Annotated in this window: 53 protein-coding genes, 1 rRNA gene and 1 pseudogene (1 of these 55 cut by a window edge); 21 read left to right on the forward strand and 34 right to left on the reverse strand. The window is 71.7% G+C overall.

All coding sequences use genetic code 11. The annotated features are described in order from the left end of the window. Positions 1-92: ribosomal RNA gene (gene rrf, locus AB0A63_RS29975) — 5S ribosomal RNA — on the forward strand; the annotation flags it as partial. A 77-nt stretch (positions 93-169) separates the two neighbouring features. Here the strand turns inward: rrf and AB0A63_RS29980 are convergent. Both AB0A63_RS29980 and AB0A63_RS29985 read right to left on the reverse strand, forming a co-directional pair. Then, entirely contained in the window at positions 170-343 is a 174-nt protein-coding gene (locus AB0A63_RS29980) for an ADP-ribosylglycohydrolase family protein (protein ID WP_360397114.1), read from the reverse strand. A 194-nt stretch (positions 344-537) separates the two neighbouring features. Beyond that, positions 538-1,164, reverse strand: a pseudogene (locus AB0A63_RS29985) (ADP-ribosylglycohydrolase family protein); the annotation flags it as partial. Positions 1,165-1,337: 173 nt separating this feature from the next. Between AB0A63_RS29985 and AB0A63_RS29990 the strand changes: the two are divergent. Next, positions 1,338-2,183: a helix-turn-helix transcriptional regulator gene (locus tag AB0A63_RS29990; RefSeq protein WP_360397115.1), complete on the forward strand. Its 846-nt coding sequence runs from the start codon at positions 1,338-1,340 to the stop codon at positions 2,181-2,183. A 48-nt stretch (positions 2,184-2,231) separates the two neighbouring features. Here AB0A63_RS29990 and AB0A63_RS29995 read toward each other — a convergent pair whose 3' ends face one another. Further along, complete coding sequence (locus AB0A63_RS29995; protein WP_360397116.1) at positions 2,232-2,654, reverse strand: type II toxin-antitoxin system PemK/MazF family toxin; 423 nt, start codon at positions 2,652-2,654, stop codon at positions 2,232-2,234. An 89-nt stretch (positions 2,655-2,743) separates the two neighbouring features. On the opposite strand from AB0A63_RS29995, the gene lepA reads away from it, so the two are divergent. The 3 genes from lepA (at position 2,744) to AB0A63_RS30010 (ending at position 6,115) form a co-directional block, all read left to right on the forward strand. Further along, entirely contained in the window at positions 2,744-4,579 is a 1,836-nt protein-coding gene (lepA, locus tag AB0A63_RS30000) for a translation elongation factor 4 (protein ID WP_360397117.1), read from the forward strand. Between the two features lie 32 nt (positions 4,580-4,611). Next, positions 4,612-5,436, forward strand: coding sequence for a DUF72 domain-containing protein (locus AB0A63_RS30005; RefSeq protein WP_360397444.1), 825 nt, complete (start codon positions 4,612-4,614; stop codon positions 5,434-5,436). 67 nt (positions 5,437-5,503) lie between these two features. Next, a complete protein-coding gene (locus tag AB0A63_RS30010; RefSeq protein ID WP_360397118.1) occupies positions 5,504-6,115 on the forward strand; it encodes a class I SAM-dependent methyltransferase in 612 nt (203 codons plus the stop codon). Between the two features lie 55 nt (positions 6,116-6,170). Here AB0A63_RS30010 and AB0A63_RS30015 read toward each other — a convergent pair whose 3' ends face one another. Next, the gene (locus AB0A63_RS30015) at positions 6,171-6,395 is read right to left on the reverse strand and encodes a hypothetical protein (RefSeq protein ID WP_360397119.1); all 225 of its coding nucleotides are present in this window, start codon (positions 6,393-6,395) and stop codon (positions 6,171-6,173) included. 74 nt (positions 6,396-6,469) lie between these two features. Continuing rightward, a complete protein-coding gene (locus tag AB0A63_RS30020; RefSeq protein ID WP_360397120.1) occupies positions 6,470-6,901 on the reverse strand; it encodes an HD domain-containing protein in 432 nt (143 codons plus the stop codon). 98 nt (positions 6,902-6,999) lie between these two features. Here AB0A63_RS30020 and AB0A63_RS30025 point away from each other — a divergent pair, with 98 nt between their 5' ends. Next, positions 7,000-8,475 carry a glycosyl hydrolase family 18 protein gene (locus AB0A63_RS30025; protein ID WP_360397121.1) on the forward strand — a complete coding sequence of 492 codons (1,476 nt, stop codon included), beginning with the start codon at positions 7,000-7,002 and terminating at the stop codon, positions 8,473-8,475. A 30-nt stretch (positions 8,476-8,505) separates the two neighbouring features. On the opposite strand, the gene AB0A63_RS30030 is transcribed toward AB0A63_RS30025, so the two are convergent. Further along, positions 8,506-9,609, reverse strand: coding sequence for an alkaline phosphatase family protein (locus AB0A63_RS30030; protein WP_360397122.1), 1,104 nt, complete (start codon positions 9,607-9,609; stop codon positions 8,506-8,508). Positions 9,610-9,722: 113 nt separating this feature from the next. On the opposite strand from AB0A63_RS30030, the gene AB0A63_RS30035 reads away from it, so the two are divergent. Continuing rightward, positions 9,723-10,769, forward strand: coding sequence for a nitronate monooxygenase (locus tag AB0A63_RS30035; RefSeq protein WP_360397123.1), 1,047 nt, complete (start codon positions 9,723-9,725; stop codon positions 10,767-10,769). Positions 10,770-10,878: 109 nt separating this feature from the next. Continuing rightward, entirely contained in the window at positions 10,879-12,414 is a 1,536-nt protein-coding gene (locus AB0A63_RS30040; protein WP_360397124.1) for a DUF885 domain-containing protein, read from the forward strand. On the opposite strand, the gene AB0A63_RS30045 is transcribed toward AB0A63_RS30040, so the two are convergent. Both AB0A63_RS30045 and AB0A63_RS30050 read right to left on the reverse strand, forming a co-directional pair. Continuing rightward, complete coding sequence (locus AB0A63_RS30045) at positions 12,389-13,807, reverse strand: amino acid permease (RefSeq protein ID WP_360397125.1); 1,419 nt, start codon at positions 13,805-13,807, stop codon at positions 12,389-12,391. The genes AB0A63_RS30040 and AB0A63_RS30045 overlap by 26 nt on opposite strands. Before the next feature lie 109 nt (positions 13,808-13,916). After that, entirely contained in the window at positions 13,917-14,885 is a 969-nt protein-coding gene (locus AB0A63_RS30050) for a zinc-binding dehydrogenase (protein ID WP_360397126.1), read from the reverse strand. Between the two features lie 70 nt (positions 14,886-14,955). Here AB0A63_RS30050 and AB0A63_RS30055 point away from each other — a divergent pair, with 70 nt between their 5' ends. From AB0A63_RS30055 to AB0A63_RS30065, 3 genes are read left to right on the forward strand one after another with little or no spacing between them, the layout of a single operon-like run. Then, positions 14,956-15,180: a hypothetical protein gene (locus AB0A63_RS30055; protein WP_360397127.1), complete on the forward strand. Its 225-nt coding sequence runs from the start codon at positions 14,956-14,958 to the stop codon at positions 15,178-15,180. Beyond that, entirely contained in the window at positions 15,177-15,638 is a 462-nt protein-coding gene (locus tag AB0A63_RS30060) for a ribonuclease domain-containing protein (protein WP_360397128.1), read from the forward strand. Before AB0A63_RS30055 ends, AB0A63_RS30060 begins: the two co-directional genes overlap by 4 nt. Next, a complete protein-coding gene (locus AB0A63_RS30065) occupies positions 15,635-15,898 on the forward strand; it encodes a barstar family protein (RefSeq protein WP_360397129.1) in 264 nt (87 codons plus the stop codon). The genes AB0A63_RS30060 and AB0A63_RS30065 overlap by 4 nt, the downstream gene beginning before the upstream one ends. An 80-nt stretch (positions 15,899-15,978) precedes the next feature. On the opposite strand, the gene AB0A63_RS30070 is transcribed toward AB0A63_RS30065, so the two are convergent. The 11 genes from AB0A63_RS30070 to AB0A63_RS30120 form a co-directional block, all read right to left on the reverse strand. Beyond that, positions 15,979-16,755, reverse strand: coding sequence for an enoyl-CoA hydratase-related protein (locus tag AB0A63_RS30070; protein ID WP_360397130.1), 777 nt, complete (start codon positions 16,753-16,755; stop codon positions 15,979-15,981). Positions 16,756-16,937: 182 nt separating this feature from the next. Continuing rightward, on the reverse strand, positions 16,938-17,549 hold the full coding sequence (locus AB0A63_RS30075) for a cyclase (protein WP_360397131.1): 612 nt from the start codon (positions 17,547-17,549) through the stop codon (positions 16,938-16,940). 208 nt (positions 17,550-17,757) lie between these two features. Then, positions 17,758-18,462 carry a sirohydrochlorin chelatase gene (locus AB0A63_RS30080; protein WP_360397132.1) on the reverse strand — a complete coding sequence of 235 codons (705 nt, stop codon included), beginning with the start codon at positions 18,460-18,462 and terminating at the stop codon, positions 17,758-17,760. Beyond that, on the reverse strand, positions 18,459-19,331 hold the full coding sequence (locus AB0A63_RS30085; protein WP_360397133.1) for an ABC transporter permease: 873 nt from the start codon (positions 19,329-19,331) through the stop codon (positions 18,459-18,461). Before AB0A63_RS30085 ends, AB0A63_RS30080 begins: the two co-directional genes overlap by 4 nt. Next, positions 19,315-20,091 (reverse strand): ABC transporter ATP-binding protein, encoded by a 777-nt coding sequence (locus AB0A63_RS30090; RefSeq protein ID WP_360397134.1) that lies wholly within the window; start codon positions 20,089-20,091, stop codon positions 19,315-19,317. The genes AB0A63_RS30085 and AB0A63_RS30090 overlap by 17 nt, the downstream gene beginning before the upstream one ends. 30 nt (positions 20,092-20,121) lie before the next feature. After that, positions 20,122-21,132, reverse strand: a complete 1,011-nt coding sequence (locus AB0A63_RS30095) for an ABC transporter substrate-binding protein (protein ID WP_360397135.1) — start codon at positions 21,130-21,132, stop codon at positions 20,122-20,124. Between the two features lie 53 nt (positions 21,133-21,185). After that, positions 21,186-22,529, reverse strand: a complete 1,344-nt coding sequence (locus tag AB0A63_RS30100; protein ID WP_360397136.1) for a GTP-binding protein — start codon at positions 22,527-22,529, stop codon at positions 21,186-21,188. Then, complete coding sequence (gene cysD, locus AB0A63_RS30105) at positions 22,530-23,429, reverse strand: sulfate adenylyltransferase subunit CysD (protein ID WP_360397137.1); 900 nt, start codon at positions 23,427-23,429, stop codon at positions 22,530-22,532. Next, positions 23,426-24,121, reverse strand: a complete 696-nt coding sequence (locus AB0A63_RS30110; protein WP_360397138.1) for a phosphoadenylyl-sulfate reductase — start codon at positions 24,119-24,121, stop codon at positions 23,426-23,428. Before AB0A63_RS30110 ends, cysD (AB0A63_RS30105) begins: the two co-directional genes overlap by 4 nt. Then, positions 24,118-24,276, reverse strand: coding sequence for an Insertion element protein (locus AB0A63_RS30115; protein ID WP_360397139.1), 159 nt, complete (start codon positions 24,274-24,276; stop codon positions 24,118-24,120). Before AB0A63_RS30115 ends, AB0A63_RS30110 begins: the two co-directional genes overlap by 4 nt. Further along, positions 24,273-25,952, reverse strand: coding sequence for a nitrite/sulfite reductase (locus AB0A63_RS30120; protein WP_360397140.1), 1,680 nt, complete (start codon positions 25,950-25,952; stop codon positions 24,273-24,275). The genes AB0A63_RS30115 and AB0A63_RS30120 overlap by 4 nt, the downstream gene beginning before the upstream one ends. Positions 25,953-26,321: 369 nt before the next feature. Between AB0A63_RS30120 and hemW the strand changes: the two genes are divergently transcribed. Next, the gene (gene hemW / locus AB0A63_RS30125; protein ID WP_360397141.1) at positions 26,322-27,530 is read left to right on the forward strand and encodes a radical SAM family heme chaperone HemW; all 1,209 of its coding nucleotides are present in this window, start codon (positions 26,322-26,324) and stop codon (positions 27,528-27,530) included. A 22-nt stretch (positions 27,531-27,552) separates the two neighbouring features. On the opposite strand, the gene AB0A63_RS30130 is transcribed toward hemW, so the two are convergent. Both AB0A63_RS30130 and AB0A63_RS30135 read right to left on the reverse strand, forming a co-directional pair. Continuing rightward, positions 27,553-28,293, reverse strand: a complete 741-nt coding sequence (locus AB0A63_RS30130; protein ID WP_360397142.1) for a 3'(2'),5'-bisphosphate nucleotidase CysQ — start codon at positions 28,291-28,293, stop codon at positions 27,553-27,555. A gap of 16 nt (positions 28,294-28,309) precedes the next feature. Further along, positions 28,310-29,479: an MFS transporter gene (locus tag AB0A63_RS30135; protein WP_360397143.1), complete on the reverse strand. Its 1,170-nt coding sequence runs from the start codon at positions 29,477-29,479 to the stop codon at positions 28,310-28,312. Positions 29,480-29,505: 26 nt separating this feature from the next. On the opposite strand from AB0A63_RS30135, the gene AB0A63_RS30140 reads away from it, so the two are divergent. Beyond that, a complete protein-coding gene (locus AB0A63_RS30140; protein ID WP_360397144.1) occupies positions 29,506-30,684 on the forward strand; it encodes an ROK family protein in 1,179 nt (392 codons plus the stop codon). Here the strand turns inward: AB0A63_RS30140 and AB0A63_RS30145 are convergent. Together AB0A63_RS30145 and AB0A63_RS30150 are read right to left on the reverse strand one after the other, a co-directional pair. Beyond that, a complete protein-coding gene (locus AB0A63_RS30145) occupies positions 30,681-31,973 on the reverse strand; it encodes an FAD/NAD(P)-binding protein (protein ID WP_360397145.1) in 1,293 nt (430 codons plus the stop codon). The two genes, AB0A63_RS30140 and AB0A63_RS30145, sit on opposite strands and share 4 nt — an antisense overlap. After that, positions 31,970-33,241: a helix-turn-helix domain-containing protein gene (locus tag AB0A63_RS30150; protein WP_360397146.1), complete on the reverse strand. Its 1,272-nt coding sequence runs from the start codon at positions 33,239-33,241 to the stop codon at positions 31,970-31,972. The genes AB0A63_RS30145 and AB0A63_RS30150 overlap by 4 nt, the downstream gene beginning before the upstream one ends. Positions 33,242-33,560: 319 nt before the next feature. Between AB0A63_RS30150 and AB0A63_RS30155 the strand changes: the two genes are divergently transcribed. Then, positions 33,561-36,338 carry a BTAD domain-containing putative transcriptional regulator gene (locus AB0A63_RS30155; RefSeq protein ID WP_360397147.1) on the forward strand — a complete coding sequence of 926 codons (2,778 nt, stop codon included), beginning with the start codon at positions 33,561-33,563 and terminating at the stop codon, positions 36,336-36,338. A gap of 16 nt (positions 36,339-36,354) precedes the next feature. On the opposite strand, the gene AB0A63_RS30160 is transcribed toward AB0A63_RS30155, so the two are convergent. Genes AB0A63_RS30160 through AB0A63_RS30205 form a run of 10 tightly spaced genes read right to left on the reverse strand, consistent with a single transcriptional unit; the run spans position 36,355 to position 50,532 of the window. Beyond that, a complete protein-coding gene (locus AB0A63_RS30160; RefSeq protein ID WP_360397148.1) occupies positions 36,355-37,584 on the reverse strand; it encodes a GTP-binding protein in 1,230 nt (409 codons plus the stop codon). Next, a complete protein-coding gene (gene cysD, locus AB0A63_RS30165; protein WP_360397149.1) occupies positions 37,584-38,510 on the reverse strand; it encodes a sulfate adenylyltransferase subunit CysD in 927 nt (308 codons plus the stop codon). The genes AB0A63_RS30160 and cysD (AB0A63_RS30165) overlap by 1 nt, the downstream gene beginning before the upstream one ends. Continuing rightward, positions 38,507-39,076 (reverse strand): adenylyl-sulfate kinase, encoded by a 570-nt coding sequence (cysC, locus tag AB0A63_RS30170; RefSeq protein WP_360397150.1) that lies wholly within the window; start codon positions 39,074-39,076, stop codon positions 38,507-38,509. Before cysC ends, cysD (AB0A63_RS30165) begins: the two co-directional genes overlap by 4 nt. After that, a complete protein-coding gene (locus AB0A63_RS30175; RefSeq protein ID WP_360397151.1) occupies positions 39,073-40,326 on the reverse strand; it encodes an FAD-binding protein in 1,254 nt (417 codons plus the stop codon). Before AB0A63_RS30175 ends, cysC begins: the two co-directional genes overlap by 4 nt. Continuing rightward, positions 40,323-41,891 carry an alpha-amylase family glycosyl hydrolase gene (locus AB0A63_RS30180; RefSeq protein WP_360397152.1) on the reverse strand — a complete coding sequence of 523 codons (1,569 nt, stop codon included), beginning with the start codon at positions 41,889-41,891 and terminating at the stop codon, positions 40,323-40,325. Before AB0A63_RS30180 ends, AB0A63_RS30175 begins: the two co-directional genes overlap by 4 nt. Beyond that, a complete protein-coding gene (locus tag AB0A63_RS30185) occupies positions 41,888-42,862 on the reverse strand; it encodes an aldo/keto reductase (RefSeq protein WP_360397153.1) in 975 nt (324 codons plus the stop codon). Before AB0A63_RS30185 ends, AB0A63_RS30180 begins: the two co-directional genes overlap by 4 nt. Next, the gene (locus tag AB0A63_RS30190) at positions 42,862-44,271 is read right to left on the reverse strand and encodes a glycosyltransferase (RefSeq protein ID WP_360397154.1); all 1,410 of its coding nucleotides are present in this window, start codon (positions 44,269-44,271) and stop codon (positions 42,862-42,864) included. Before AB0A63_RS30190 ends, AB0A63_RS30185 begins: the two co-directional genes overlap by 1 nt. Next, on the reverse strand, positions 44,264-47,689 hold the full coding sequence (locus tag AB0A63_RS30195) for a DUF4915 domain-containing protein (protein ID WP_360397155.1): 3,426 nt from the start codon (positions 47,687-47,689) through the stop codon (positions 44,264-44,266). The genes AB0A63_RS30190 and AB0A63_RS30195 overlap by 8 nt, the downstream gene beginning before the upstream one ends. Beyond that, positions 47,689-49,899 (reverse strand): HAD-IA family hydrolase, encoded by a 2,211-nt coding sequence (locus tag AB0A63_RS30200; RefSeq protein ID WP_360397156.1) that lies wholly within the window; start codon positions 49,897-49,899, stop codon positions 47,689-47,691. The genes AB0A63_RS30195 and AB0A63_RS30200 overlap by 1 nt, the downstream gene beginning before the upstream one ends. A gap of 3 nt (positions 49,900-49,902) precedes the next feature. After that, positions 49,903-50,532, reverse strand: a complete 630-nt coding sequence (locus AB0A63_RS30205; RefSeq protein WP_360397157.1) for a transaldolase family protein — start codon at positions 50,530-50,532, stop codon at positions 49,903-49,905. Positions 50,533-50,799: 267 nt separating this feature from the next. Here AB0A63_RS30205 and hrcA point away from each other — a divergent pair, with 267 nt between their 5' ends. The 6 genes from hrcA (at position 50,800) to AB0A63_RS30235 (ending at position 55,851) form a co-directional block, all read left to right on the forward strand. Further along, the gene (gene hrcA / locus AB0A63_RS30210) at positions 50,800-51,822 is read left to right on the forward strand and encodes a heat-inducible transcriptional repressor HrcA (RefSeq protein ID WP_360397158.1); all 1,023 of its coding nucleotides are present in this window, start codon (positions 50,800-50,802) and stop codon (positions 51,820-51,822) included. Positions 51,823-51,863: 41 nt separating this feature from the next. Continuing rightward, on the forward strand, positions 51,864-53,015 hold the full coding sequence (dnaJ, locus tag AB0A63_RS30215; protein WP_360397446.1) for a molecular chaperone DnaJ: 1,152 nt from the start codon (positions 51,864-51,866) through the stop codon (positions 53,013-53,015). Next, on the forward strand, positions 53,012-53,746 hold the full coding sequence (locus AB0A63_RS30220; protein WP_360397159.1) for a 16S rRNA (uracil(1498)-N(3))-methyltransferase: 735 nt from the start codon (positions 53,012-53,014) through the stop codon (positions 53,744-53,746). The genes dnaJ and AB0A63_RS30220 overlap by 4 nt, the downstream gene beginning before the upstream one ends. Before the next feature lie 509 nt (positions 53,747-54,255). Next, positions 54,256-54,912 (forward strand): alpha/beta hydrolase, encoded by a 657-nt coding sequence (locus tag AB0A63_RS30225; RefSeq protein WP_360397160.1) that lies wholly within the window; start codon positions 54,256-54,258, stop codon positions 54,910-54,912. Positions 54,913-54,921: 9 nt separating this feature from the next. Continuing rightward, complete coding sequence (locus AB0A63_RS30230; RefSeq protein ID WP_360397161.1) at positions 54,922-55,512, forward strand: TetR family transcriptional regulator C-terminal domain-containing protein; 591 nt, start codon at positions 54,922-54,924, stop codon at positions 55,510-55,512. 21 nt (positions 55,513-55,533) lie between these two features. After that, complete coding sequence (locus tag AB0A63_RS30235) at positions 55,534-55,851, forward strand: HIT domain-containing protein (RefSeq protein WP_360397162.1); 318 nt, start codon at positions 55,534-55,536, stop codon at positions 55,849-55,851. Between the two features lie 158 nt (positions 55,852-56,009). Here AB0A63_RS30235 and AB0A63_RS30240 read toward each other — a convergent pair whose 3' ends face one another. Continuing rightward, positions 56,010-56,801: a GNAT family N-acetyltransferase gene (locus tag AB0A63_RS30240; protein ID WP_360397163.1), complete on the reverse strand. Its 792-nt coding sequence runs from the start codon at positions 56,799-56,801 to the stop codon at positions 56,010-56,012. A 103-nt stretch (positions 56,802-56,904) separates the two neighbouring features. Between AB0A63_RS30240 and AB0A63_RS30245 the strand changes: the two genes are divergently transcribed. Further along, positions 56,905-57,010: the 5' end (the start) of a PhoH family protein gene (locus AB0A63_RS30245; RefSeq protein WP_360397164.1), read on the forward strand. 944 nt of this gene lie beyond the right edge of the window; 106 of the gene's 1,050 nt are visible here — the first part of the coding sequence; it begins with the start codon at positions 56,905-56,907; the stop codon falls past the right edge of the window.

The following is a 57,010-nucleotide window of genomic DNA, read 5'->3' on the forward strand; positions in this document are numbered from 1 at the left end:
CACCCGGTCCCATTCCGAACCCGGTAGTTAAGCCCTTCTGCGCCGATGGTACTGCACTGGTTACGGTGTGGGAGAGTAGGTCGCCGCCGAACTTAATTTGCCCTGCGGGTTGAGCGCCACAAGCGCTCCCCGCAGGGCTTTTTTTCGTGTTCCACGACCATCGAGCGAGTCATCCGGCAGTGCCGGAGCTGAGCGCTGCCAACTGATCCGCATACTCGATGCGCTCGACCCACTCCTGCGGCCACGCGGCGAGTCCGTGCGCGGCGCCGGCGAACGCCCCGGCCAACGCCGCGATCGAGTCCGAGTCGCCACTGGTCCTCGCGCCCCGCACCAGGCACCGCACCGGGTCGTCGGCGTGCCGGATCGCGCAGTACAGCCCGGTCGCCAGCGCCTCCTCCGCGCGATCCAGCCCTCGCCGGTGGCCAGGCTCGCGTCCTGCCCGTCATCGGGTTCGGCGAGGGCGGCCACCAGCCGTTCGAGCACCTCGGCGCACTCGTCCCAGCCGCGCGCGATGAAGTCGGCCGGCGTCGTCGCACCCGGCGTCCGCCACAGGGGACCCAGCCACTGCTCCAGGTAGACCGAGCGCTGTTCGCGGCAGCGGTCCAGCAACGCGGCGGGCACCTCGGCCAGGTCGCGTCCGTCGACCAGCAGCCGGGTCGCGTACGCGGTGAGCTCGGACGCGGTGAGCGCCGTGGGATGACCGTGCGTCATGGCGGCCTGCAGCTGCGACACCCCGGCGAGGACGTCGAGGTCGAGGTCGGGCACCAGTCCCACCGGCGTGACCCGCATGTTCGCACCGCAGCCCTTGGACCCCGCGATGGTCGCCTCCACCCACGGCAGGCCCTCCGCCAGGCCGCCGCACGCACGCAGACACGTCATCCCGGGTGCGCGGTTGTTCTCCGGGCTGTGCGCCCAGGACACGAACCGCTCGCGCAGCCGCGGTTCGAGCACGTCGGCGGTGTACCGGTCGACGCCGTGCAGCGCCCACGCGACGGCGAGTGCCATCTGCGTGTCGTCGGTGACCAGGGCGGGGTCGCCAACCAGGTCGTCCGGTCCGTGAGGACCGAACCGCCGGTCGATCTCCGCAACGGACAGGAACTCCGTCGGCTTGCCGAGCGCGTCCCCGAAAGCCAACCCGTACAACGATCCCGCGACTCGGTCCACGGTCCGACCCTACTTGCGCGAGCGGTTCAACGGTGTGGAACCCTTGAAGTGCATTTGTTCCGGTAGCGCGGCAACGGCAATGGACTCCGGCGGCATCATCGGAGTCGCCCAGGCGCTCTTTTCACCCGAAAGGGCCCGTACCATGGAATAAATACAAGCCATAGCGTTTTGGCGTGACTGTATTCACATCTACCGCGTACAGCAGGGACCTGGGCGACGAGCTGCGCCGCGTCCGGGAGGCCGGCACCGGCATGAGCGGGGCGGCGCTGGCCGTGCGACTGGGGTGGGACCCGAGCAAGGTGTCCAACCTGGAGCACGGCAAGGTGCGGGCCACCGACATCGACCTCGTGCAGCTGTTCACCATGTGCGGCAAGGACATCCAGTACATCGACGACTTCCGGCGCCGGTACCGGTACGCCTTCGACGAGTATGTCGTGCACGCGCCGGAGGACGTGCGCACGGCGAGGATCGGGGAGTCCGCGGCGACGTCGATCACGAGCTATTCGGTGACCAAGCTGCCCAGTCTGGTGCAGACCCACGAATACGCCGACGCGCTGCACCGGCTCGGTGGTTTCACGACCGGCGACCGAATTGCGGCGGCCGTGCAGCACCGCATGGACCGGCAAGTAGTCCTGCGCCGGAACAACCCGCCGAAATGCTTGTTCTACATCCACGAGTTCGCGTTGCAGCAACGGGTCGGCGGCCGGCGGGTGATGGAGGACCAGTGCGCGCGGCTGCTGTCCGAGGAGCACAGCGTCCGGGTCGTGCCGATGCGGGCCGTGGTGCCGTCCAGCGGCTGCGTGCTCTGGGAGTACGAGAAGGCGATGCCGGTCGTGTTCAGCGAGACCGAGCTCGCGCAGGTGTTCGTGCAGGACCCCGGTGCGATCGCGCGGATCAGGCTGGTGTTCGACCGGCTGGCCGAGGTCGCGCTGGACGAGGAGCAGTCGCTGGGCAAGCTCGGGGAGTACGCGGGGCGCCGGCGGGCCGCGCGCGACGACCAGGGGCCGCACGCGGCGTGACGGGCGGGTGCGGGGGCGCGTGGTCAGGCGCCCCCGCACCCGCAGGGGTCAGCGCCAGCCGTGGCGTGCGCGCAGGGTGTCCACGACCTGGCCGAAGGCGACCGGGCCGAGCACGGCGCCCTCGCGGCGGATGTCGTCGTCGGAGTCGAGGGCGAACACCCGGTCCAGCCGCAGGTAGGACGGGCGGCCGTCGCGGTCCCAGGCGCCGGAGCCCAGCTCCAGGTAGTCGTCGCGCGGCTCCTTCGAGGAGAGCATCAACGCGATCAGCTCGCCCTTGGCGCGGCCCACGACCAGCAGCGGGCGGTCCTTGCCGCGGTTCGCGTCCTCCTCGTAGGGCACCCACGCCCAGACGACCTCGCCGGGGTCCGCGTCACCGTCCACCGAGGGCTCGTACTCGAGCTTGGTGGCCTCCGCCGCGTCGAAGATCTCGCGGACCGCGCCCTTGGCCGGGCGGGGGTCTTCACCGTTCATCAGCACGAACGCACCCTAGTGGTGCAGAGCACGTGGGCCTCTATGGGACCATAAGGGGACACCCGTCCGATTTCCTGCTGAGGACCGCCTTGACCACGTTCGCCGACACGACGTTCACGCCGCCGGAACTCATCCGGAACTTCTGCATCATCGCGCACATCGACCACGGCAAGTCCACGCTGGCCGACCGCATGCTGCAGCTCACCGGCGTGGTCGAAGCGCGGGCGATGCGCGCTCAGTACCTCGACCGCATGGACATCGAGCGGGAGCGCGGCATCACCATCAAGGCGCAGAACGTGCGCCTGCCCTGGCAGGTCAACGGGCAGGACCACGTCCTGCACATGATCGACACGCCGGGCCACGTCGACTTCACCTACGAGGTCTCCCGTGCGCTGGAGGCCTGCGAGGGCGCGATCCTGCTGGTCGACGCCGCGCAGGGCATCGAGGCGCAGACGCTCGCGAACCTGTACCTGGCGATGGAGAAGGACCTCACCATCATCCCGGTGCTCAACAAGATCGACCTGCCCGCCGCGGACCCGGACAAGTACGCGAAGGAGATCGCGCACATCGTCGGCTGCGAGCCCGACGAGGTGCTGCGGGTCTCCGCGAAGACCGGTCTCGGCGTCGAGGCGCTGCTCGACGAGGTCGTGAAGCTGGTCCCGCCGCCCGTGGGCGAGGCGGACGCACCGGCCCGCGCGATGATCTTCGACTCGGTCTACGACACCTACCGCGGCGTCGTCACCTACATCCGCGTCGTCGACGGCAAGATCACGCCGCGCGAGCGCATCAAGATGATGTCGACCGGTGCCACCCACGAGATCCTCGAGGTCGGCATCGTCTCGCCGGAGCCGAAGCCGTCCCGCGGCCTGGGCGTCGGCGAGGTCGGCTACCTGATCACCGGCGTGAAGGACGTGCGCCAGTCGAAGGTCGGCGACACCGTCACCTCCGAGCGCAAGGGCGCCACCGAGCCGCTGGCCGGCTACCGCGAGCCTCGCCCGATGGTCTACTCGGGCCTGTACCCGGTCGACGGTTCCGACTACCCGGAGCTGCGCGAGGCGCTGGAGAAGCTCCAGCTCAACGACGCCGCGCTGACGTTCGAACCGGAGACCTCCGCGGCACTGGGCTTCGGCTTCCGCTGCGGCTTCCTCGGCCTGCTGCACCTGGAGATCACCCGCGACCGCCTCGAACGCGAGTACGGCCTCGACCTGATCTCCACGGCACCGAACGTCGTCTACCGCGTGATCATGGAAGACGGCGCCGAGCACGTCGTGACGAACCCGTCCGACTGGCCGGAGGGCAAGCGCGCCGAGGTGTACGAGCCCGTCACCAAGTGCACGATCATCGCCCCGTCGGACTACATCGGCGCGATCATGGAGCTGTGCCAGGCCAAGCGCGGCCAGCTCGGCGGCATGGACTACCTGTCGGAGGACCGCGTCGAGCTGCGCTACACCATGCCGCTCGGCGAGATCATCTTCGACTTCTTCGACTCGCTGAAGTCCCGCACCCGCGGCTACGCCTCGCTGGACTACGAGGAGTCGGGCGAGGCCGAGTCGGAGCTGGTCAAGGTCGACATCCTGCTGCAGGGCGAGGCCGTCGACGCGTTCTCCGCGATCGTGCACAAGGACCACGCCTACGGCTACGGCACGCGCATGGCCACGAAGCTGCGCGAGCTCATCCCGCGGCAGCAGTTCGAGGTGCCGATCCAGGCGGCCATCGGGTCCCGTGTGATCGCCCGCGAGACGATCCGCGCGATCCGCAAGGACGTCCTGGCCAAGTGCTACGGCGGTGACATCACCCGCAAGCGCAAGCTGCTGGAGAAGCAGAAGGAAGGCAAGAAGCGCATGAAGATGGTGGGGCGCGTGGAGGTGCCGCAGGAGGCCTTCGTCGCCGCGCTGTCGACCGAGGAGCCGAAGGGCAAGAAGTAGGAGCCGTGGCACGCCTTCACGTCGGCTGCGCCATGTGGAACCACAAGGCGTGGCCAGGGCGGTTCCTGCCGCAGTCGCTTCCCGCGGGGGAGCGGCTGCGGGCCTACGCCGGCTGGTGCAACGCCGTTGAGGGCAACACCACGTTCTACGCGACGCCCGCCCGCAAGACCGTCGAGACCTGGGCGCGGCAGACGGACCCGGACTTCCGGTTCGTGGTCAAGCTGCCCAAGGTCGTCACGCACGAGCGCCGGCTCGCCGGTGTCGAGGTGCCGATGCGGGCGTTCCTCGACGCCATCGAGCCCCTGGGCGAGCGCGCGGTCCTGTGGACCCAGCTGCCCGGCTCGTTCGGCCCGGCGGACGTCGAGGCACTGAGCCGCTTCCTGCGCAGGCTGCCCGTCGGCCTGCGGCGTGCCGTGGAGGTGCGCCACCCCGTGTTCTTCACCGACGCCGGTGCGACGTCGCTGCTGGAGGGGGCCCTCGACGACGTGGACGCCGAGTGGGTGCCGTTCGACACCGAGGTCTTCTTCCAGAGCCCGCCGACCAGCGACGCCGAGCGCGAGGCCTGGGACCGCAAACCGCGGTTGCCCCGGCGGACGCGGGCGCTGACCGACCAACCGATCGTCCGCTACCTGGGCCGCGACTCGGTCGAGGAGACGGTCGAGGGGTGGCGGCCGTGGGCCGAGGTGGTCGCCGGCTGGCTGCGGGAGGGCCGGTCGCCGACGGTGTTCCTGCACACCCCCGACAACGACGACGCGCCCGCGCTCGCCCGCCGGTTCCACGACGACGTCCGCACGCTCGTGCCCGAGCTCGACGCGCTGCCCGAACCCGAACCGGTCGAACCCGCCACGCTGTTCTGACCGCGTTTGTTGCCGGATCGGCAACGGAGTTTGCCGCTCCGGCACAACGGTGGGCATCGTGGACGGCATGACGACTGCGCAGGAGTTCTGGGAAGCCTTCTACTCGGAGCGGGACCAGGTGTGGTCCGGCAACCCGAACCCGTTGCTGGTGCGCGAGACCGCGGACCTCACGCCGGGCAGTGCGCTGGATCTCGGGTGCGCTGAGGGCGGTGACGCCGTCTGGCTCGCGCAGCGGGGGTGGCGGGTGCTCGGGGTCGACGTGTCGCAGGTGGCGCTGGACCGGGCGCTCCGGCACGCGCAGGACGCCGGCGTCGAGATCTCCGTGGAGCGGCACGACCTGAAGGAGACGTTCCCCGAGGGCCGGTACGACCTGGTCAGCGCCCAGTTCCTGCACTCGCCGGTCGAGGAGGACGGGGAGCGCAACAGCATCCTCAAGCGGGCCGCGGAGGCGGTCGCGCCCGGTGGGCGGCTGGTCGTCGGCGGGCACGCCGGGGCGCCGTCGTGGTCCGAGCACCGCGACTACTACTTCCCGACGACCAAGGACGTGCTCGACCACCTCCGGCTCGGCGACAACTGGATCATCATCACCGACGACGTGGTCGAACGGCCGCTCGTCGGGCCGGACGGTCAGCAGGAGTCGCGCAAGGACAACGTGCTGACGGTGAAGCGCCTGTACTGAAAACGCAAAGGCCACCCGCGGCGGCGTTGCCGGGGGTGGCCCACACAGGTACCGGTCAGGCGCGGATCAAGCGGTCCATCGCCTGGCGGTTGATGATCGAACGGAGCTCGCCCGTCTCCTCGGCGCTGTGGCGGGAGAGGATGGCGTCCAGTTCGAGGCGGTCGCTCTCGGTGGTGTAGCTGGCCAACTGCCGCTCCAGGCTCCGGCGCTTCAGCCGGGCGTCACGGCGGACGGCCAGGTTCGAGCGCAGGGACTTCACGGACAGGTCGTGGCGGGTCATCGTGTCCTTCCAATCTTGGTTACGATTCGATAATACACCCAGTTCACGACACCTGTACCGATGAAGAAGGTCAGCTAGCTCACGTACTCGTCGAGCAACCTCAGGGCGCGCGCGTACTTGGCCTTCAACCGCTCCTGCATGGCCGCGTCGAGGCGGGCGACGCGGGCCGGCGAGAGGTTGTCGCCGATGTCCGCGCGCTTCACCGTGACGGCCAGCGGGTTGGCGGCGACGCGGCGCAGGTAGTCCTCCTGCGGCTCGTCCGGCAGGTGCGACAGCGCCACGACCGCGTCGACCACCTCGGGCGGGCAGCCGCGGGCGAGCAGGTCGGCCGCGGTCACGGGGGTGTCCTCGACGACGTCGTGCAGCACGGCGGCCATCTGCTCGTGCTCGCCGCTCACGGCGGCCATGACCCGCAACGGGTGCCCGATGTAGGGCAGGCCCGACTTGTCGACCTGGCCCTCGTGGGCCTCGGTGGCGATCGCGATCGCGTTTTCGAGGGTGAACACGCCCTCAAGCTAAACCAGGGCTTGACCAACCGCAGTGGTCTAGTCCATTTTTAGTCCACTCACAACATGGTCGCCGCATGAGTGTGTGGAGGTGGACCATGTCCAAAACCAGACGAGCGGCGATCGCGCTGCTGTCGGCGTTCATCGCATGTGCCGGTCTGGTGTTGGTGATCAACGGCAACGCCGCCGCCGCCAACCTCGCGGCCAACAACGGGTTCGAGGCGGGCAACCTGAGCGGCTGGACCTGCACCGAGGGCACCAGCGCCACGTCCGGCACCAAGCGCACCGGCCAGTACGCGTTGCAGGGCACACCCGTCGGCCAGAGCACCGCGCGGTGCCAGCAGACCGTTTCGGTGCAACCGAACACGGCCTACAAGCTGTCGGCCTGGGTGCAGGGCAGCTACGTCTACCTCGGCGTCACCGGCGGCGTGGAGAAGAGCACCTGGACGCCCGGTTCCAGCGGCTTCTCCCAGCTGACCCTCGACTTCACGTCCGGCAGCGCCACCAGCGTGACGATCTACCTGCACGGCTGGTACGGCCAGCCCGCCTACTACGCCGACGACGTCAACCTCGACGGCCCCGGCACTCCGCCGACGTCCACGAGCACGACGACGTCGACCACCACCACTACTACGACGACCACGACGACCACCACGACGACGACGAGCAACCCGCCGATCACCGGTCTGCCCAAGCACGTGCTGACGGGCTACTGGCAGAACTTCTACAACGGTGCGCGCGCTCTGCGGCTGTCCGACGTCCCCACCACCTACGACATCATCGCGGTCTCGTTCGCCGATGCCACGGCGGTGCAGGGGCAGGTCGCGTTCAACCTCGACCCCGGTCTGAGCAGCCAGCTCGGCGGCTACACCGACGCGCAGTTCCGCGCCGACGTGAAGACCGTGCAGGCCCGCGGCCAGAAGGTGATCATCTCCGTCGGTGGTGAGAAGGGCACGATCAGCGTCGCCAACTCCACCGCCGCGACCAACTTCGCCAACAGCGTCAAGGGCCTGATCTCCACCTACGGCTTCGACGGCGTCGACATCGACCTGGAGAACGGCGTCAACGCCCAGTACATGGGCCAGGCGCTGCGCAGCATCTATGCAGGTGGCGGCAAGGTCATCACCATGGCGCCGCAGACGATCGACATGCAGAACGTCAACGCCGAGTACTTCAAGCTGGCGCTGGCCACGAAGGACATCCTGACCATCGTCAACATGCAGTACTACAACTCCGGTTCGATGCTCGGCTGCGACCAGCAGGTCCACAGCCAGGGCACGGTCAACTTCCTGACCGCGCTCGCGTGCATCCAGCTGCAGAGCGGCCTGCGCGCCGACCAGGTGGGCCTCGGCCTGCCCGCGTCGCCGTCGGGTGCCGGTGGCGGGTACCAGTCGCCCGCCAACGTCAACAACGCCCTCAGCTGCCTCGCGCGTGGCACGAACTGCGGGACGTTCAAGCCGAGCACGACCTGGCCGTCGATCCGCGGCGCCATGACGTGGTCGATCAACTGGGACGCCTCGAACAACTGGCAGTTCGCCAACACGGTCGCCCCTCATCTGGACTCCCTGCCCTAGATGATGGCGCGGTCCGGCTGACGGACTGCCTCAGATGACGGACTGACCGTCACCCCCGCCCGACGGTTCGGGGAGGCCGAACAGCCTCCCCACCGTCGGTGCGACATCCACAGTGGACGCGGCTGTCATCGAGACCCCGCGCCCCACCACGGGATCGCCACCGGCGACGAGCAGCGGCACCGGCTCGGCCGCGGCACGTCCCCGGTGCACCACCAGGTCGCCGGCCTCCGGTCCGAGGCGCAGCTCGGCCGGCCGGTGCGCCGACCGCACACCGGGCACTCGCGAGACCACCGACTCCAGGTGCCGCACGGCCAGGGCGCGGTCCGAGGCGGGGCCGGTCCAGTACAGCAGGTCGGCGCCGTCGTTCTGCACGACCACAACCCTGTTGCGCAGCAACGGATCTGTCTGGATGTGCTCCTCCGGCGACACCGGGGACCGGTCCGCTGCGGGAGTCGCGGTGACGAGGAGGACGGACCGCTCCCACCGCCCGGTCGCCCTGAGGTGCCGCACCAGCTTGCCGAGCTGCTCGTCCGCCGTGCGCGCGGTCAGCGACCGCCCCGCGGCAGCGGCCGGGGCTCCGGTGCCGAACTGCACGACCACCAGGTCCGGGTCTGCCTCGTCGACCACGGCGTGCAGGGCGTGCGAGGTGAACGCGTCCGGCGCGGTCCCCGTGACCGGCGGCCGGGGTTCCCACCCGTACGTCGCTCGCGTGCCGACCACCCGGCGCAGGTCCTCCTCCGGCAGCACCGCGCCCGTGCGGAAACCCAGCTCCGGCAAGCGTTCCAGCACCGTCGGGAACCTCGGCTCGCTCAGCCGCCGCACACCGCGCGCCCGGTCGAACACGACGTCGGCGGGCACACCGCTGCGGTCGGGCCGCACCCCGGTCAGCATCATGACGAGGTGCGCGGTGCTCCCGGCGGCCGGCAGCGAACGAGCCCGCGGGAAGTACGTGCCGTCCGCCCGCAGCGCGACGAGGTTCGGCGTCAGCGCGGTCCCCACCTCGTCCGCCCGCAGACCGGCGAGCACGACCACGTACACCCGCCTGCCCCGGCCGGTCGCGCCGAACGCGGCACCGGGCGCGGCGGAGAGGACGACCGAGCCTGCGGCGGCCCTGAGCAGGGTGCGGCGTTTCACGGACCGAGTCTCACCCACCGGCATGACCGGGAGGTGAACGGCGTTTCCTTGCGCCACCGTGAACACAGCCACTTCGCCGGGCGTTCACGGGCGCGCCCAACTAGGTTGGGCTCATGTTCCAGACGCTGGCCGTGCCCGTGATCGCCGCACCCATGGCGGGCGGCGCCTCCACACCCGAGCTGGTCGCCGCGGTGAACGACGCGGGCGGGCTCGGGTTCCTGGCGGCCGGGTACGTCTCCGTCGAGCAGCTCGCCGAGAAGGTCACGCGCACCCGGGAGCTGACCGGGGCGCCGTTCGGGGTCAACCTGTTCGTGCCGGGCACCCGGCCGACCGCCGACATCTCGTCCTACGTGGACCGGGTGACCGCGTTCGCGGGGAAGCTCGGCGCGGTGCCGGGCGAGCCGCGCTGGGACGACGACAACTACGCGGCGAAGCTCGAACTGGTGCTGGCGCTGCGGGTGCCGGTGGTGTCGTTCACGTTCGGGCTGCCCGACGTCGACGACGTGCAGCGGCTGAAGGCGGCAGGGGCGACCGTCGTCGTCACGGTCACCACCCCTGCCGAGGCGCGGCAGGCCCGGCAGATCGGCGCGGACGTGCTGTGCGTGCAGGGATCGGACGCGGGCGGGCACCGCGGCACGTTCACCGACGACGGCGTCTCGCCCGGAGGTGGCGAGCTGTACGGGACGCTCGCCGCGCTCCGGCTGGTCAGGGGCACCGTCGACCTGCCGGTGATCGCGACCGGCGGGCTGGTGCACGGCGCCGACGTCGCGGCGGTGCTCGCGGCCGGTGCGGTCGCGGCCCAGCTGGGCACCGCGTTCCTCGGCTGCCCGGAGGCGGGGACCGCCGCGCCGCAACGGGAGGCGTTGCGCGCGGGCGGCCGCAGGACGGCGCTGACCCGTGCGTTCAGCGGCCGGCTGGCGCGCGGGCTGGTCAACCGGTTCCTGGTCGAGAACACCCCGCACGCGCCCGCCGCGTACCCGAACGTGCACCACCTCACGAAACCGGTGCGCGCCACCGGTGAGCTGGAGGCCATGTCGCTGTGGGCGGGCACCACCTACCCGCTCGCGCCGGCCGCACCGGCCGCCGAGGTCGTGCGCAGGCTCGACGCGGAGCTGCGGGAAGCGGTCGACGCGCTGGCGCAGAGGTTCGCGCGCGGCTAGGAACGGTCCGGTGACCTCACTCGCGGACGGCCGGCACTGGACCGGTTCCGCTGCCGACGCTCGGCGAGCTCGTCGGTCAATTCGTTGGCGAAGCGGGGTGAGCGCGGCTATGAAGGACGGTGTGACCTCGCTCTCCGATGAGACGTTCCAGGCGATGATGGACTGGACGCCCGCGTTCGCGACCATGGTCGGCCTGCCCGGCTGGGACGACCGGCTCGACGACCTCAGCGTCGAGGGCCACCAGGCCCTGCGCGCCCGCCTCGCGGACATCGTGAGCCGCGTCGACACCAGCGACGAGGACCCGGTCACCAGGTCCGTGATCAGGCACCAGGCCGAGTCGATCATCACGAAGATCGACGCCCGGCTGGTCGAGCACACCGTGGCCGCGGGACTGAGCGCACCGGTCGGCGGCCTGCTCGGGCTGGCCTCCCAGGTCGACTTCTCGAAGCGGCTGGACCAGATCCCGCGGTTCCTCGACCAGGCGGCCACCCGGCTGCTCGACACCGATCGCAGGCCGTTGCGGCGGCACGTCGTGAACGGCGCGGCGCACCTGGAGCGGTTCCTCGCCTCGCCGCGGCAGCCGTGGGAGGGGGACGCGGACCTGCGGCCGGCGTTCGCCCGGTTCCGCGAGGTGCTGCTGTCGCTCGACGGCCGCGAGGACGCGCAGGCCGGCCTGTGCTGGCTGCCGGAGGGCGAGCAGAACTACGCCCGGCTGGTCCGCGACTACACGACCACGGCCTACACGCCGGCCGAGCTGCACCGGCTCGGGCTCGACCTGATCGCCCGGCTGCGCGAGGAGTACGCGGAGGTCGGCGCACGGGTGTGGGGCACCTCGGACGTCACCGAGATCTTCACGCGGCTGCGCACGGAGCTGCTGTGGGACAACGAGGGCGACATGGTCACCAGCGCGGTCGAGGCCGTCGCGCGAGCCGAGGCCGTCGCGCCGCGGTGGTTCGGCCGGCTGCCCAAGGCGCCCTGCGAGGTGCGGCTCGTCCCCGAGGTGGACCGCGAGGTCGCGCCGCTCGCGTACTACATGGACGCCGCGCTGGACGGCTCCCGTCCCGGCGTCTACTTCCTGAACCCGTTGGGCGCCACCGAACGCAGCCGCACGCTCTCGGAGGTGACGGCGTTCCACGAGGCCATCCCCGGCCACCACTTCCAGATCACGATCGCCGCCGAGACCGACCTGCACAACGTGCGCAAGTTCGCGTTCATCGACGCCTACCTCGAAGGCTGGGGCCTCTACACCGAGCGCTTGGCCGAGGAGATGGGGCTGTACTCGTCCGACGAGCAGCGGCTGGGCATGCTGTCGCTCGACGCGATGCGCGCAGGGCGGCTCGTCGTCGACACCGGCCTGCACGCCCTCGGGTGGTCGCGCCGGCAGGCCGTGGACTACCTGCGCGAGAACACCGTGATGACCGCGCCGGAGATCGAGTCCGAGGTCGACCGGTACATCGAGACGCCGGGGCAGGCGCTCGCGTACATGGTGGGGCGGCTGGAGATCCTCCGGTTGCGCGAGGAAGCGGCCACCCGGCTGGGCGACCGCTTCGACGTGCGCGCGTTCCACGACCTCGTGCTGGCGAACGGCCCGGTGCCGCTCGCCACGCTCGACTCCCTGGTTACCGCTTGGACTCCTTCTCCATGACGGAGTTGCGCTTCGAGTAGGTGAAGTAGACGACCAGGCCGATCACGAACCAGACCGCGAACCGCAGCCAGGTCTCCGGCGTGAGGAACGTGATCAGCCAGATCGAGAAGACGACACCGATGATCGGCACGACCGGCATGCCCGGCGTCTTGAACGTGCGCGGCAGGTCGGGCTGCTTGTAGCGCAGCACGACCACGGCGACGCAGACGACGACGAACGCCAGCAGGATGCCGATGTTGGTGAGCTCGGCGGCCTCCGCGATCGGCAGGAAGCCCGCGATGACCGCGGAGGCGATGCCCAGCACCCAGGTGATGCGCGTCGGCACGTGCTTCACCGGGTGCGTCTTCGCGAACCACTGCGGCAGCAGGCCGTCGCGGCTCATCGAGTAGCCGACGCGGGCGGCGCCCAGCAGGAACGTGAAGAGCACCGTCGTGATGCCCAGGATCGCACCGACGGAAATGATGATGCCCAGGGCGGGCAGGCCGATGTCGGCGAAGGCCGTGGCGAACGCGGACTCCGCGTCGACGTCCTTGTAGTTGACCATGCCGGTGAGCACGAGGCAGGCCAGCACGTACAGCACCATCGACACGGCGAGCGAGTAGATGATCGCCTTCGGCATGTGCTTCTGGGAGTCCTTCGACTCCTCGGCGGCCGTGGACATCGCGTCGTAGCCGAACACCGCGAAGAACACCGTCGCCGCACCCGTGAGCGCACCCGAGATGCCGAACGGGAAGAACGGGTTGTAGTTGTCGGTGTTGATGTGGAACGCGCCGACGACGACGACCAGCGCCACCACGGCGATCTTGAGGTACACCAGCGTGGTCTCGAAGCGCGCGGCGTTCTTCATGCCCTGGTTCAGCACGAACGCGATCAGCAGGCACAGCAGCACGGCGAACAGGTTCACCTTGTACGTGCCCGCGGCGACGCCGTCGGCCTCGGTGCCCGGTGCGCCCAGCATCCACTGCGGCAGGTGGACGTTCAGCAGCGACAGCAGCTCGGTGAAGTAGCCGGAGATGCCGATCGCGACCACCGCCACGATCGCGGTGTACTCCAGCAGCAGGTCCCAGCCGATGAACCAGCCGACGATCTCGCCGAGCACCGCGTAGCCGTAGGTGTAGGCGCTGCCGGCCTTGGGGATCAGGCCCGCGAACTCCGCGTACGAGAACGCCGCCGCCGCGCTCGCGATACCGGCGATCAGGAACGACACCAGCACCGCGGGACCGGCTGTCTTGTTCGCGACGGCACCGGCGAGCGAGAAGATGCCCGCGCCGATGATGCCGCCGATGCCGATCGCGGTGAGCTGCCACAGGCCCAGCGTTCTGGTGAGCCCGTCGCCCCTGTCCTCGGCGATCCGGTCGATGGGCTTGCGCCGGAAGACGCCCTGTGTGGTCATTGCCTAGCTCCCTTGAAGAGTGGGTCCGGGCGAACCTATTCGGGACCACTGTCACGCGGTTTGTCCGAACCCACCAATCAGGGAACCGATTTTTGGCTTCCGGTGCTGTTTACGGCCTGCTGAACACGATCTTTCCGGCGGTCTCGCCGTCCAGCATCGCCCTGAGGCCCTGCTCGGCGTCCTCGAACCGCAGCTCGGCGCCGATCTGCGGCCTGAGGTCGTTGAGCGCGCAGAACCGGATCAGGTCGCCCAGCTCCTCGCGGGTGCCCATGGTCGAGCCGACCACGCGCAGCTGCAGGAAGAACAGCCGCTGCAGCTCGGCCGCCGACGCGTCACCGGACGTCGCGCCGGAGATGACGACGATGCCGCCGGGCTTGAGCGCCTTCATCGAGTGCGACCAGGTGGCCTTGCCGACGGTCTCGAACACCGCGTCGACCCGTTCCGGCAGGCGGGCACCGGACTCGAAGGTGTCATGGGCGCCGAGGGTCTGCGCCAGAGCGCGCTTCTCCTCGGTGCGGCCGGTGACCCAGACGCGGAACCCGGCCGCGCGGCCGAGCTGGATGAGCGCGGTCGAGACACCGCCGGACGCGCCCTGCACGAGCATCGTCTGACCGGGGCGCAGGCCCGACTTCACGAACAGCATCCGGTACGCGGTCAGCCACGCCGTGCCCATGCACGCGGCCTCGGCGAACGTGAGGTCCGCCGGCTTGGGCAGTGCGTTGCGGGCGGGGACCACGACGTAGTCGGCGAACGTGCCCTGGTGCTTCTCGGTGAGCAGCGTGCGCTTCGGGTCGAGGGTCTCGTCGCCGTCCCAGCCGGGGTCGCCGATGACGGAGTGCAGCACCACCTCGGTGCCGTCGTCGAGGACGCCCGCGCCGTCGCAGCCCAGGACCATCGGGAACTGCTCGGGCTTGATGCCGACCCCGCGCAGCGTCCACAGGTCGTGCATGTTGAGGCTGGCCGCCTTGACCGCGACCCGCACCCACCCGGCGGGCACCTCGGGGTCGGGGCGCTCGCCGACGCGGAGCGAGGCCAGCGGGTTCTCGGGACTGGGTTCTGCTGCGTAAACGGCGAACATGGTTCGCAACATACCCAGCGGCGTCCCCGCCGACCGCCGTGACCCGGCTCACCAGGCTAGGCTCGTGCGGGTGGACGGGCTTTGGCAGTGGTGGGACGGGGTCGAGCTGTGGCTCGTGCAACTGCCCGTCGCCGTGCAGTTCCCCCTCGTGATGGTCGTGGTGCTGCCGCTGTGCCTGGGCGTGGCGCGGCTCGTCGACCGGGTGGCCGACTGGGGTGCCAAGAACCCGGCCTCCCTCGCACCCGAGCCGGAGGACGGGGCCTCCGATCCCGAGTCCGAAAAGGTCGCCGTATGAGTCCCGGTCGTCGCCTCACCGTCGCACTCGTCGGCCTGGTCCTGCTGGTCCTGGTCGGCTGGTTCGTGCGCGACGGCGCCTCCGAGCCCGAACCCCGGTCGAGCGCGCCCACCAGCAGCGCGAGCAGTGCGCCCGGCACGGCACCCGCGGTGCCCGGCGCGCAGGAGTCCGGCCTTGAGGTGAAGCCGCTGTCGTCGCTGCCGCCCGAGGCCGCGAAGACGTACAAGCTGATCGGGGGCGAGAGCCCCATGCCGTACCCGAAGAACGACGGCGTGACGTTCGAGAACCGCGAGAAGCGGCTGCCGCAGCACAAGTCCGGGTACTACAAGGAGTACACGGTGCCGACGCCGGGCAGTCCCGACCGCGGCGCGCGCCGGCTCGTGACCGGGGACAAGCGCGAGGTCTACTACACCGGCGACCACTACGCGTCGTTCGTCGTCGTGGACGTGAAGAAGTGAAGCGGCACATCCTCGTTTCGGAGAAGAAGGCCGCCATCGGCGCCATCGCCGAGGCGTTGTCGTTCCCCTCCTGGTTCGGCCAGAACCTCGACGCGTTGTACGACAGCCTGACCGACCTGTCGTGGCTGCCCGCGGGGGAGTACGTGCTGGTCGTGCCCGCCGACCTGGACGCGTCCGTGTCCGAGGTGCTGCGCGACGCGGCGAGGCAGACCGCCGGATCAGGCGACCGGACGCTGCGGGTGGTTCGCACGGAACGGTGACCCGGCCTGCGCGAAAGCCGCCGGTACCGCTTTCGCGCAGGGCGTCATCGAGGCGCCGCCTGGTTCTGATGTCCGACGTGTCAGTCCTCGGCGGGCACCCAGGACGGCTTGCGCTTCTCGCGGAACGCCGTGATGCCCTCCTGGCCCTCGGGGCCGCCGAAGTGCTGCGCCGACAGCGCGAGCATGTCCGCGAACACCTCGCCGAGGTTCGTGGACCGTTCCTGCTGGAGCATCCGCTTGGTCGCGGCGAGCGCGTTCGGTGCGCCCAGCGCGAGCATGTCGGTGTAGCGGCGGACCTCGGCGTCGACGCCGTCGAGCGGCACCGCGGAGTTGAGCAGGCCGATCTCGACCGCGCGGGCGGCGCCGAAGGTCTCGCCGGTGAGGAACAGCTCGTGCGCGGCGCGGGGGAGCAGGCGCGGCAGCACCGTCACCGAGATGACCGCCGGCACCACGCCGATGCGGACCTCGCTGAACGCGAACGTCGCCTCGCGCGCCGCGACCGCGATGTCGCAGGCAGCGACGATGCCGACACCACCCGCGCGAGCAGGGCCGTTCAGCGCGGCGACGACCGGCTTGGGGCTGGTCCAGAGCTGGTCGAGGATCGCGGGGAACTCGTTGACGCCCTGGTCGCCGGCACTCGCACCGGCGGCCTCCTTGAGGTCCATGCCCGAGCAGAACACCGGGCCCGTGTGGGTCAGCACGACCACGCGCACCCCGTCGTCGGCGGCGGTCGCGGTCAGGTGCTCGCGGAGCTCCCGGCGCAGCTGCGCGGACAGGGCGTTGCGGTTGTGGGGGGAGTCCAGCGTGATCGTCGCGATGCCACGCCGCACCTCGTAGTGGACCAGCTCGTCTGCCATGGCGCTGACCTTAGCTGCCGAGTTTCGCCGCGGTGGAACGGCTGCGCGCGGCCCAGTACGAGTGGGCGAACCGCGTCAGTGCGCAGGTCTCCGTGGAGGACCTGCGCACTGACGCTCGACACGATGACCGAGCTGTCGCTGCTACGTCCCGATGCCCGGCAGGGGGTGGGGCACCGGGGCGGTCAGCCGATCGTCGTGGTCGTCAGGACGGGGCTGGGATCCGGGTAGCCCTTCGCGGCGGCGTTGACCGGGAACCCGAGCACCGACACGACGGCGGTGAAGGTGAGGCCGGGGGCGTCGTAGCTGCTGCCACCGAGCTTCGTGGTGATCGTGCCGGAGGCGTCGGCCTGCAGGGTGATCGTGACCACCGGCAGCTCGAACGCGGCACCGCCCTTGAGCGGACCGGGCACGGAGAGCACGACGTCGTTGCCGGACAGGGCGATCGCCGGCGTGCCGCCCAGCCCGGACCCGCCGGACAGCGACGCGGACCGGAACTTCGAGCCGGCCGGCACCGGCAGCCGCAGCGCGAGCCCCTTGATCTCCCGCACCTGCCGCCCGGCCGCCTCGGACGGCACCTGGTTGGGCGCCGGGTCGACGGTGACCTTGACGACCCCGTTCGGTGCGACAGTGGCCGGTGCGGACGCGCTCACGCCCTGGTCGAGCGTGAAGTCCGACGTCTGCCCGACGGCGGTCGCCCTGAGCTTGAAGGTGATGGTCTGCGGAGCTGCTGACGCGTTCGCGGTGAACACCAGCATCGGTACCAGTAGCAGTGAAGCGACTCCGGCCAGCCTCATGGTCTCTCCCCGTTGAGTGGACGAGGGGCACTCCCAGCACGCGACGTGGTTCTCTGCCTACTCATGAGTAAGTTTCACGTCAACACCTCGCGCCGCACATCGCCCGAACGGCGCTGCGGACCCGATCTCGCGGCGGCGTCCGGAAGTGTCACCCGGAACGGCGAAGGGCGGTCTGCCGCAGCAGACCGCCCTTCGGTTCGTCTTCGCCCTAAGCGGAGCGGGCCACCGGCTGACGGGCCAGGGCCTCGTCGTACCGGTCCAGCACCAGCTGCGCCACCTCGACGTCGTCCCCCAACGGCCGCGCCACCAGCACGTCGGGTCCGGCCAGCGCCGCCACCTTGTCCGGCAGCAGGCCCGGTGCCAGGAACCACGACGCGACGGCGATGCGGCGGGCGCCGCGGGCCTTCAGCCGTTCCACGGCCTCGGGCACGGTCGGCGTGGCGATCGACGCGAACGCCGCCTCCACGCCGGCCCAGCCCGACTCCCGCGCCCACCGCCGGGCGACCCGTGCCACGGCCTCGTTGGCCGGTGCGTGCGAGGAGCCGGCGCCGGCCACGACCACGCCCAGGGACCGGTCGCCGAACGACACGCCGGCCTCCGACAACCGCCGCAGTGCCGCCGACTCCAGCCGCGGGTCCGGTCCGAGCACGTCCGCCACCTCGGCGGGCACGCGCGACTCGGCCACCGCGGCCGGCACGTCCACCCGTGCGTGGAACGCCTTGCCCAGCAACAGGGGGACGACGACGGAGGGCTCGCGCAGCACGTCGTGCAGCCGCGGGGCGCACAGGTCCAGGAACGCCCCGCGCACGTCGAGCTCCGGGCGCAGCGAGCGCACCACGTCCAGCAGCGCGTGGATCGACGCTGCCGAACGCGGGTCGCGGCTGCCGTGCGCCACGGCGATCAGCGGGGTCACAGCGCCCCCGTCAGGCCGCGGGCGCGCAGCACCGCGCGTTCCATCGGGCGGAACAGCAGCAGCTCGATGCCGATGCCCACCAGCAGGATCAGGAAGATCGCCGCGATCACCATGTTGATGTCGTTCAGCGACGACCCGTTGTGCAGGTACTGGCCGAGGCCGGTGCCCAGCTGCGGCGAGGTGGCGATGATCTCCGCGGCCATCAGCGAGCGCCACGAGAACGCCCAGCCCTGCTTCAGACCCGCCAGGTAACCGGGCAGAGCGGCGGGCAGCAGGATGTGCCGGGCCGAGGCCAGCCTGCCCGCTCCCAGCGCGCGGCCGACCCGCGGCAGCAGCGGCGGGATCTGGTCGATGCCCGCCACCAGGCCGTTCGCGATCGACGGCACCGAACCCATCAGCACGACGAAGTAGATCGTCGACGGCGTCACGCCGAACCACAGGATCGCGGCCGGCACCCAGGCCACCGACGGCAGCGACTGCAGGCCGGTCAGCAACGACCCGATCGCCGCGCGCACCACCTTGACCTTGGCCACCAGCAGACCCAGCGGGGTCGCGATCAGCACCGCCGCGATGAACCCGAACACCGCGCGGTGCAACGAGGTCCACAGGATGCCGAAGGCCTCGCCGGAGCCGATCGAGCGCACCAGCTCGTTCCACACGTTGACCGGGGCCGGCAGCTGGAACTCCGGCAGGACCGCCGACGCCCACAGCGCCTGCCACACGCCGATGAGCAGGGCGAAGGCGATGATCGGCGGCACGCCGGTCTTCAGGAAGCGGCGCCACACCGGCGGTTTCTGCGTCTCGACGGGGACGTCGAGCGCGTCGAGGCCGGCGCCGACCTTGTCGAGCGTGTCAGGAGGCGTGGCCACTGATGACCTCTCGCAGGTGGGTGTTGATCTCGTCGAGCAGCTCGTCGCGCGAGTCCGCCACGTCCCACTCGCGCACCACGCGACCGGGGCGGGAGGACAGCAGCACGACCCGCTGGCCCAGCCGGACCGCCTCGCGCACGTCGTGCGTGACGAAGATGATCGCGGTGTTCGTGGTCTCCCACACCCGGATCAGCTCGGCCTGCAGCACGTCGCGGGTGATCGCGTCGAGCGCGGCGAACGGCTCGTCCATCAGCAGCAGGGCCGGGGAACCGTCCGCGGCCACGGTGGTGGACGCCAGCGCGCGGGCCAGCGCCACGCGCTGCCGCATGCCGCCGGACAGCTCGTGCGGGCGCTTGTCCGCGACGTCGCCCAGCCGCACCAGCTCCAGCAGCTCCAGCGCCCGCCGCTTGCGCGCCAGGCGGCCGACACCGGCGAACCGCAACGCCAGCTCGACGTTGCGGGCGGCGGTGAGCCACGGCATGAGCGCGGGCTCCTGGAACATCACGGCCGGGCGCGACGTGTTGAGCCGCAGCTCCCCCGCCGTCGCGCCGTCGAGGCCGGCCACGATGTTCAGCAGCGTGCTCTTGCCGCAGCCCGACGCGCCGAGGAGGCACACGAACTCACCGGGCTTGACCTTGAGGTCCACCCCGTCGAGCGCTACCACGGCCGAGCTGCCGTGGCCGAAAACCTTGCGGACCCCGGCCAGTTCGACGGCGGTGTCCACGGTGGACTGGAAAGTGGTCTCGAGCGTGGCGGTCATGTTCGGGTGCCTTCCCCTCGGCTTCGAAGACTACTTCTGGTCCAGTCCGGCTGCTTGCACCTGCGGCTTGCCCTGCGCCTGGAGCACCTTGTTCAGCAGCGTGAAGTCGGCGTACCCGGCGACGTTCGCGGCCTCCTTGGCCACGCCCGCGGTCACGGCGTCCTTCGCGAGCTGCGGGAAGTGCTTGGCCTGCGCGTCGGTGGTGAGCTCGATGTTGTCCCACGCGGCGTCGAGGATCTTGTCGCCGAGCTTCTTGGACGTGAGCTTCTCCAGGGCCGCGTTGGCGGTCTTCTTGGCCTCGTCCCTGTTCGCCTTCGCCCAGTCGATCGCGGCGACGTGGCCCTTCAGCACGGCCTCGACCGTCTCCGGGTGCTCCTGCAGGAACTTCGTCCGCACGATGACCACGGTGGTCGGGAACGCCCCGCCCTCCCACAGGGTCTTCTCGTCCAGCAGCACCTTGCCGCCGCCCTCGGCGACGATGCGCGCCGACCACGGCTGCGGCGCCCACGCGGCCTGGATGTCGCCCTTCTTGAACAGGTCGAGCGAGGCCGCGTTCTCCACGTTCTGCACGGTGACCTGGCCGGTGAGGTTCTTCTCCGCCAGGTACTTCTTCAGCGACACGTCCTGGGTGTTCGCGAGCTGCGGCGTGGCGACGACCTTGCCCTTGAGGTCCTCGATCGAGTTGACCTCGGGCTTCACGACGAGCTGCGCGCCACCGGACGTCGCGCCGGCGATCAGGCGAACGGCCTCGCCCTTCGACTTCGAGTAGGCGTTGATCGCCGGACCGGAGCCGATGTAGGCGATGTCGAGTGACTCGCCGAGCAGGGCGTTGACCTCGTCGGGGCCCGCGTTGAACGTCTGCGTCGTCAGCTTCGTGCCGCCCAGCTCCTTGGCGTACAGGCCCTTTTCGACGCCGATCAGCGCGGCGGCGTGGGTGATGTTCGGGAAGTACCCGAGGCGGACCTCGGCGGCGGCGCCCTTGGACTCGGCGGCGGGGGTGTCACTCGTCCCGGCGCGGCTGCACCCGGAGATGGCGGTCAAGGAGATCAGAGCGACGGCAAGGGCGGACTTGAGGTTCACGGCGGTGTGGCCTTTCAGGGACCGGGGGAGACGAGGGCGTGGTTGTCGGGGGTAGCGGTGCTACCCCCGGTACAGCTCTCCACGCCGTTCTCGAGCAGCGGCAGCGGAGCCCCGACCAGTCCGGCGGCGAGAGTGGAACCGTCACTCGCGTCGATCACCAGGAAGGACCCGGTGCGCCGGCTGAAGCTGTAGTCGTCCAGTGGAACGGGCTCTGCCAGGCGCAGAGCCACTCGGCCGATCTCGTTGAGCTCCAACGCGGCAGGGTGGTCCACACTGGACAGCGTCTGCTCGTCGAAGCGGTCGCGCAGGTCGGTGACCATCGCCTGCACGGTGCGCGTTCCGTGCTTGACGAGGACTCGGGCGCCGGGTCGCAGGGGCTTCTCCGCGAGCCAGCAGAGGGTGGCGTCCAGCTCGTCGGTGACCGTGGGCTCGTTGCCCGCCACCGAGATCAGGTCGCCGCGGGAGATGTCGATGTCGTCGGCCAGCAGCAGCGTGACGGACTGGCCGGCCGCCGCTTCGGCCAGTTCGCCATCTGCCGTGTCGATCTTCGTGACGGTCGAGCGCCTGCCGGAGGGCAGCACGACGACCTCGTCGCCCGGCGTGACCGTGCCCGCCGCGACCAGGCCCGCGTACCCGCGGTAGTCGAGGTGCTCGGCCGTGCGCGGGCGGATCACGTACTGCACCGGGAACCGGAACGGGGCGTCGTGCGGGTCGGGCTCGACCGGAACGGTCTCCAGGTGCTCCAGCAGGGTCGGGCCGGAGTACCAGGGCGTGTTCGCGGACTTCTCCACGACGTTGTCCCCGGCCAGCGCCGACACCGGGATCTCGACGACCGAGTCCTCGGTGTAACCCAGGGCCGTGGCGTGCGCGGTGAACTCCTTGGCGATGCGCGCGAACGTCACCTCGTCGTAGCCCACGAGGTCGATCTTGTTGACCGCCAGCACGAGCCGCGGCACGCCCAGCAGCGCGAGAACCGCCGCGTGGCGCCGGGTCTGCTCGATGACGCCCTTGCGCGCGTCGACCAGCAGCACCGCGAGCTGTGCGGTGGACGCGCCGGTGACGGTGTTGCGGGTGTACTGGACGTGCCCCGGTGTGTCGGCGAGGACGAACGACCGCTTCGGCGTCGCGAAGTACCGGTACGCCACGTCGATCGTGATGCCCTGCTCGCGCTCCGACCGCAGGCCGTCGACCAGCAACGACAGGTCTGGCGTCGCGAGACCGCGGTCGGCGCTCGCGCGGTGCACGGCGTCGAGCGTGTCCGCGAGCACGGACTTGGTGTCGTAGAGCAGCCTGCCCACGAGCGTGGACTTGCCGTCGTCCACGCTGCCCGCGGTGGCCAGCCTCAACAGGTCGCTCATCTAGAAGTACCCCTCCCGCTTGCGGTCTTCCATGGCGGCCTCGGACAGCCGGTCGTCGGCACGGGTCGCGCCGCGCTCGGTCAGCCGGGACGCGGCGACCTCGGCGATCACCGCGTGGATGTCGGCGGCGTCGGACTCGACGGCACCGGTGCAGGAGCCGTCGCCGACCGTGCGGTAGCGGACCACCTTGCGCTGCAACGTCTCACCCTCGCGCGCGGTGCCCCACGGGCCCTCGGCGAGCCACATGCCGTCGCGCAGGAACACCTCGCGTTCGTGCGAGTAGTAGATGTCCGGCAGCTCGATGCCCTCGCGCTCGATGTAGTTCCACACGTCGAGCTCGGTCCAGTTGGACAGCGGGAACACCCGGACGTGCTCACCGGCGCGGTGCCGGCCGTTGTAGAGGTTCCACAGCTCGGGGCGCTGGCGCTTCGGGTCCCACTGGCCGAACGCCGTGCGCAGGCTGAAGATCCGCTCCTTGGCGCGGGCGCGTTCCTCGTCCCGGCGGCCGCCGCCGAAGACCGCGTCGAACCTGTGCTGCGTGATGGAGTCCAGCAGCGGCACGGTCTGCAACGGGTTGCGCGTGCCGTCCGGGCGCTCCTCCAGGCGGCCGTCGTCGATCCAGTCCTGGACCTTCGCGATCTCCAGGCGCAGCCCGTGCCGTGCGACGACGCGGTCGCGGAACTCGATGACCTCGTCGAAGTTGTGCCCGGTGTCGACGTGCAGCAGCGGGAACGGCACCGGTGCCGGGTAGAACGCCTTGATCGCGAGGTGCAGCAGCAGTGTCGAGTCCTTGCCGCCGGAGAAGAGGATCACCGGCCGGTCGAACTCGCCTGCGACCTCGCGGAAGATGTGGACCGCCTCGGACTCGAGGCGTCCCAACGTGTCCAGAGCCAGTGTCATCCGTGCAACCCGCATTCCGTCTTCGACTGACCGGCCCACCGGCCGCTGCGGGCGTCCTGGCCCGGCAGCGGCTTCGACGTGCACGGCAGGCACCCGATGGAGGGGTACCCCTCCTGCACCAACAGGTTCTCCAGAACACCCTTCTCGTGGAGGTAGGCGTTGAACTCGTCGTCCGACCACGGCGCGATCGGGTTGACCTTGACCAGGCCGTTGCGCTCGTCCCACTGCACGATCGGCGTGCCGGCCCGCGTCGGTGCGTCCACCCGGCGCACCCCGGTCACCCAGGCGTCGTACTTCGCGAGCTCCCGCCGCAGCGGCACGACCTTGCGCAGGTGGCAGCACCGGGCCGGGTCGGTCTGGTGCAGCAGGCCGAACTCGCGTTCCTGGTCCTCCACCGACTGTTCGGCGGCGGCGTTCACGATCCGCACCTCCGGGTAGACGACACCGACGGCGTCGCGCACGCCGATCGTCTCCGGGAAGTGGTAGCCGGTCTCCAGGAACAGCACGTCGAAGTTCGGCTTCACCTGCGCGGCGAGGTCGATCAGCACGGCGTCCTGCATGTTGGAGGCGACGACGTAGCTGTCGCCGAACGTCCGCGCGGTCCACTCCAGCGCCTCGATCGCGGTGGCGTTGGCCAGCTCCTCCTGCGCGGCCTCGGCGACGATCTTGAGGTCTTCCTTCAGATCGCTCACTTCTTCACCTCCTGCGGCAGGTTGAGCCCGACGAAACTGACCTTGAAGACACGGCGGCACCCGGTGCACAGCCAGGCGTAGGCGGGTTCCTCCTGCGGGCGGAGGTCCTCATCGCCGCAGTAGGGGCAGTAGAACGGCGTCGCGCGCTCGCTCATCGCAGCGACCCCTCCTCGGCGCGGGCGACCCACTGGGCGAACCGCTCGTCGGTCTCCCGCTGCGCCACGAAGTTCCGCACCACGCGCTCGACGTACTCGGGCAGCTCGGCCGCGGTGACCTTGTGGCCGCGCAGCTTGCGGCCGAACCCTGCGTCGAGGCCGAGGCCGCCGCCCAGGTGCACCTGGAAGCCCTCGACCTGGTTGCCCTCGTCGTCGGTGACGATCTGGCCCTTGAGCCCGATGTCCGCGGTCTGGATGCGGGCGCACGAGTTGGGGCAGCCGTTGATGTGCACGGTGATCGGCGCGGTGACGCCGTCGACGATGTCCTTGAGGTTCGCTTCGAGCTGCGTGACGAGGTCGAGCGCACGGGCCTTGGTCTCGACGATCGCGAGCTTGCAGAACTCGATGCCGGTGCAGGCCATGATCCCCCGCCGCCACGGCGACGGGTCGACCTGCAGGCCGAGCTTCGCGAGGTCGCTCTTGAGCGCCGGCACCGCGGTCTCGGCGACGTCCAGCACGATGATCTTCTGCTGCGGCGTGAACCGGACGCGGCCGGAGCCCGCCCGTTCCGCGATCTTCGCGACCTCGACCAGGACCGAGCCGGAGACGCGGCCCGCGACCGGTGCGGCGCCGACGAAGAACAGGCCGTCCTTCTGCTTGTGCACGCCGATGTGGTCGAGCTGCTGGTCGAGGACCTCCGGCGCGGGGCCGTCGATCATCTTGCGCTTGAGGTACTCGTCCTCCACGACCTGGCGGAACTTCTCCGGACCCCAGTCGGCGACGAGGAACTTGATCCGTGCGCGGTGCCGCAGCCGGCGGTAGCCGTAGTCGCGGAAGACGGAGATGACCGCCTCCCAGACGTCCGGGACCTCGTCGAGCGGCACCCAGGCGCCGAGCCGCTTGCCCAGCATGGGGTTCGTGGACAGGCCGCCGCCGACCCAGAGGTCGAAGCCGGGCCCGTGCTCGGGGTGGTGCACGCCGACGAACGCGACGTCGTGGATCTCGTGCGCGACGTCCTGCAGACCGGAGATGGCGGTCTTGAACTTGCGCGGCAGGTTCGAGAAGCGCGGGTCGCCGATGTAGCGCTCGAGGATCGTGTCGATCGCCGGCTGGCCGTTGACCACCTCGTCCTGCGAGATGCCCGCGACCGGCGACCCGAGGATGACGCGCGGGCTGTCGCCGCACGCCTCCACCGTGGTGAGGCCGACGGCTTCGAGCTGCTGCCAGATCGTGGGGACGTCCTCGATCCGGATCCAGTGGTACTGGATGTTCTGCCGGTCGGTGATGTCCGCGGTGTCGCGGGCGTAGGTCTGCGAGATCTCACCGAGCACCCTGAGCTGCTGCGTGGTGAGCGCGCCACCGTCGCTGCGCACGCGCATCATGAAGAACTCGTCGTCCAGCTCCTCCGGTTCGAGGGTGGCCGTGCGGCCGCCGTCGATGCCGGGCTTGCGCTGGGTGTAGAGGCCGTACCAGCGGAACCGGCCACGCAGGTCGGCCGGGTCGATCGAGTCGAAACCGCCGTGGGCGTAGATGTTCTCGATGCGGGCGCGGACGTTGAGCGGGTTGTCGTCCTTCTTGCTCCGCTCGTTGGGGTTCAGCGGCTCTCGGTAGCCGAGTGCCCACTGCCCCTCGCCGCGACGCTGCTTGGCGCGCGGTGACGTCTGCGGCGAGACCATCGCCATCCTCCGGGGTTTCGAGGCGCTCGGTGCGCGTGCGAGCCCGGAGGTGCTTGTGGTGGGGGCGTCGTCAGCGCGCCGGGCGCCGACGGGAACAAATCAGCGCGCGGTCAGGCCGAACGACGGCACATCGCGCTGGAGACACGACGGAAGTCGACGTGGCGGCGGGCCACGAGGCGGACTCCAGTCGAATGCATGACCTCAGTGTGCATGCCGCCCAGAGCGTGGTCCACCGCCAACCGGATGCTGGGATTGACGAGCGGAGGTTGACATCCTAGGCTGGTTTCACTCCGTAATACTTCTGTCACCGACAGATACTTCCCCTGGTCGAACACCGCCATTCGGGCCGCGTAGGGGACACTGGGGGTCATGCCCTCCGCTTTGCCCGAAGGCGAGCCCGTGCCCGCCGACGGTTCGCTCCCGCCCTCCGCCCTCGCCGGTGTCGGCTCCCGCCCGTTCGGGATCTACGTGCACGTGCCGTTCTGCGCGACCCGCTGCGGCTACTGCGACTTCAACACCTACACCCCCGGCGAGCTCGGCACGTCCGCCTCGCCCCAGTCGTGGCTGGAGGGCCTGCGCCGCGAGCTCGACCTGGCGGCCTCCGTGCTGGGGACGCCAGTGCCCGCCGAGACCGTGTTCGTCGGCGGTGGCACGCCGTCGTTGCTCGGTGCCTCCGGCCTGGCCGACGTGCTGGACGCGGTGCGCCGGTCGTTCGGCCTGGCTCCCGGTGCCGAGGTCACGACCGAGTCGAACCCGGAGTCGACGTCGCCGTCGTTCTTCGAGGGCATCCGCGCCGCCGGCTACACGCGGGTGTCGCTGGGCATGCAGTCCGCCGCCCGCCACGTGCTGCGGGTGCTCGACCGCAAGCACACCCCCGGCCGTCCGGTCGACGCCGCACGGGAAGCGCGCGCCGCGGGCTTCGACCACGTCAACCTCGACCTGATCTACGGCACACCGGGTGAGCAGCCGGCGGACCTGGCGGCGTCGCTGGACGCCGTGCTCGACGCGGGCGTCGACCACGTCTCCGCCTACGCGCTGATCGTCGAGGACGGCACCGGCCTCGCGCGCCGCATCCGCCGCGGCGACCTGCCGATGCCGGACGACGACGTGCTCGCCTCGTCCTACGAGCTGGTCGACGCGAAGCTGAGCGGCGCCGGGTTCTCCTGGTACGAGGTGTCGAACTGGGCCACCTCGGTGGAGGCGCGGTGCCGGCACAACGTCCTGTACTGGAAGGGCGCCGACTGGTGGGGCTTCGGGCCCGGCGCGCACAGCCACGTCGGCGGCGTCCGCTTCTGGAACGTGAAGCACCCGGCGCGGTACTCGTCGTTGCTGGCCGAGGGGAAGTCCCCGGCGGCGGGCCGGGAGCTGCTCACCGCCGAGGACCGCCGCGTCGAACGCGTGCTGCTGGAGCTGCGGCTCGCCGAGGGCCTGCCGGTCGACGTGCTGGACGCGGCCGGTCGCGAGGAGGCGGAGCAGGCGGTCGCCGACGGCTTGCTGGAGCCGTTCGACGACCGCTGCGTGCTCACCGACCGCGGGCGGCTGCTCGCCGACGCCGTCGTCCGCAGGCTGCTCCCGTAGCTAGCGGGCCACTGGCGGGGGATCAGCCGCCGATCGCCGCCTGTACCGCTGACAGGACGGCAGAGGCGTGCCGGGGTGTGCAGATGAGCAGGTCCGGCAGGTAGGGCTTGGGCCGGTTGTACTCCAGCGGTGAGCCGTCGATGCGGGAGGCGTGCAGGCCCGCCGCGAGCGCGACGCCGACGGGTGCGGCGGAGTCCCACTCCCACTGACCACCGGCGTGCAGGTAGACGTCGGCCTCGCCGCGGACCACCGCCATCGCCTTCGCGCCCGCCGACCCCATCGGCACGAGCTCGGCGCCGAGGGTGTCGGCGACGGGGGCCGCGAACTCGGGGGGTCTGCTGGCGCTCACCACGATCCGCAGCGGGCCGCTGGTCTGGGCGGCCGTGGTGCCGCCGGTCGTGTAGACGGCGTCCAGCGCGGGTTGGGCGACGGCGGCGTCGGTGATGCCGCGGCCGCGCTGCCACAGCGCCACGTGCACGGCCCAGTCCGCGTGGTCGGCCTGCCCGTACTCGCGGGTGCCGTCGAGCGGGTCGACGATCCACACGCGGTCGGCGGACAGGCGGGCGGTGTCGTCGTCGCCCTCCTCGGAGAGCACGGCGTCGGCCGGACGGGCCTCGGCGAGGGCCTTGACGAGCAGCTCGTGCGACTGCTCGTCACCGGCCTTGCCGAGCTCCTTGCCGCGCAACGGTCCCCGGCGCAGCTCCTGCAGCAGTTGCCCGGATCTCTCGGCCAGCTCGGCGGCGAGCTCGACGTCCGAAGTCATGGCACCTCCTCCTCGGTCAGCGGTTGCGCACGACGAACCCGATCGTCGCCGCGGCCGCCACCATGAACGCGATCAGGCTCAGCGCGATCGGCAGGCCGACCTCGCCGGCCAGGAACCCGATCGTGGGCGGCGCGAGCAGGATGCCCCCGTAGCCGAGCGTCGAAGCGACAGCCACCCCGTTCGGCCCACCGAGCTGACCGGCGCGGGCCATCGCCACCGGGAAGATGTTCGCGAGACCGAGGCCGGTCGCGGCCAGGCCGGCGAACGCCAGCGGCAGGCCGGGGGACAGCGCGGCGACCAGTGTCCCGGCGCACGCGAGCGCACCGCCGATGACGACGACCCTGGTCTGCCCCAGGCGTTCCAGCAGGCGGACACCGGACAGGCGGCCGACGGTCATGGTGCCCTGGACGACGGCGTAGCCCGCGGCGGCCAGGCCCTGGCTCGCGCCGAGGTCGTCGCTCAGGTGCAGCGGGACCCAGCTGTCGAGCGCACCCTGGCTGTAGGCCGCGCACAGGCCGATGAGGCCGAACAGCAGCACACCGGAGGTGAACTTCGGCAGCCGCAGGCCGGTGGCGCCGTCGTCGGCGTGCGAGCTGGGCAGCGGGTGCGCCAGCAGGACCCGGCCGAACCACGCCGTGATCAGCAGGCCGACTGGGGCGAGGAGCAGCATGTGCGCCGTGGGTGTCAGGTGCGAGGCCAGCAGGCCGCCGAGTCCCGCGCCGGCGAGGCTGCCGAGGCTGTTCGCCGCGTGCAGGCTGGGCATGACCGGGCGCTGCACCGCCTCGACGAGGTCGATGGCGACGCTGTTGACCGCCACGTCGATGCCGCCGTACGCGACGCCGAACAGCAGCAGCGACAGGCCGAGCGTCAGCGCCGAGTGCGTGAACGTCGGCAGCACGACGCTGACCGACAGCAGCGCGGCCGTGGCGATGGTGACCTGCCTGCTGCCGAAGCGCTGGCAGAGGCTGCCCGCCACGCTCATGGTGGCGACCGCCGAGCCGGTCATCGCGAAGAGCGCGAGGCCGAGGGCACCGGGTGTGGCCGCTGTCTGGTCCTTGATCGCGGGGATGCGCACCGCCCAGCCGGCGAAGAGGAAGCCGCCGAGCGCGAAGAACATGGTCACCGCGATGCGCAGCTGCACGAGTGCAGCCGGTGCCGGGTTCGTGGTCGTGGATAATTTGTTCATCGGTGGCACAAAATGAGTGTAGGGGCATGACGGAGACGAGGCCAAGGCTGAAGCGGGGGCACGCCGTCCTGGGGCGGGTGCTCTCGCTGGTGCACCTCGGGCAGGTCGCGACACGCGCTGACCTGACCGCTGAGCTGGGCGTTTCCCGCGCGACGACGGGTGCGGTGACCGCCGAGCTGGAGGCGCTGGGACTGATCCACAACGACACCCGTCCGGGGGCACCCGCTACGTCGCGTGGCCGGCCGTCGCACCGGATCGTGCTCGACCCGGACGGCCCGGTCGTGCTGGCGGCGCAGGTGCACGTGGACGGGTTCCGGGTGGCTGTCGTGGGCCTCGGCGGGGTGGTCGTGGCGACCGCGGCCGAGCGCTCGCCGGTCGGCGCCGATCCCGCGGACGTGCTGTCCGCCGTGGTGGGCGCGGGTGCCGAGCTGGTCGGGGGGACCGGCCGGCGGTGCGTGGGCGCCGGTCTGGCCGTGCCGTCCGCGGTGAGCCGCCCCGGCGGGACGGCGTTGAACCCGCTGCACCTGGCGTGGCCGGTCGGCGCGCCGGTGCTGGCCGTCTTCACCGAGCAGGTGCACCGGGCAGGGCTCGCGGTGCCGGCGTTCGTCGCGAACGACGTCAACCTCGCCGCGCTGGCCGAGCACCGGCACGGCGCCGGCCGGGGTGCCACGCACCTGCTGATGACCGCCACCGGGCACCGCGGTGTCGGTGGCGCGTTCGTGGTCGGCGGACAGCTCTACACGGGCAGTTCCGGGCTGTCGATGGAGGTCGGTCATGTCACGGTCAACCCCTCTGGTCGGTGGTGCCACTGCGGCAACCGGGGCTGTCTCGACGTGGAGACCGACCCGATCGGGCTGCTGGAGGCGGCCGGGCGCGAGGTGCGACCGGACGTCGCGCCCCTCGTCCAGGCCGAGGAGCTGGTGCGGGACGGGCATCCCGCGGTGCGGGGCGTGGTCGAACGGCTCGCGGTCGGCCTCGCCGGGCTGGTGAACGTGCTGAACCCGGACCGGATCGTGCTCGGCGGGCTGCACGCGGCCCTGCTCGAACGCGAGCCGGAGCGGCTGGCCGCGCTGGTCGCCGGCCGTGGTCTGTGGGAGCGCAGCGTGCCGCTCGTGCCGGCGGAGCTGGCGCACAACAGCCTGGTCGGGGCCGCGGAGCTGGCGTGGCAGCCGGTGCTCGACGACCCGCTGGGGGTCCTGGGTTAGCACGGCACCCCCAGCGCGCTCGTCACGGACCGGGCCACCGCCGCGGCCTGCGCGCGGATCTCCGGGAACGCCGTCGTCTCCCAGAGGTTCCCGCGCCGCAGCGCACCGAGCGTCCACAGTGGAGCGCCACCGCGCACCCGGCCGTCCGGCAGCGTGTCGAAGCCGAGCCCGAGCGGTCCGGGGGTCGCGTGGCCGTCCGCGAGCAGGCCGGCGACGAGCGGGTCGGGGCAGCGCCGCACGTCGTGGCGCACGCCGGTGCAGTTGACGACGGTGCCCGCCGTGAGCTCGGTCCCGTCGCCCAGCCGCAGGACGACCCCGCCGGGGACCATCCGCACACCGGTGACCCCGGTGCGGTGGGTGCGCAGCTCTCCCGCGCGGCGCAGGCGGACCAGCGTCCGCGCGGTCGTGCCGGGCATGCGGTGCCGGTGGACCTCCCACGACCGCAGGTCCTCCGCGAGGAACCGGGAGCGGTCCGGCAACGGCAGCAGGTCCCACAGCCGCGCGGTGACCGGGCGGAGGCTGTCCAGCGCGGGCCGCCAGTCGCCGTGGCGCCGCAACGACTCCCGCACGTGCGCCGACACCACCCGGCGGACGTCGTCGAGACCGGTGCAGCCGGCGAGCTCCGGTGGCCGCATCGGTTGTGCCGGGCGGTGGCGGCGTGGCAGCAGGCCGGTGCGCGACACGGCGTGCACCACGCGACCGGGCCGGCCGAGCGTCATCGCGAGGTCGACGGCGGTCAGGCCGGTGCCGACCAGCACGACGTCGCGGTCGTCGCGGATGCGCTCCAGCGCGCCGGGAGCCCAGGGGTCCGGCACGAACGCGGCCGAGTCCGGGGTGTCGGTGGGCACCCAGTCGTCGCGGGTGCCGACCGCGCCCAGCGCGAGAACGGCGGCGTCGGCGAGGAGGAAGTCGCCCGCTGCCAACGAGATCCGCACGGCACCGGCGTCGTGGCCGATCCTCGTCGCGCGGTCGCGCACCACCCGCAGCCGGCCGGGGTGGCGGGCCGACACGCCGTCCAGGTGAGCGGCGAGGTAGGCACCGAACACCCGGCGCGGCACGAAGTCCGCCGCCGCCACCCCGGCCCACCGCGCGAAGTCACCGGGGTCGTCCTCCCGCGCGCTCATCTTCCCCGCGGGGACGTTGAGCAGGTGCCGGGGGTCGTCGGTGCGGTAGGCGACCCCGCGCCCGCGTTCCTCGGCCGGGTCGACCAGGCACACGGCGGCACCGCGCTCCAGCAGCCGGGCCGCTGTCGTCACCCCGGCCGCGCCCGCCCCGATCACCGCGATCACGCCGCGCCCACCCCGGCGGGCTGGGCGCACGACAGCGAGCGCACCAGGCTGAGCACCCCGAACCGGGAGCGCCCCTGCGCGGAGGCGGGCCGCACCACGCCGCTGACGAGCAGGCCGCGCACGAGCCGCGCGCAGGTGCTCGGCGGCAGGCCGGTGGCGGTCACGGCGTCGGTGACCGACCAGGCGCTGTCGAGCAGCGACAGGCGTTCGAGCAGCACGCGTTCGGCGCCGTCCAGCGCGTCCAGGCGTGCCGTGATGCGGTCGCGCAGGCCGTCGAAGAAGCCGAACGGGTCGTCGTTCACCTGGTCGCACAGGGCGTCCGGCTCGTAGACCGCGAGCCACTGCGCGACCGAGGCCAGCACCGCGGGGATGCCGTCGGTGCCGCGGGCGAGCCCGGCCACCGCGTGCAGGTTGGCGTCGGTGAGCCGGAAACCGGGACGGGACTGGCGCGCGTACCGGATGAGCAGCTCGACCGACGGCACCCGCGCGACCTCGGCCGGGCCGGTGTGGCGGTGCGGGACCGCCAGCGGACCCAGCGGGACCACGCGTTCGCCGGGCAGGCGCAGCGGGTCCGCCGCGGTGATCAGGACGCGCACCCGCGGGCAGTCCTGCAGCAGCGCCAGCGCCAGCTCCGGCCGGTGCGCGGTCCAGGAGTCCAGCACGACCAGCGCCGGTTGGTCGGCGATGATCTCGGCCAGCTCACCGGCACCGTGCCCGCGCAGGGCGTCGAGACCGGACCGCAGCACCGCGCCGAGCTGCGCGGGGGCGCGCACCGACGTCGGGTGCAGCGGGTCGGGCGAGGACCACAGCACCGCCAGTCCGTCCATGTCGTGCAGCGCCACCGCCACCTCCAGCGCGAGGCGGGTCTTGCCCACGCCGCCGAGGCCGGTGATCGTGACGAGCCGGTCGCCGCCCGAGCGCAGCGAACCGGCCAGCGCGGCCAGTTCCGCGCGCCGTCCGACGAGCGCGTCGATGGGCGAGGGAGGGGGCATCTCGCTCGTCGCGAACACGAAGCGCAGGTCCTCCGTGGTCACGCGCCGACCCGAGGCCTCCTCGATTTCCGTGTGTTCCCGACTGGTCAGTCCCAGCGCATTGGCCATGAGCCGCACGGTCTCCCTGCGGGGTTGCTGGGAGCTGCCGAGCTCGATGTCCCTAATCGTGCGCACGCTGACGCCCGACAGTTTCGCCAATTGGCGTTGCGTGAGGCGCCTATCTGTTCGGTATTTCCGGAACAGCAAGCCGAGTTGCCGTTGCGTTAAGGAATCCATGCAGACCAGACCCCCGAGTCGTCGGTTGTCGACAGAATGCCGGTCCGGTGTACCGCATCGATTCCGTTTTGGCTCCCCTCACGCTGTGCAACTCGTGGCTGGTATGTACGGGTGAATATTCCACTTCCGTGTTTAAAAGGAACTAATGAAGCTGAATCCAGCACAGGCGGTGCGCTGGGTCGGCATTCTGGGTGAAGTGGAATGATCACCGCTGACATGGGGGGCGGGTGTGGAATTTCGTGTGCTCGGCGCGTTCGAGGCGTGGTCGGGCGGGTCGAGGATCCCGTTGGGCGGTGCACGTGCCGAATGCGTTCTCGCGGTGTTGCTGCTGGAGCGCAACCGTGCGGTCATGGTCGAGCGGCTCGTCGAGGCCGCCTGGGGTGAGCAGCCGCCGATGACCGCGGCGACCCAGGTCCGCAAGATCGTCGCGGACCTGCGCAGGCGGCTGCCGGGCGGTGCGGGGCTGATCGTCACCGACGGCGCCGGCTACCGGGCGGTGGTGCAGGACACCCAGACCGATCTCGGGCTGTTCGACCTGCGGGTGCGGCAGGCCCGCGAGGCAGAGGACGCCGCCGGGGTGATCGAGCACCTGACCGCCGCGCTGTCGCTGTGGCGCGGTCCTGCGCTCGCGGGCATCGACAGCCCGGTCGTCCGCGCGGCCGTGGCGGTCCTCGACGAACGCCGGATCGCCGCCGCCGACCAGCTGATGGAGACCAGGCTGGAGCTGGGCGCGGCACGGGAGCTCGTCGCCGACCTGCGCGCGCTGCTGGACGAGCACCCGCTGCGCGAGACCACCCGCGGCCAGCTGATGCTCGCGCTGTACCGGTCGGGCCGGCAGGCGGACGCCCTGCGGGTCTACGAGGAGGGGCGCCGGCTGCTCGCGGACGAGCTGGGCATCGACCCCGGTCCGGAGCTGATGCAGCTGCACGAACGCATCCTGCGCAACGAGCCGGAGCTCGACACCGCCGTGCACGCGCCGCAGGAGACGGCGGTGCCGCAAGCGTTGCCGTACGACATGACCGACTTCGTGGGCCGGGTGGACGAACAGCGGCGGATCAGCGAGTTCGTCGGCGGCCGGGCCGGCCGGGGGCTGATGATCGTCGCGGTCGACGGGATGGCCGGTGTCGGCAAGACCTCGCTGCTCGTGCACATGGCGCACCGGCTCGCGGACGGCTTCCCGGACGGGCAGTTCTACGTCGACCTGCTCGGGTACGCCGTCGACCGCAAGCCCATGGACCCGGTCGAGGCGCTCGGGACGGTGCTGCGGCAGGCCGGTGTGCCGCGCGACCAGCTGCCCGACGACCTGTCCGCGCGAGCCGTGCTGTGGCGGATGCGCACGGCGGGCCGGCGGATCATGGTGCTGCTGGACAACGTCGTGGACAGCGCTCAGGTCAGGGCGTTGCTGCCGGGGTCGTCCGACGGTCTCGTGATGATCACCAGCCGGTCCCGGCTCACCGGTCTCGACGGCACGCTGTCGCTGTCGCTCGCACCGCCGCCCGAGGAGGAGGGGCTGGAGCTGGTCCTCGGCATCCTCGGCGACGACCGGGTCGCCCGCGAACCCGAGGCGGCCCGCGACCTCGTCACCGCCTGCGACCGGCTGCCGCTCGCGATCCGGATCGCCTGCACCCGGCTGCACAACCGGGAGCGCTGGACGATCCGCTACCTCGTCGACCGGCTGCGGGACGAGGAGCGCAAGATGAGCGAGCTCGCGGTCGGCGACCGCAGCGTCGCGGCCGCGATCGGCCTGTCCTACGACGCGCTCGAACCCGGCCACCAGCGGGTGTTCCGGCTGCTCGGCCTGGTGCCCGCGACCGAGGTCGACGTCCACGCCGTCGCGGCGCTCGCCGACATGGCGCTGGGCAGGGCCGAGAGCGTCCTGGAGGACCTGCTGGACGTGCGGCTGGTCGTGCAGCTCGCGCAGGGCCGGTACGGCCTGCACGACCTGGTGCACAGCCTGGCCCGCTCGCTGGTGGGCCGGGTGGAACCGCCGGGGCTGCGCACGATGGCGGTGCACCGGCTGCTCGACTACCAGCTCTGCGCCGCCGGCGCCGCGGCCGACCTGCTGGTGCACCGCCGGGCCCGGCCCCGGCCGCGCTACCTGTACCCGCCCGCGCAGCTGCCCCGGTTGCGCACCAGGAACGACGCGGTGACGTGGTTCGACGCCGAGTGCGGCGGGCTGCTGGCCGCCGTGCGCGGTGCCGCGGCCGACGAGCTGCACGAGCACGTGTGCCACCTTTCCGAGGCGCTGCACCCGTACCTGCGGCTGCGCGGGCGCATGACGGACATGCTGTGGGTGCACGAACAGGCGCTGGAGTCCGCCCGCGCCACCGGTGACCGGACGCTGGAGGGACGGGTCCTGCACCGGCTCGCCACCCCGCACTGGCACTTCGGCCGGCTCGGGCAGGCCCGCGAGTGCGCGGACCAGGCGCTCGCCATCGCCGTGGAGGACGGCGACGTGGTGCTGCGCCGGGCAGCAGAGGCCGCGATCGGCAAGCTGCTCAACGAGTTCGGCCGCTTCACCGAGGCGTTGCCCTACCACCGGGCCGCCGCGGAGGACGGGCACCGGCTCGACGTGTCCTGCGAGGTGGCCGTGCTGGTGGACTACGCCTCCGCGCAGGCCGCCGTGCACGACTTCACCGCCGCCCGGCTCACCCTGGACTCCGCGCTGCGCCTGGCGAAGGACAGCGCCTCGCCCGGCGACGAGGGCATCGTGCTCGCCCGCTACGCCGACGTGTGCCGGCGCGAGGGCAGCCTCGACGAGGCGGGGGAGCTCGGGTCGTACGCCTCGGCGTTGTTGCGGTACCTGGCGAACCAGGCCCAGGCGGCGTGGGCGGCGAACCTGATCGGCCGCGTGCACTACGACCGCGGCGAGCTGGACGTGGCGCTGGAACGGCACGACCGGGCCCGCAGGCTCGCCGAGGACACCGGGTTCCGGGTGGAGATCGCCCGTGCCCTCGACGGTGCCGCGCGGGTGCTGGCCGACCGGTCCGACACCGGTGGTGCGGCGGAGCGCTGGCGGATCGCGTTGCGGCACTTCGAGGAGATGGGCGTGCCGGAGGCGGCGGTGGTGCGGCAGGGGCTGGCCGCCGTCAGCTGACCGGCCCCGCCGCAGGTCACACCGCCTCGATCAACCCGACCGCCGCCGTGCCGCCGCTGCCCTCCTCGACCAGCACGAACCCGCCGGTGGCACGGCTGTCGCGGTACCGGTCCGCCACCAGCGGGTCGGCGAACCGCAGCCGGATCGTGCCGATGTCGTTGAGCGCCAGCGACTCCGCGGGCTCGGAGCCGAACGTGCTCACGTTCAGCCGGCTCTCCACCGCCTCGACGACGGCCCGCGACTCGCTGGTGGTGTGCCGCACGACGTACCGCGCGCCCGGTTCCAGCGGGGTGCCGGTCATCCAGCACACGGTCGCCGCCACCGCGGAGGTGACGGTGCCGGGCGTACCGGTGCTGATCATCGCGCCGCGGCCGGCGTCGAGGTCGTCGGCGATGCTGACCACGACGGACTGGCCGGTCGTGGCGCAGGACAGCGGCCCGTCGTAGGTGTCGATCGCGGTGATCGTGGTCTGCCAGCCGCCGGGCTGCACCACCACCGGGTCGCCGACGTGCAGCGTGCCGGAGGCGACCCGCCCGCCGTAGCCGCGGAAGTCGCGGTGCTCCGGCGTGCGCGGCCGGATCACCAGCTGCACCGCGAACCGGCCACCGGGTGAGGGTGCCGGCGGCAGCACCAGGTCCTCCAGGTGCGCGAGCAGCGGAACGCCGCCGTACCAGGGGGTCTCGTCCGACGGGGTCACCACGTTGTCGCCGCGCAGCGCCGAGATCGGGATCGCGGTCCACGAGCTGTCGCAGACCCGCGCGAACTCGGCGACCACCTCGTCGAACACGTCCTCGCGGTAGCCGGCCAGGTCCATCTTGTTCACCGCCAGCACCACGTGCCGGATGCCGAGCAGGCCCGCGATGGCGGTGTGCCGCCGGGACTGCTCGGTCAGGCCGGTCCGCGCGTCCACCAGCACGACGGCGACGTCGGCGGTCGACGCCCCGGTCACCATGTTGCGGGTGTACTGGACGTGCCCCGGTGTGTCGGCGAGGACGAACGACCGCTTCGGCGTCGCGAAGTACCGGTACGCCACGTCGATCGTGATGCCCTGTTCCCGTTCCGCGCGCAGGCCGTCCACCAGCAGCGCGAGGTCGGTCTCCGCGTACCCGCGGCGCCGGCTCGCCGACGTCACGGCCTGGAGCTGGTCGGCGAGCACGGCCTTGGAGTCGTGCAGCAGCCGGCCGATCAGCGTGCTCTTGCCGTCGTCGACGCTGCCCGCCGTCGCTACCCGCAGCAGTCCCGGCATCAGAAGTACCCCTCCCGTTTGCGGTCTTCCATGGCGGCCTCGGAGGCGCGGTCGTCCGCGCGGGTGGCGCCGCGTTCGGTCAGCGTGCTCGCCGCGACCTCGTCGACCACCTCGTCCACAGTGGACGCGTCGGAGCGCACGGCACCGGTGCACGTGGTGTCGCCGACGGTCCGGTAGCGCACGGTCTCGACGCACACCTCCTCGTTCTCGAAGGGAGGTGTGAACGGGGTGACGGCGATGAGCATGCCGTCGCGCCGCACGACCTCCCGCCGGTGCGCGTAGTAGATGGACGGCACCTCGATGCCCTCACGGCGGATGTAGCCCCACACGTCGAGCTCGGTCCAGTTCGACAGCGGGAACACCCGGACGTGCTCACCGGCGCGGTGCCGGCCGTTGTAGAGGTCCCACAGCTCGGGCCGCTGGTTGCGCGGGTCCCACCGGCCGAACTCGTCGCGCACCGAGAACACCCGTTCCTTCGCGCGGGCCTTCTCCTCGTCGCGCCGCGCCCCGCCGAGCACCGCGGTGAACCGGTGCCCGGCGATGGCGTCGAGCAGCGTGACGGTCTGCAGCGGGTTGCGCAGCTGGCCGGGCTGCTCGGTGACCCGGCCGCGGTCGATCGAGTCCTGCACGGAGGCCACGACCAGCTCGACGCCGAGCTCGGCCACCCTGCGGTCGCGGAACTCGACCACCTCGGGGAAGTTGTGGCCGGTGTCGACGTGCATGACGGGGAACGGGATCTTCCCCGGCCAGCAGGCCTTCTCGGCCAGCCGGAGCATGACGATGGAGTCCTTGCCGCCGCTGAACAGCAGCACCGGCCGGTCGAACGTCGCCACCACCTCCCGCAGGATGTGGATCGACTCGTCCTCCAGGTCGGCGAGCGCGGCCTCCCGGTCGCCCAGCCGGTGGTCCACCGCGGTCAGCGTCATCGCAGCATTCCCTTCTCGCACAGCAGGGCCACCACCGCGTCGGCGCTGTCGTCCACGGTGTTGCCGCGGGTGTCCAGCCGCAGCTCCGGTGCGGGCGGTGGCTCGTAGACGTCGTCGACCCCGGTCAGGCCGCGGATCGCGCCGGCGCGCTGCTGGGCGTACAGGCCCTTCACGTCCCGTTCGGAGCACTCCTCCACGGGCGTCGCGACGTGCACCTCGACGAACGGCGTGCCGCTCGCCTGATGGCGCCTGCGGACCTGGTCGCGGGCCGCGCGGAACGGGGAGATCACCGCGGCGAACACGAGCACGCCGTTGCGCGCCAGCAGGTCCGCGACGAACCCGATGCGGTCGATGTTGGCCTCGCGGTCGGCGCGGGAGAAGCCGAGGCCCGCGGACAGCGTCTGCCGCACCTCGTCCCCGTCGAGCAGCTCGACCCGGCCGGTCGGCAACCGGTCGGCCACCGCCCTGCTGAGCGTGCTCTTGCCCGCGCTGGGCAGGCCGGTGAACCAGACGGTGCCGCCGCCGTTGACGGCGAGCGGCGACGTGTAGCCGGCAACGTGCGTCACCTGTTCCTCCCGGAGGTGTCGGGACCGGTGAAGTGGCGGTCCGTGAAGGCGTTGGTGAACTTCCCGGCCGGGTCGTAGCGGTGCAGCAAGGCCCGGAAGTCCGGCATGCGCTCGTACTCGGCGGTCGCCACGGACGTCTTCGCCCAGTGCGGCCGTGGCGAGAACGGCGCGAGCTGCCGTTCCACGAGCTCCACGACCGGCAGCACGACCGACATGTCGGAGGTCCACGTGAAGTGGATGCTCACCGTCTCGCGGCCGTAGCAGGTGCTCAGCCAGAAGTCGTCGCGCGCCGCCGTGCGGACCTCGCAGATCTGCAGCGCCGGCCGGATCCGCTCGCGCACCTCGCCGAGCGCGCGCAGGGCGGCGACGGCGTCGGTCGCCGGGATCATGTACTCGGACTGCAGCTCGTCACCGGAGCTGCTCGGCGGCTGGTCGGAGCGGAAGTGCGGCAGCCGTTCGAACCACGGCCCCGGCACGCCGCCCTGGGTGGTGCAGCTGACCGGGTCCACGCCGTCGACCGGGTGCCGCGGCCCGTCGGCGGGCACGGCGGTGAACCACGACGGCAGCGTCGCCGGCTCGTCCACGCGTTCCTGCACCCACACCTGCGTGAGCACCGGTTCTCGCCAGTCGGTGAACAGGCACACGCTGTACGCGCACGACATGAGCTCGGCGAAGTGGTCGTCGAGCACCTCCAGCGGCAGGCCCTCGTACACGCGTTGCCGCACCTGGTAGGTCGGCACGAGGTCCAGCGTCAGGTGCGTGACCACGCCCAGCGACCCCAGCCCGACGACGACGCCGGCGAAGTCGGGGTCGTCGCGGCCGATGCCGACGACGTCGCCGTCGGCGGTCACCAGCTCGAGCTCGCGGACCGCCGCGGACAGCACCTGGTTGCGCACGCCTGAGCCGTGCGTGGCCGTCGCGACCGCCCCGCCGACGCTGATGTGCGGCAACGACGCCATCGCCGGCAACGCGAAGCCCGCCGCGTCCAGCCGGGGTGCCAGCTCGGCGTAGCTCAGCCCGGCCGCCACCCGCGCCGTGGCACGGGTGGCGTCGACGTCGACGACGGGCGGCAGGTCGGCCACCGACACCAGCACACCGGGGCAGTCGGCCAGGTCGTTGAACGAGTGGCGGGTGCCCAGCGCCCGCACGTGCCCGGCGTGCGCGACGGTCTTGCGCACCTGCTCGACGGTGGCCGGCCGCACGAACTCGGTCGCGGTGTAGTGGACATTACCGGCCCAGTTGCTGGTCACGGCCCCGCCTCCGCGTCTGCCGGGTCGCCCGCGGTGAGCTTCAGCACGACGCCCTCGTGGTCGCTCAGCTCCAGCGGTCGCAGCGTGACGACGCCCTCGCGGCCGGTCCGGGTGGACAGCTCGACCCGCCCGGCGGCGGCACCGGGCACGTCGAACGCCACCGGGTGGCCGGCGAAGTTCAACGCCACCAGCAGGTCGCCCCGCCGGTAGGCGAACACGTCCGCCGGGCTGTCCAGCGACACGTAGCCGCCGCGCAGCAGGTCCTCGCTGCCGCGCCGGTAGGCGATCAGCCGCCGGTACAGGTTGAGCAGCGACCCGGGGTCGTCCTCCTGTGCCTCGACGTTGACCATGTGCTGGTCGGCGGCCAGCGGCAGCCACGGCGTACCGGTGGTGAACCCGCCGGTGGCGTCCCACTGCATCGGCGTGCGCTGCCCGTCGCGCCCGTCCACGTCCTGCTCCAGGGCGGGCGGGGCGTCGGCCATGCCGATCTCCTCGCCGTAGTAGACGCAGGCGACACCGCGCAGGGTCAGCATCATCATCGCGGCGACCGGGGCGTGCTCGGCCCCGTACCGGCTCACGGTCCGCGAGATGTCGTGGGTGGACAACGCGTAGGTGGGCACCGCGTCGGTCCGGGTGTGGGCGATCAGCCCGTCGACGCACGCGCGGAACGCCCTGGCGTCCCACGGCTGCTCCCAGAACGCGATGTGGAACGCCGTCTGCATCCCGTCGCCGCCGAAGTAGGTGGCGAGCCGGGCGTCGTCGCTGATCGGCACCTCGCCCAGCGCGAACCGGTCGCCGTACCCGTCGAGCACGACCCGCATGTCGCGCAGCACGTCGTGCACCTCGGGCAGGTCGAGGTTGCGCTGCCGCACCGAGGGGTGCGTGAAGTGCCGGCGCGCGTGGGCGACCTCCGGCGGGTTGTCGCGCAGCTGCGGGTCCTTCATCAGCCGGTGCGCGACGTCGATGCGGAACCCGTCCACCCCGCGGTCGAGCCAGAACTGCCACACCTTGCGGATCGCCGCGTGCACGTCCGGGTTGCGCCAGTTCAGGTCGGGCTGGCCGGGCGTGAAGCTGTGCAGGTAGTACTGCCCGGTCGGCTCGTCGAGCCGCCACGCCGTGCCGCAGCGCTCGAACGCGCTGAGCCAGTTGTTCGGCGGGCCGCCGTCCGGTGCGGGATCGGCCCAGATGTACCAGTCCCGCCGGGGGTTCGTGCGGTCCGACCGCGACTCCAGGAACCACGGGTGCCGGTCGGACGTGTGGTTCATGACGATGTCGACGACGACCCGGATGCCGCGCTCGTGCGCCGCCGCGACCATCGCGTCGAAGTCGTCCAGCGTCCCGTGGACGGGGTCGACCGACTCGTAGTCGCTGATGTCGTAGCCGAAGTCGGCCTGCGGTGACGGGTAGAACGGCGAGAGCCAGATCGCGTCGGCACCGAGCCGCGCCACGTGGTCCAGCCGGGCGGTGATGCCGGGCAGGTCGCCGATGCCGTCACCGTTCGAGTCGGCGAAGCTGCGCGGGTAGATCTGGTAGAGGACGGCGTCGCGCCACCACTGGCCGCTCATAGGTCCACCTTCGTCATGCCTGCCGCGAAGTACCGGTCACCCCGCACGGCACCGGGCGGTGCGACCTCGTCGAGCAGGGCCAGCTCGTCCGCCGACAGCTCCACGTCGAGCGCGCCGGTGTTTTCCTTGAGCCGCACGGAGTTCTTCGTGCCGGGGATGGGGACGACGCCCTGGCGCAGCACCCACGCGATCGCGAGCTGCGCGACCGAGACGCCCTTGGCCCAGGCCAGCTCGGCGACCCGCGCGACGACCTCGTTGTTGTGCGCCAGGTTCTCCGGCTGGAACCGGGGGAGCTGCCGGCGGAAGTCGTCCGGCCGCAGGTCCTCGAACCGGCTGAACCGGCCGGTGAGCATGCCCCGTCCCAGCGGCGAGTAGGCGACGAACCCGATGCCCAGCTCCCGCAGCACGCCGAACAGCTCGGCCTCGGGGTCGCGGCTCACGAGCGAGTACTCGGTCTGCACCGCGGTCACCGGGTGCACGGCGTGCACCCGCCGGACCGTCGCCGGCGCGGCCTCGCAGATGCCCAGGTGCCGGACCTTGCCCTCCCGCACCAGCTCCGCCATGGCACCCCAGGTGTCCTCCAGCGGGACGCCCTTGTCGATGCGGTGCTGGTAGTAGAGGTCGATGTGGTCGACCCCGAGGCGCCGCAACGACCCCTCGCAGGAGGTGCGGACGTACTCCGGGTGGCCGTTCACGCCGACGTTGTCGCCCGCGCCGTTCTTGAGGTTGCCGAACTTGGTCGCGATGACGACGTCGTCGCGGCGGCCGCGCACCGCCCGGCCGACCAGCTCCTCGTTGGTGTACGGGCCGTACATGTCCGCGGTGTCCAGGAACGTGACGCCGAGGTCGAGCGCCTCCAGCAACGTGCGCAGCGACTCGGTGTCGTCCCAGGTGTCGTAGAACTGCGACATGCCCATGCAGCCCAGGCCGAGGTCGGACACGACCGGCCCGTTCGCTCCGAGCCCGCGCATCACACCACCTCCACGGTCACGGCGGACCTGATGAGCCCGGCCCAGTCGGTCAGGTGCCGGTCGGGCAGGTAGCACTCGCTCACCCGCCGCCGGGCGCCCTCACCGAGCCGGCGCGCCAGCACCGGGTCGGTGAGCAGCCGCCGGATCAGCGCCGCCGTTGTGGCCAGGTCGTGCGGGTCGTCGACGAGCAGGCCGGACTCGCCGTGCACGATCTGCTCGCGCAGCCCGCCGACCGCGCTCGCGACCAGCGGCTTGCCCTTCCACATCGCCTCGGTCGCGGTGAGGCCGAAGCCCTCGGCGATGCTCTTCTGCACCACCGCGGTCGCGTGCCGCTGCAACGCGTTGACCACCAGCGCGTTCTCCCGCAGGTCGGTCATCGGCAGGCAGAGCAGCTGGACGCGCCGGCGGTGCTCGACCGGCAGGGCCTTCCACTGCTCCACGCACTCGTCCCAGAACCGGTGGGCGTCCGGGTCGTCGGCGACACCGACGACGTCCGCGCCCGCCAGCGTGAGGCAGGAGTTCTCGACATCGGCGTCGAGGAACGCCCGCAGCACCCCGGCCATGTCCTTCAGCTCGTCCCACCGCGACACCTGCACCACCATCGGCACGTCGGCCGTTGGCGCGACCTCGCGGACGATGGTCGCCTTGTGCCGCACGGTGACCTGCTCGCCCACGGGCGGACGGATGGTCACCGGGTCCGCGGTGCCCGCGACGATCTCGGTGCGCCGCAGGATCGCAAGCGTTTGCTCGTCCGTGAGCTCCAGGTTCTTGGGGGCGCACGGGTCGATCGACGGCGGGATGATGTGCGGCCGCGGCGCCCAGTCCGGGCAGGCGTTCCGGGTGAGGAACACCGTGGCGTCGGCGTTCTCCACGAACCTGCGCAGGAACGCCCAGCCCTCCTCGGTGTGCTCGTTCGGCTCGTCCGTGCCGATGTGCCTGCGCCACACCGCCGTCGCACCGAGCCTGCGGGCGACGTCGACCAGACCGGCCGGCTGCGCCTCGTGCACGACCACCAGGTCGCCGGGCCGGATCCGGGCCGCGAGCGCGCCGCCTTCCCGCTCGGTCGTCGCGCGGTAGTGCTGCAGCTGCTCCGGTCCCAGCGGCTCGGAGTCGCCGGGCGCGCCGTACAGCCTGGTGCACAACCGCTTCGCGATGGCGAAGAACTCGGCGTCACCGTCGATGACCAGCCAGCGCGTGTCGATCCCGAGTGCGCGGGCCAGCGGCATCAGCGCGTGCAGCAGCTCGGCCACGCCGCCGCCCGCGGCCGTCGAGTTGACGTTCCACACGGTCCGGCCGTGCAGCGCCCTCGACGCCTCCTCCGCGGTGTCCCGCAGCGCTTCCATCCGTTCGTCGCCGAACACCTCCCGGTACGGGGTCAGCGGTGCGGCTCCTATCGCGACCTCATGCACGGGCCACCTCCTCGGGTGCGGCCTTCTTCTGCTGCTCGAAGCCCTCGGTGATCCACACGCCGGACCAGAACTCCGGGTCGGAGGGCAGGACCAGCTCGATCAGCGTCGGCCCTGTCTCCTCGGCGGCCACCTGCAACGCCTGCGCGAACGTCTCCAGCCGGGTGGCGCTGCGGTCGCGGTCGAGCCACTCGCCCAGGTCCACCCGCCAGCTGCGCACGCCCCACGCCTCGGCGATGTCGACGTACCGCATGCCCGCGGCGTTGTCGAGGTACTGGCCGTGGCCCGCGTCGAGCCAGCCCGACGGCCGCGACTGCTTGCGCAACGACACCGCGCCACCGTTGTTGCACACGATGAACGTGACCGGTGCGGACTCCTGCACGGCGGCCGCGAGGCCCTGCACCGAGTTCGTGAAGCCCTGGTCGCCCAGGGTGCAGAACACCTTCGCCGCCGGCTCGCCCAGCGCGAGGCCGGTCGCGATCGTGATGCCGCAGCCGACGAACCCGCCGTGCCCGCCGAACACCCGCAGCCCGTGCGGGAACTGGTCGTAGTCCTCGGCGAGCATGCCGCCGAACATCTGGCTGTCGTCGACCAGCACGGCCCGGCGCCGAGACCGCGCAGCGGCAGCGCCGATCGCCCGTGCCACCCCGGTGCGGATCACGGCGGCCTCCGCCGGCGGCGTCTCCCCCGCGGGAGCGGGCTCGTCGGAGAGCCCGGTGTACCAGCTGCCGTCGAGGTCGGGTGCCTCGTCGGTCAGCTCGCGCAGCGCGGCCACGACGTCACCGGCCACCAGCACGTCACCGGCTTCGAGGTAGCCGTTCTTCTCCACGGCCGCGGGCTTCGTGTTCACCGCGATCTTCGGGCAGTCCGGCAGCGGGCCGACCACCCGCGGGTACATGTTGCGGTCCTCCAGCGTGATCAGCAGGTCGGTCGTGTCGAGCACCGCGCGGTGCATCGGCGACTTCGGGTCGTACCAGCCGATGAACTCCGGCACGTCCGCGGTGTGCAGCCGTTCGAACAGCATCGGGCCGCGGCGGTACTTCACCTGCAGCACCGGTGCTCCGGTGCGGGCGCAGAACGCGGCCAGCGCGGCCTGCACGCCCCGGTGGGTCAGCGCGTAGTCGTCGATCAGCACCGCGGGCCTGCGGGCAACCGCGAGCAGCTCGGCCGCCCGGTTCAGCGCGCCCTCGTCGAACGCAGGCTGCTCGGCCACCGGGATGAGCGGCAGCGCCGTCAGCGGCAGCCACTCCGCCTCGGCCACGTCCTGCGGCAGCGCGAACAGCACCGGCCCGTGCGGGGCCTGGCGGACGTCGTCGATGGCCTGCAACAGCTTCGTGCCGAACTCCTCGACGTAGCCGCGCGGGTCGTCCTTGGGCACGGCACCGAGCTCGAACCACGACTTGGCGAAGTCGCCGGAGGCCGCGATCAGGTCCGGTTCGCCGTGCGGCGGCAGGAACGGCTGCGAACCGGTCGACGGCATGCCGACCACGGCCAGCGTGCCCATCTCGTTGCGGCGCAGGTCCGCCAGCGCACCCAGCGCGTTGGTGAGGCCACGCGCGCCGTGCAGGACCGCCGCACCGGTGCCCGCCTGCAGTCGGCTCGCGCCACCGGCCTGGAACAGCGACTCGCGGTCGCCGCGGCCGTTGACGAGCAGCCCGACCCGCGCCAGCGCGTCGCACAGCGCCAGCTCGGACGTGCCGGCGTAGGCGAACGCGACCCTGGTGCCGCAGCGGTGCAACGCGAGCGCGACGGCCTCGGCGCCGGTGAGCTTGACGTCGTCGTAGTCCGGGATCGCCGCCAGCACCATGTGCTCGATGGCGGACGCGGACCCGCGCAGCACGGCGGCGACGGCCTCGACGAACGCGTCGGTGCCGTGCTCCTGGACCAAGCCGAGGGTGAGGCCGTTGTACGTGCCGGTCGGGCGGCTCAGCAGCGTCCGCACGACGTCGGACACCGTGCCGCCGGAGTTGCAGGCGGTGCGGACCTCGTTGGGGTACAGGCCGAACCCGCTCAGCGCCTCGTAGTCGGGGTGACCGGAGACGACGCTGACGTCGAGCACCAGCGCGCTGTCCTGGTCGAGCTGGTCGAACGGGACGCCGTTGTCCTGGGCGAGCGTGACGTGCAGTTTGTAGAGCCCCGGCAGGTCCGGCACGCGGGTGCGGACGGGCACGCGGGTGACGGCCTCCGGCGGCAGCGACTGGGGGAGCGCCGACCGGATCGGCTGGGTGGGCACCTCGCTGCCGTCGGCGGCGGTCCAGCGGTGCACCACGCGCACCGGGAACGGCGGTGCCGGCGTCAGCACGCCCGCACCGGTGTTGCGCACCAGGCAGTCCAGCGTCAGCAGGCCACCCGCCTCCGCGTCGTCGACGACCGGGCCGTCCAGCGTGATCGAGGCGTGGCACTCGTCCTCGGCCAGCGGGTCGCCGACCGCCCACAGCCGCCGCGGCCGCACGCCGAGCCGGTCGAACATCTGCCACTGGCCCTGCTCGTGCACGCGGGTCTGGTTGGCGCCGAAGCCCTGCCGCGCGCCCTCGACGAGCGCGGCCGGTGCGAGCGCCAGCGCGTAGACCTCGCGGGCGGGCAGGTTCACCACGCCGAGGACCGACCAGTTCGCCCGGTCGACCACCGCGACCGCCGCCGTCTCGACCGAGGTCGCGGCGTGCCGGTGCGGGCTCAGGCCGACGAACAGGTGGTGGCCCGCGGCGACCAGGCCGCGCGGCCAGCCGGGCAGGGCGAGCCTGCGCTGCTGGGTGCGGTCGGTGTCGTCGATCTCGACCAGGTCACCGGTCGCGGAGTCGCAGACCAGCCACGTGCCGTCGGCGTAGTACGGGTTGTGCGGTGCCTTCAGCCCCTCCAGGACCGGTTCGCCGGTCTCCAGGTCGACCACGCGGCCGCTCGCGGGCTTGCCGTTCTCGTCCCAGCCGCGGCGGCGCAGGAACTCGCCGAACCCGCACACGACGGTGCGGTCGCCGTAGCGGGCGAGGCTGTTGAGGTGCCAGCTGTCCGCCTCGCCGGGGGCCTGCCAGCGCCACGCCACCTCACCGTCGGGGCCGACGCACTGCACCTCGTTCTGCATGGTCGCGGCGACCAGCACGTTGCCGTCGACGACGAGGATGTCGTGCGGCGTGGAGACGTTGTCGAGCCGGTGGTAGCGGCGCACCCCCGTCTCGTCGTAGACCACGAGCTCGGCGGGGCTCCCGTCGGCGCTCCACAGGCAGCGGTACAGCAGGCCCTCGCCGGCGCACAGGCCCGAGCTGGAGATCCGGTCGATCTCCTCCACGGCCTCGCCGATCGCGAACAGGCCACCGCCGATCGTGTGGTGCGCGTCGAAGCAGGACGCCAGCAGCCGGTGCCCGTCGGGCAACAGCCCGTCGAGCCCGATCAGCTCCGCGGTGCTCTTCCTGTCGGTCGTGAGACTCATCAGGACTCCTGCCTGTCTCGCGTGGTGGAAAGAACGGTGTCGGCGATCGCCTCCGGGTCGTCCCCGGTGTCGACGACGACGTCGAAGCCGCCGTAGGCCAGCACTGCCTCGCGCTCGGGGTCGGTGCCCGGCAGCGCGACCGCGCGGCGTTCGCCCTGGTGCTTCTGGATCTCCTCGACGGCCGCGGCGATGCGGTCGTGGTCGCGGCCCGCGACCGCCACGTGCGCGGCGGAGGCGGTGAGCCGTTCCGCGACGCCGATCGCGACGTCATCCGGCAGACCCGTGACGAGCACGACCTGACCGGCCAGCCGCCCGTCGCGGGGGACCAGCTGCGGTTTCATCCGGATCAGCGGCCAGTACTCGTCGGCGGTGCTCTGCTCCTCGGTGAGCGTGACGTAGCCACCGGCCGCGTCGGCGGCGCGGATGACGGTCATCGTCTGTCCGAAGTGGTCGGCGCACAGCCGTGCCTTCGCCGCGTCCGGGCCGGAGCAGACGACACCGATGCCGGGCAGCACGACGACGTGCGGTGCGTCGGTGCGTTTGGTGGTGGGGAAGGAGATGTACCGCTCGAAGACCGCGTTGTACCACTCCTGGTGGCGTTTGATGCCGTCCTCGATGGACTCATCGGGTGCCGGCACGAGCGGTCGGTGGCCGGCGGTGACCACGTGGTCGGGGCAGCCGGGACCCACCTGGCTCAGCTCCGGCCCGCGGGCCGACGAGGCGAACGCGACCGCCTGCTCGCTGCGGTCCACGTGCAGGATCTCGCCGCCCAACGCCTTGCGCAGCACGGGAAGCACCTCGACGAGCACGTCCTCGGGGTGCTCGTGGCGCGGCACGACCTGGCCGCCGAGGTCGGCCGGCCGGCTGATCGCGCGGCGCAGCGCGGCGGTGGACCGGGCGACGGCCTCCAGCGAGTTGCGGTAGCACTGCTCGCTCGTGCCGGCCCAGGTGAAGATGCCGTGGTTGGCGAGCAGGACGAACCGTGCCCGCGGGCTCGACCGGATCTTGCGGCCCAGCTCGCGGGCCACGTCCACGTCGAACTGCCGGTAGTCGAACCAGATGGCCTCCTCGCCGAACTCCTCCTCGGCGTACTTGCGGCCGTCCGGGAACGACGTGAGCGCGATGACCGCGTCCGGGTGGCAGTGGTCGACGTGCTCGGCCGGGATGAACGCGTGCGTGAGCGTCTCGATGCCGGGCCGCTTCTGGCCGGGCCGCAGCCCGCTCGCGACCAGGTGGTCGACCATCTCGCGCTCGTCCATCGGGCCGCCGTCGAGCACCGGCAGCAGGTCGTCCAGCCGCAGCACCGGGAAGTCCTCGTGCGTGGTCACCGCGCCGTCGCAGCCCCACGAGCTCATCCACAGCACCGCGGTGGGCTCGCCGAACTGGTCGGGCGTGACGCCCTTGACCGAGAAGTTGCCGCCGCCCTCCCTGGTGAGCGCCGGGTCGGCGCCGACCAGGTGCGAGCGGTAGACCACCTCGTCCGGCCCGACGAGCGCGTCCGCGACGGCGGCGTCCCAGCGGTCCCGCGGCTCCGTGAACAGGTCGGCCGGCACGAACGGCAGCTCGCGCTCCGGCGTGCGCAGGGCGCCACCGCCGAACGAGACCTCACGGAAGTCGCGCACCACCGCGGCGGCACCGGCCGCGCGTACGGCGGCCTCGCGGTGCGGCGGTGCCAGCGCGACGCACGTGGCGCCCGCGGCGACCGCCGAGGTGATGCCGCTGTCGGCGTCCTCGAACACGACGCACCGCTCGACCGGCACGCCGAGCCGGTGCGCGGCGAGCGCGTAGCAGGCCGGGTCCGGCTTGCCGTGCTCCACGTCGGCGGAGGTGACCGTGACGTCGAACTCCAGCCCGAGCTGCCTCAGCACCGCCGCTGCCTTGTACGGCTCGGCACCGGTGACCAGCGCGACCGGCGTCCTGGTCGCGCGCAGCGACCCGAGCAGCGGCAGGACACCGGGGATCGTGGAGTAGTGCAGGGTCTCGTTGTTGACCCGCATCAGCTCGTAGACCTCGGGGTGGCGCTCCGCCGGGATCATCGGGAAGAGCTCGCGCAACGTGTGCAGCGCGCTGCGCCCGTACACGTGCCGGTCCAGGTCCGCCGCGCTGATCGAGAACCCGTGCGAGCGCGCCAGGTCCTGCCAGAAGTCGGCGACCGACGCCTCGGTGTCGACCAGCACCCCGTCCATGTCGAAGAGCACCGCCTCGAACACGGCTCAGCCCCCGTACTCGCCGGCGAAGGCCTGCTCGGCCTCCAGCGCGGCGGGGTGGGCGAGGACCTGGGTGAGCACGCCCAGCGGCGCGGTGACCGCGTCCGCGCCGTCGGCGAACGCCTGGGTGAACTGCCCGGCGTTCTTCACCGATGCCGCGACGATGCGGGTGCTCCCGCGCCGCAGGGCGGCGAGCCGGTGGACGAGGTCGTTGCCGATGCGCGGGTCGCGCCACGCGCGGTCAACGTAGGGGATCACGCTCGCCGCGCCGATCGCCTCGGCGATGATCATGGCGTTGGGCGACTGGGCCGCGGTCAGCGAGACCGGCACGCCCTCGCGCACGAGCCGCTGGGCGAGGACGGCACCGCCGGGGGTCGCCGGCACCTTGAGCACGATGCGCTCCGGTGCGAGCTTCCACGCCTGCAGCGCCTCGTCGAGCAGGTCGCCGTGCGCGCCCGTCGGCTGGTAGTACACCTCGGGGAAGTCGGTCGCGGCCAGCAGTTCGGCCGCGTGCGTGAGCGGGTCGGAGGTGACCTGGCGCAGCAGCGTCGGGTTCGTCGTGACGCCGGTGACGAAGCCGAGCGCTGCCGCGGCGGACACGTCGTTCAGATCAGCGGAGTCCAGCAGGACAGTCATGTGGATCGAAGCCCCCGTGTCGTCGGCAGGTGACTTCGAAGCTACGAACGGGCAGGCCCCTCTCCGGCGGTTCACGGCGGACCTGCCGCCCAACTGCCGCTCCCGCTGCCGTCCTACTTCGACCCGATGTCCAATACATTGGATATCGGCGCCCGAGCCGGCCTGAGGCCTGGTTGAGCCCGGTCACAGCAGCTTCACGGACGTGGCACCCCGCAGGAAACCGGCTGGGTAAACTCGGGAGCAGTGGGACACGGGAGGTGAACAGCGGTGAACTCCGATGAGCGTCGGTTCGAGGTGCTGCGCGCCATCGTCGCCGACTACGTGTCCAACCAGGAGCCCGTCGGGTCGAAGGCCCTGGTCGAGCGGCACAACCTGGGTGTGTCGAGCGCGACCGTGCGCAACGACATGGCCGCGCTGGAGGACGAGGGCCTGATCGCCCAGCCGCACACCAGCGCGGGCCGCGTGCCGACGGACAAGGGCTACCGCCTCTTCGTCGACCGGCTGAGCGAGATCAAGCCGCTCTCGCAGGCCGAGCGGCGGGCCATCCGCAGCTTCCTCGACGGGGCGCTCGACCTCGACGACGTGATGCGCCGCAGCGTGCGGTTGCTCGCCCAGCTGACCAGGCAGGTCGCGGTGATCCAGGTGCCGACCCTGTCGCGTGCGGCCGTGCGGCACCTGGAGGTGCTGCCCATCACACCGGCGCGGCTCATGCTGGTGCTGATCACCGACACCGGCCGCGTCGACCAGCGGATCGTCGAGCTGGGCGACGTCGTCTCCGAACAGGACGTGGCCGACCTGCGCGCGTCGCTGAACCAGGCGATGGCGGGCAAGAAGCTGTCCGACGCGAGCGCCAAGGTCGCCGAGCTGCCCGACGAGATCCGCCAGGACCTGCGCGACCCGATGCTGCGCCTCGCGACGGTGCTGATCGAGACGCTCGTCGAGCACCCGGAGGAACGGCTCGTGCTCGGCGGCACCGCGAACCTCACCCGCAACGTCGCGGACTTCCCCGGCTCGTTGCGCCAGGTGCTGGAGGCGCTGGAGGAGCAGGTCGTGGTGCTGAAGCTCCTGGCCGCCTCGCGCGACCCCGGCCGTGTCATGGTGTACATCGGGGAGGAGAACGAGGCCGCCGAGATGCGCAGCACCTCAGTGGTGTCCATCGGGTACGGCAGCCGCGACAACCCGCTGGGCGGCTTGGGCGTCGTGGGACCGACGCGCATGGACTACCCGGGAACCATGGCGGCCGTCCGCGCGGTCGCCAACTACGTCGGTGAGATCCTGACCGGTCGTTGAACCAGGACTTGTGCTGAAAGATGAACACGAAAGCGAACAAGGTGGCCAGGGATTACTACGGCATCCTCGGTGTGGCGCAGAACGCGACACAGGATGAGATCAAGCGCGCCTACCGCAAGCTCGCAAGGCAGCTGCACCCGGACGTCAATCCCAACGAGGAGGCCCGCTTCAAGGAGGTGACGGCCGCCTACGAGGTGTTGTCGAACCCCGAGAAGCGCCGCGTCGTCGACCTCGGCGGCGACCCGCTCGACTCCGGTGGCGGACGCGGCGGCGGTGACCCGTTCGCGGGCTTCGGCCTCGGCGACATCATGGACGCGTTCTTCGGCGCCTCGGGCGGCGGTGGTGGTGGCCGCGGTCCGCGCAGCCGCGTGCAGCCGGGCTCGGACGCGCTGATCCGCCTCGACATGACGCTGGAGGAGTGCGCCTCCGGCGCCAGCCGCGAGCTGACCGTCGACACCGCGATCCTCTGCGACCGCTGCCACGGCGCCGGCACCGCTGGCGACTCCAAGCCGATCCGCTGCGACACCTGCAACGGCCGCGGCGAGGTCCAGTCCGTGCAGCGCTCGTTCCTCGGCCAGGTCGTCACGTCCCGCCCGTGCCCGGTCTGCCGCGGCTACGGCGAGGTCATCCCCGACCCGTGCCAGCAGTGCGCCGGCGACGGCCGCACCCGCTCGCGCCGCACCATCTCGGTCAACATCCCCGCGGGTGTCGCCGAGGGCATGCGCGTGCGCCTCGCGGGCCAGGGCGAGGTCGGCCCCGGCGGTGGCCCCGCGGGCGACCTGTACGTCGAGGTCGAGGAGCACCCGCACGAGATCTTCGAACGCGACGGCGCCGACCTGCACTGCGTCGTGCAGATCCCGATGACGACCGCCGCGCTCGGCGCCACGCTGCCGCTGAAGACGCTCGACGGCGAGGAGGAGCTGCAGATCGACCCCGGCACGCAGCCCAACACGCAGCTGGTGCTCACCGGCCGCGGCATGCCGAAGCTGCGCTCCACCGGCCGCGTCGACGGCCGCGGCGACCTGCACGTGCACCTCGACGTCGTCGTGCCGACCAAGCTCGACGCGGCCCAGTCCACGCTGCTGCGCGAGCTGGCCGAGCTGCGCGGCGAGAGCGAACCGTCCCTGTCGCACAACGGCAAGGGCGGCGGCGGTCTGTTCTCCCGCCTGCGCTCCTCCCGCGGCAACCGGTGACCCTGCCGGTCTTCCTCGTCCCCGCGCTGCCCTCGGGTGAGTCGTTCGTGCTGGACGGCCCCGAGGGCCGGCACGCGGCGACGGTCAAACGGCTGCGCGCCGACGAGGAGCTCGTGCTGTCCGACGGCTCCGGCACCCAGGTCCGCTGCGTCGTCGTGGCGGTCCTGGACAAGGACGCCCTGTCGCTGCGCGTCGTCGAACGCTGGACCGAACCCGAACCGGCCCCCCGCGTCGTCCTCGCCCAGGCGCTCGTGAAGGGCGACCGCGGCGAGCTCGCCGTCGAACTGGCCACCGAGGCCGGCGTCGACGGCGTGCTGCCCTGGCGCGCCGCCCGGTGCGTCGCCAAGTGGGAGGACGGCCCGCGCGGCGCCAAAGCCCTGGGCCGCTGGCGGTCCACGGTCCGCGAAGCGGCCAAGCAGGCCCGCCGCGCCCGCGTGCCGTTCGTCGACGAACCGGTCAGCACCGCGCAGCTGGCACAGCGCGTGTCGTCCTCGGCGCTGACGCTCGTGTTGCACGAGAGCGCCACCGACCGGCTCGCCGACGTCGCACTACCCACCGCAGGGGACGTCCTGCTCGTCGTGGGTCCCGAAGGCGGGATCACCCTCGACGAACTCGACGCGTTGCGATCTTCGGGTGCACGAGTGGTCCGATTGGGCCCAACCGTTCTGCGTGCATCTACCGCCGCAGCCGTTGCTCTTGGTGCCATCGGGGTGCTCACCCCCCGCTGGTGACCCCGATCACTCCCGAGATGAACACCCGATGGATTGGCTTGACGAGAGTTGTAGCGAATCCCAGGCCCTCGGGGTTACCCTTGTCCACAGAGGGGATGATTGGTCTATCCGGAAACGGAGTAGACGATTAGGCCCTTCTGCCCAAAAGACTCGCCGGACACCTCCCCCCTCGGTCCGGCGTCGGCGCCTCGCGGCGAAGCGACCCCCAGGCTTCGGACCGCGGGGCGCCTCCTTATTTCTCCCGCCTCGCGCGCTCGGCGCTGCGCGCCTTCGCCGCTCGGCGAAAGAAGGTTGTTTTTTGGGGGCCGAGCCCCCAAACCCCAGCCGGGCGGCTTCGCCCCCGGACCCCCGGACCAGGTGCCTGCTGCCCTCATCTGCTGCCCCTCCTCTGCCGTCCCTCCTCACCCTCACCTGCTCTTTTTGGGCCTTCCCACCTGCCCTTTCCGGCTCGTTTCCCTCTTCGCTGGCGGCGGCCTTACCGTCCTGGCGATTGGCGTAAGTTCGGGTGTGTGCAGCGGATTGCTTACGGTGACCATCCCAGTCAGTTCGGTGAGCTTTGTGTTCCCGAAGGGACTGCGGAGGGTGCTGTTGTCGTCATCCACGGTGGTTTTTGGCATCAGCGGTACGGGCTCGAGTTGGGGCGGCCACTTGCCGATGTGCTCGTGCGGCGCGGATTCACCGTGTGGAACGTCGAATATCGGCGTGTCGGCGGTGGCGGTGGGTGGCCGGTAACCGGACAGGACGTGCTGGCCGCCATTGATGCCGTCGACATCGGGCCCGTCGTGACATTGGGGCACAGCGCCGGGGGACACCTCGCCGTGTGGGCCGCCAAGCACAGCGACCGGGTCGTCGGCGCGGTCGCGCAGGCCGCGGTCCTCGACTTCACCCGGCACATCACCGCACGGGCGCTGGAGCTGTGCACCGAGGAGCAGTTCGCCGAGGCGTCACCGGCCGCGCTGGTGCCGATCGGCAAACCGGTGGTGTGCGTGCACGGCGACCGCGACGAGGACGTGCCCGTGGAGCAGAGCACCGGGTTCTGCGCCGTGGAGCCGCAGGCGGAGCTCGTCGTCGTCGAGGGCGCCGGGCACATGGACGTGATCACCCCCGGCACGGCGTCCTGGCAGCGGTGCGAGGAGGCGGTCGTCCGGCTGGCGCGCGGCTGCTAGAAAGGGCCGGTGCCGAAGGTTGTCGACCACGAGGAACGCCGCCGCGAGCTGGCCGAGGCCGTCTGGCGCATCGTGCGGCGCGACGGGATCGACCACGCCTCCGTGCGGGCCGTAGCGGCCGAGTCCGGGTGGTCCAGCGGGTCGCTGCGCCACTACTTCCCGACGCAGGACTCGCTGCTGGGCTTCGCGATGGAGCTCGCCTACCGGCGGTTCCTCGCCCGGTTCGAGCAGATCGACCCCGCGCTCGGCAACCGCGAGCGCGTGGCGGCGATCGCCCACGAGATGCTCGCGCTGGACGAGGACCGGCGGGTCGAGGCGGCGGTGCTGCTGTCGTTCCTGCCGCGGGCACTGGTGGAACCGTCGCTGCGCGAGCTGGAGCGCTACGGCACGCGCGAGCTGTACAACGAGGTCGCGCGCGTGTTCGCCGCCGCGGCGGAAGCAGGCGAGCTGCGCGCCGGCGTGGTGCCGTTGAAGGCGGCCCGGAGGTTCATCGCGCTGGTCGACGGGCTCAACGTCCACCACCAGCTCGGGCCCGACGAGCTCACCGCCGAGGAGATGACCGAGGCGGTCGACGACCAGCTGGCCGCCCTGTTCCGCTGAACCCCGCTAGCGTGTGAGCGCATGGCCTGTTTGTTCTGCAGCATCGTCCAAGGCGAGATCCCGGCGACCGTCGTGCACGAGACCGCGACGACGCTGGCGTTCCGCGACATCCACCCCAAGGCACCCGTGCACGTGCTGCTGATCCCGCGCGCGCACGTCCCGCACGCCGTGGCACTCGACCGCGACCAGCTCGGCGACCTCTTCGCCGCCGCGAAGGAGGTCGCCGAGGCCGAGGGCGTCGCGGAGAGCGGCTACCGGCTGCAGTTCAACACCGGGACCGACGGCGGGCAGGAGGTCTTCCACGCCCACCTGCACCTGCTCGGCGGCAAACGCCTCTGACGAGGGCCCTTCCACCCGGGTGGCCTCGCCCCACGACCTCAGACCGTGTGCTTGCTCGAGCTCGACGACCTTCGTGCCGAGGTCGTCGAGCTCGCGATATATCGGATATCGGTGTGGTCAGCTCGCCCGTGTACTGCGGTTCCCGTCGAGTTCCCGCGTCACCCGAGTGCGTGCGAGGCGGGGGCGAAGTAGCGCGACCGGTCACCCGGCACGTCGTCGGCACCGCACACCATCAACGTGCACCCGCCGCCGCCCTGCTCGAACCCCCGTCCCCGCAGGAAGGCCGCCACCTCGGCGTCACCGGTGTCCACGCGGACCCGGCCCGCACCGGCGGCCACGTCCACGAGCATCGCGCACGCGACCTCAGCCGACGGCGCGATCAGCGGCCCCACGGTCTCCCCGGCCGGGTTCGGCCGCGTCGCGACGACGCCGTCCGCCGACATCAGCACCCGGTACGGCGACGCCGGGTCGAGCAGCCGCTCCCACAGCAACGGCCGCGTGAACCCGCTCACCTCCTCGTCCAGCGCGGCGAGCACGGGCAAGTCTGCGGGCGTCGCCGGCCGCGTCATCCCGCTCGCGGGACCGGTGAGCTCGCCCTGGAGCTCGACCGTTGCCCCGACGGGGTGAAAGCCGAGCCGCGCGTACAGCGGCTCACCCATGGCCGTCGCGAACAACACCGAAGGACTGATGTCCAACACATTGGTCATGAGCTGAGTGCCGATGCCCCTGCGTCCCGCCCACGAACCCACCAGCACACCGCTGATGGCCTGCATCTGCGGGTACGGCGTCGTCACCGCGGTGCCGAGCAACCCGGTCTCGTCGAACGCACCCCACGCCGGCCCCAGCGCGAGCATCAGCTCCCACTGCTCGGGCGTCCAGGCCCAACCCCGGTCCGTGATGAGCTTCATGCAGTCGGGTACGTCGGCGACGGTCAGCCTGCGGATCTCCACAACCGATGAGCACACACGGTGAGCAATCCGGTAGCCACTCATTTTCGGCCGGACTAGCATCGTGGCCATCAGATCCGAGCGACAGGAAGCAGGCCGGGGCCTCGTGGCCGAAGAAACACAGCAGAGCAACAAGGAAGGTCAGTCCCGGTTCGCCGTGCCCGACGGTGCGGTGCTCAGCCTGCTGGGGTCGCGCGACGAGAACCTCCGCC

Source organism: Lentzea sp. NPDC042327 (genome assembly GCF_040647275.1).
Classification (GTDB): Bacteria; Actinomycetota; Actinomycetes; order Mycobacteriales; family Pseudonocardiaceae; genus Lentzea.

Coding starts and splice junctions, on each gene's coding strand:
- AB0A63_RS29995 (WP_360397116.1), bottom strand. CDS start 2,654: ATGAACGGTGAAGACCCCCGCCCGGCCAAGGGCGCGGTCCGCGAGATC.
- AB0A63_RS30005 (WP_360397444.1), top strand. CDS start 4,612: ATGTGGAACCACAAGGCGTGGCCAGGGCGGTTCCTGCCGCAGTCGCTT.
- AB0A63_RS30010 (WP_360397118.1), top strand. CDS start 5,504: ATGACGACTGCGCAGGAGTTCTGGGAAGCCTTCTACTCGGAGCGGGAC.
- AB0A63_RS30015 (WP_360397119.1), bottom strand. CDS start 6,395: ATGACCCGCCACGACCTGTCCGTGAAGTCCCTGCGCTCGAACCTGGCC.
- AB0A63_RS30025 (WP_360397121.1), top strand. CDS start 7,000: ATGTCCAAAACCAGACGAGCGGCGATCGCGCTGCTGTCGGCGTTCATC.
- AB0A63_RS30035 (WP_360397123.1), top strand. CDS start 9,723: ATGTTCCAGACGCTGGCCGTGCCCGTGATCGCCGCACCCATGGCGGGC.
- AB0A63_RS30040 (WP_360397124.1), top strand. CDS start 10,879: ATGAAGGACGGTGTGACCTCGCTCTCCGATGAGACGTTCCAGGCGATG.
- AB0A63_RS30045 (WP_360397125.1), bottom strand. CDS start 13,807: ATGACCACACAGGGCGTCTTCCGGCGCAAGCCCATCGACCGGATCGCC.
- AB0A63_RS30050 (WP_360397126.1), bottom strand. CDS start 14,885: ATGTTCGCCGTTTACGCAGCAGAACCCAGTCCCGAGAACCCGCTGGCC.
- AB0A63_RS30060 (WP_360397128.1), top strand. CDS start 15,177: ATGAGTCCCGGTCGTCGCCTCACCGTCGCACTCGTCGGCCTGGTCCTG.
- AB0A63_RS30070 (WP_360397130.1), bottom strand. CDS start 16,755: ATGGCAGACGAGCTGGTCCACTACGAGGTGCGGCGTGGCATCGCGACG.
- AB0A63_RS30075 (WP_360397131.1), bottom strand. CDS start 17,549: ATGAGGCTGGCCGGAGTCGCTTCACTGCTACTGGTACCGATGCTGGTG.
- AB0A63_RS30090 (WP_360397134.1), bottom strand. CDS start 20,091: ATGACCGCCACGCTCGAGACCACTTTCCAGTCCACCGTGGACACCGCC.
- AB0A63_RS30100 (WP_360397136.1), bottom strand. CDS start 22,529: ATGAGCGACCTGTTGAGGCTGGCCACCGCGGGCAGCGTGGACGACGGC.
- cysD (WP_360397137.1), bottom strand. CDS start 23,429: ATGACACTGGCTCTGGACACGTTGGGACGCCTCGAGTCCGAGGCGGTC.
- AB0A63_RS30115 (WP_360397139.1), bottom strand. CDS start 24,276: ATGAGCGAGCGCGCGACGCCGTTCTACTGCCCCTACTGCGGCGATGAG.
- AB0A63_RS30120 (WP_360397140.1), bottom strand. CDS start 25,952: ATGGTCTCGCCGCAGACGTCACCGCGCGCCAAGCAGCGTCGCGGCGAG.
- hemW (WP_360397141.1), top strand. CDS start 26,322: ATGCCCTCCGCTTTGCCCGAAGGCGAGCCCGTGCCCGCCGACGGTTCG.
- AB0A63_RS30130 (WP_360397142.1), bottom strand. CDS start 28,293: ATGACTTCGGACGTCGAGCTCGCCGCCGAGCTGGCCGAGAGATCCGGG.
- AB0A63_RS30135 (WP_360397143.1), bottom strand. CDS start 29,479: ATGAACAAATTATCCACGACCACGAACCCGGCACCGGCTGCACTCGTG.
- AB0A63_RS30140 (WP_360397144.1), top strand. CDS start 29,506: ATGACGGAGACGAGGCCAAGGCTGAAGCGGGGGCACGCCGTCCTGGGG.
- AB0A63_RS30150 (WP_360397146.1), bottom strand. CDS start 33,241: ATGGATTCCTTAACGCAACGGCAACTCGGCTTGCTGTTCCGGAAATAC.
- AB0A63_RS30160 (WP_360397148.1), bottom strand. CDS start 37,584: ATGCCGGGACTGCTGCGGGTAGCGACGGCGGGCAGCGTCGACGACGGC.
- cysD (WP_360397149.1), bottom strand. CDS start 38,510: ATGACGCTGACCGCGGTGGACCACCGGCTGGGCGACCGGGAGGCCGCG.
- AB0A63_RS30180 (WP_360397152.1), bottom strand. CDS start 41,891: ATGAGCGGCCAGTGGTGGCGCGACGCCGTCCTCTACCAGATCTACCCG.
- AB0A63_RS30185 (WP_360397153.1), bottom strand. CDS start 42,862: ATGCGCGGGCTCGGAGCGAACGGGCCGGTCGTGTCCGACCTCGGCCTG.
- AB0A63_RS30195 (WP_360397155.1), bottom strand. CDS start 47,689: ATGAGTCTCACGACCGACAGGAAGAGCACCGCGGAGCTGATCGGGCTC.
- AB0A63_RS30205 (WP_360397157.1), bottom strand. CDS start 50,532: ATGACTGTCCTGCTGGACTCCGCTGATCTGAACGACGTGTCCGCCGCG.
- AB0A63_RS30235 (WP_360397162.1), top strand. CDS start 55,534: ATGGCCTGTTTGTTCTGCAGCATCGTCCAAGGCGAGATCCCGGCGACC.